The 54,278-nt window shown below is 34.7% G+C and carries 38 protein-coding genes (1 of these 38 only partly in view); 21 read left to right on the top strand and 17 right to left on the bottom strand.

Annotated elements, in window-relative coordinates; translation table 11 throughout:
- Together JE46_RS19070 and JE46_RS19065 are read right to left on the bottom strand one after the other, a co-directional pair.
- Nucleotides 1-560 (bottom strand): IS3 family transposase (locus tag JE46_RS19070; protein WP_244881902.1); only part of this gene is annotated, 560 nt, incomplete at its 3' end.
- Nucleotides 560-1,129 carry a transposase gene (locus tag JE46_RS19065; protein ID WP_209445163.1) on the bottom strand — a complete coding sequence of 190 codons (570 nt, stop codon included), beginning with the start codon at nucleotides 1,127-1,129 and terminating at the stop codon, nucleotides 560-562. The genes JE46_RS19065 and JE46_RS19070, both read right to left, overlap by 1 nt.
- A gap of 508 nt (nucleotides 1,130-1,637) precedes the next feature.
- Between JE46_RS19065 and JE46_RS19060 the strand changes: the two genes are divergently transcribed.
- Complete coding sequence (locus JE46_RS19060) at nucleotides 1,638-3,584, top strand: glycoside hydrolase family 97 protein (RefSeq protein WP_031456877.1); 1,947 nt, start codon at nucleotides 1,638-1,640, stop codon at nucleotides 3,582-3,584.
- A gap of 147 nt (nucleotides 3,585-3,731) precedes the next feature.
- Here JE46_RS19060 and JE46_RS19055 read toward each other — a convergent pair whose 3' ends face one another.
- From JE46_RS19055 to JE46_RS19010, 10 genes are all read right to left on the bottom strand, one after another.
- The gene (locus JE46_RS19055; protein WP_031456876.1) at nucleotides 3,732-4,421 is read right to left on the bottom strand and encodes a dioxygenase family protein; all 690 of its coding nucleotides are present in this window, start codon (nucleotides 4,419-4,421) and stop codon (nucleotides 3,732-3,734) included.
- 238 nt (nucleotides 4,422-4,659) lie between these two features.
- The gene (locus tag JE46_RS19050; RefSeq protein WP_051872936.1) at nucleotides 4,660-7,476 is read right to left on the bottom strand and encodes a M16 family metallopeptidase; all 2,817 of its coding nucleotides are present in this window, start codon (nucleotides 7,474-7,476) and stop codon (nucleotides 4,660-4,662) included.
- Between the two features lie 18 nt (nucleotides 7,477-7,494).
- Nucleotides 7,495-9,567, bottom strand: coding sequence for a protein-disulfide reductase DsbD family protein (locus JE46_RS19045; protein ID WP_031456874.1), 2,073 nt, complete (start codon nucleotides 9,565-9,567; stop codon nucleotides 7,495-7,497).
- 190 nt (nucleotides 9,568-9,757) lie between these two features.
- Entirely contained in the window at nucleotides 9,758-11,182 is a 1,425-nt protein-coding gene (locus JE46_RS19040; RefSeq protein ID WP_051872935.1) for an alpha/beta hydrolase family protein, read from the bottom strand.
- Nucleotides 11,182-13,188, bottom strand: coding sequence for a TlpA family protein disulfide reductase (locus JE46_RS19035; RefSeq protein ID WP_051872934.1), 2,007 nt, complete (start codon nucleotides 13,186-13,188; stop codon nucleotides 11,182-11,184). Before JE46_RS19035 ends, JE46_RS19040 begins: the two co-directional genes overlap by 1 nt.
- 58 nt (nucleotides 13,189-13,246) lie before the next feature.
- Complete coding sequence (locus tag JE46_RS19030) at nucleotides 13,247-14,644, bottom strand: RagB/SusD family nutrient uptake outer membrane protein (protein ID WP_031456871.1); 1,398 nt, start codon at nucleotides 14,642-14,644, stop codon at nucleotides 13,247-13,249.
- A gap of 10 nt (nucleotides 14,645-14,654) precedes the next feature.
- On the bottom strand, nucleotides 14,655-18,236 hold the full coding sequence (locus JE46_RS19025) for a SusC/RagA family TonB-linked outer membrane protein (RefSeq protein ID WP_031456870.1): 3,582 nt from the start codon (nucleotides 18,234-18,236) through the stop codon (nucleotides 14,655-14,657).
- 100 nt (nucleotides 18,237-18,336) lie between these two features.
- Nucleotides 18,337-19,524: a FecR family protein gene (locus JE46_RS19020; protein ID WP_031456869.1), complete on the bottom strand. Its 1,188-nt coding sequence runs from the start codon at nucleotides 19,522-19,524 to the stop codon at nucleotides 18,337-18,339.
- 101 nt (nucleotides 19,525-19,625) lie between these two features.
- Nucleotides 19,626-20,117, bottom strand: a complete 492-nt coding sequence (locus JE46_RS19015; protein WP_262494110.1) for an RNA polymerase sigma-70 factor — start codon at nucleotides 20,115-20,117, stop codon at nucleotides 19,626-19,628.
- Between the two features lie 324 nt (nucleotides 20,118-20,441).
- Nucleotides 20,442-20,795, bottom strand: coding sequence for a winged helix-turn-helix transcriptional regulator (locus JE46_RS19010; RefSeq protein ID WP_031456867.1), 354 nt, complete (start codon nucleotides 20,793-20,795; stop codon nucleotides 20,442-20,444).
- A gap of 113 nt (nucleotides 20,796-20,908) precedes the next feature.
- Here JE46_RS19010 and JE46_RS19005 point away from each other — a divergent pair, with 113 nt between their 5' ends.
- From JE46_RS19005 to JE46_RS18960, 10 genes are all read left to right on the top strand, one after another.
- A complete protein-coding gene (locus tag JE46_RS19005; protein ID WP_031456866.1) occupies nucleotides 20,909-21,664 on the top strand; it encodes an NADPH-dependent F420 reductase in 756 nt (251 codons plus the stop codon).
- A 119-nt stretch (nucleotides 21,665-21,783) separates the two neighbouring features.
- Nucleotides 21,784-22,401 (top strand): TetR/AcrR family transcriptional regulator, encoded by a 618-nt coding sequence (locus JE46_RS19000; RefSeq protein WP_031456865.1) that lies wholly within the window; start codon nucleotides 21,784-21,786, stop codon nucleotides 22,399-22,401.
- 53 nt (nucleotides 22,402-22,454) lie between these two features.
- A complete protein-coding gene (locus tag JE46_RS18995; RefSeq protein ID WP_236010651.1) occupies nucleotides 22,455-23,789 on the top strand; it encodes a TolC family protein in 1,335 nt (444 codons plus the stop codon).
- Between the two features lie 12 nt (nucleotides 23,790-23,801).
- Complete coding sequence (locus JE46_RS18990; RefSeq protein ID WP_051872932.1) at nucleotides 23,802-24,923, top strand: efflux RND transporter periplasmic adaptor subunit; 1,122 nt, start codon at nucleotides 23,802-23,804, stop codon at nucleotides 24,921-24,923.
- Nucleotides 24,924-24,931: 8 nt separating this feature from the next.
- The gene (locus JE46_RS18985) at nucleotides 24,932-27,982 is read left to right on the top strand and encodes an efflux RND transporter permease subunit (protein ID WP_031456862.1); all 3,051 of its coding nucleotides are present in this window, start codon (nucleotides 24,932-24,934) and stop codon (nucleotides 27,980-27,982) included.
- A gap of 174 nt (nucleotides 27,983-28,156) precedes the next feature.
- Entirely contained in the window at nucleotides 28,157-28,990 is an 834-nt protein-coding gene (locus JE46_RS18980; protein WP_031456861.1) for an alpha/beta fold hydrolase, read from the top strand.
- A 2-nt stretch (nucleotides 28,991-28,992) separates the two neighbouring features.
- Nucleotides 28,993-29,436, top strand: a complete 444-nt coding sequence (locus JE46_RS18975) for a PaaI family thioesterase (RefSeq protein WP_031456860.1) — start codon at nucleotides 28,993-28,995, stop codon at nucleotides 29,434-29,436.
- A 399-nt stretch (nucleotides 29,437-29,835) separates the two neighbouring features.
- On the top strand, nucleotides 29,836-30,654 hold the full coding sequence (locus JE46_RS18970) for an SDR family NAD(P)-dependent oxidoreductase (RefSeq protein WP_031456859.1): 819 nt from the start codon (nucleotides 29,836-29,838) through the stop codon (nucleotides 30,652-30,654).
- A 60-nt stretch (nucleotides 30,655-30,714) separates the two neighbouring features.
- A complete protein-coding gene (locus JE46_RS18965; RefSeq protein ID WP_031456858.1) occupies nucleotides 30,715-31,611 on the top strand; it encodes a helix-turn-helix domain-containing protein in 897 nt (298 codons plus the stop codon).
- 169 nt (nucleotides 31,612-31,780) lie between these two features.
- The gene (locus JE46_RS18960) at nucleotides 31,781-32,362 is read left to right on the top strand and encodes a Crp/Fnr family transcriptional regulator (RefSeq protein ID WP_031456857.1); all 582 of its coding nucleotides are present in this window, start codon (nucleotides 31,781-31,783) and stop codon (nucleotides 32,360-32,362) included.
- 79 nt (nucleotides 32,363-32,441) lie between these two features.
- On the opposite strand, the gene JE46_RS18955 is transcribed toward JE46_RS18960, so the two are convergent.
- Both JE46_RS18955 and JE46_RS18950 read right to left on the bottom strand, forming a co-directional pair.
- A complete protein-coding gene (locus JE46_RS18955) occupies nucleotides 32,442-33,347 on the bottom strand; it encodes a helix-turn-helix domain-containing protein (protein ID WP_031456856.1) in 906 nt (301 codons plus the stop codon).
- 64 nt (nucleotides 33,348-33,411) lie between these two features.
- Nucleotides 33,412-34,230 (bottom strand): SDR family NAD(P)-dependent oxidoreductase, encoded by an 819-nt coding sequence (locus JE46_RS18950; protein ID WP_031456855.1) that lies wholly within the window; start codon nucleotides 34,228-34,230, stop codon nucleotides 33,412-33,414.
- A gap of 207 nt (nucleotides 34,231-34,437) precedes the next feature.
- Between JE46_RS18950 and JE46_RS18945 the strand changes: the two genes are divergently transcribed.
- From JE46_RS18945 to JE46_RS18905, 8 genes are all read left to right on the top strand, one after another.
- The gene (locus JE46_RS18945; protein WP_180904006.1) at nucleotides 34,438-35,445 is read left to right on the top strand and encodes a zinc-dependent alcohol dehydrogenase family protein; all 1,008 of its coding nucleotides are present in this window, start codon (nucleotides 34,438-34,440) and stop codon (nucleotides 35,443-35,445) included.
- Nucleotides 35,446-35,996: 551 nt separating this feature from the next.
- Entirely contained in the window at nucleotides 35,997-37,985 is a 1,989-nt protein-coding gene (locus tag JE46_RS18940) for a GAF domain-containing hybrid sensor histidine kinase/response regulator (protein WP_031456853.1), read from the top strand.
- Between the two features lie 76 nt (nucleotides 37,986-38,061).
- Nucleotides 38,062-38,427 (top strand): response regulator transcription factor, encoded by a 366-nt coding sequence (locus JE46_RS18935; protein ID WP_031456852.1) that lies wholly within the window; start codon nucleotides 38,062-38,064, stop codon nucleotides 38,425-38,427.
- A gap of 10 nt (nucleotides 38,428-38,437) precedes the next feature.
- The gene (locus JE46_RS18930) at nucleotides 38,438-39,274 is read left to right on the top strand and encodes a hypothetical protein (RefSeq protein WP_031456851.1); all 837 of its coding nucleotides are present in this window, start codon (nucleotides 38,438-38,440) and stop codon (nucleotides 39,272-39,274) included.
- Complete coding sequence (locus JE46_RS18925) at nucleotides 39,271-40,698, top strand: glycosyltransferase family 2 protein (RefSeq protein WP_031456850.1); 1,428 nt, start codon at nucleotides 39,271-39,273, stop codon at nucleotides 40,696-40,698. The genes JE46_RS18930 and JE46_RS18925 overlap by 4 nt, the downstream gene beginning before the upstream one ends.
- 69 nt (nucleotides 40,699-40,767) lie before the next feature.
- Nucleotides 40,768-41,586: a tetratricopeptide repeat protein gene (locus JE46_RS18920; RefSeq protein ID WP_031456849.1), complete on the top strand. Its 819-nt coding sequence runs from the start codon at nucleotides 40,768-40,770 to the stop codon at nucleotides 41,584-41,586.
- Nucleotides 41,587-41,981: 395 nt separating this feature from the next.
- Nucleotides 41,982-42,896, top strand: a complete 915-nt coding sequence (locus JE46_RS18910; RefSeq protein ID WP_051872931.1) for a DUF6625 family protein — start codon at nucleotides 41,982-41,984, stop codon at nucleotides 42,894-42,896.
- A 273-nt stretch (nucleotides 42,897-43,169) separates the two neighbouring features.
- Entirely contained in the window at nucleotides 43,170-43,439 is a 270-nt protein-coding gene (locus tag JE46_RS18905; protein WP_031456846.1) for a hypothetical protein, read from the top strand.
- Nucleotides 43,440-43,653: 214 nt separating this feature from the next.
- Here the strand turns inward: JE46_RS18905 and JE46_RS18900 are convergent, their stop codons facing one another.
- The 3 genes from JE46_RS18900 to JE46_RS18890 all read right to left on the bottom strand — a co-directional run bounded on the left by JE46_RS18900 (nucleotide 43,654) and on the right by JE46_RS18890 (nucleotide 50,697).
- Nucleotides 43,654-46,704, bottom strand: a complete 3,051-nt coding sequence (locus JE46_RS18900) for a glycoside hydrolase family 2 protein (RefSeq protein WP_031456845.1) — start codon at nucleotides 46,702-46,704, stop codon at nucleotides 43,654-43,656.
- Between the two features lie 218 nt (nucleotides 46,705-46,922).
- Nucleotides 46,923-48,482: a pectate lyase gene (gene pelA / locus JE46_RS18895; protein ID WP_051872930.1), complete on the bottom strand. Its 1,560-nt coding sequence runs from the start codon at nucleotides 48,480-48,482 to the stop codon at nucleotides 46,923-46,925.
- Between the two features lie 79 nt (nucleotides 48,483-48,561).
- A complete protein-coding gene (locus JE46_RS18890; RefSeq protein WP_083480908.1) occupies nucleotides 48,562-50,697 on the bottom strand; it encodes a rhamnogalacturonan lyase family protein in 2,136 nt (711 codons plus the stop codon).
- A gap of 532 nt (nucleotides 50,698-51,229) precedes the next feature.
- Between JE46_RS18890 and JE46_RS18885 the strand changes: the two genes are divergently transcribed.
- Nucleotides 51,230-52,246 (top strand): helix-turn-helix domain-containing protein, encoded by a 1,017-nt coding sequence (locus tag JE46_RS18885; RefSeq protein WP_031456843.1) that lies wholly within the window; start codon nucleotides 51,230-51,232, stop codon nucleotides 52,244-52,246.
- A gap of 101 nt (nucleotides 52,247-52,347) precedes the next feature.
- Nucleotides 52,348-54,278 carry the 5' portion of a TonB-dependent receptor gene (locus JE46_RS18880; RefSeq protein ID WP_031456842.1) on the top strand. 454 nt of this gene lie beyond the right edge of the window, so 1,931 of the gene's 2,385 nt are visible here — the first part of the coding sequence; it begins with the start codon at nucleotides 52,348-52,350; its stop codon lies beyond the right edge, outside the window.

The following is a 54,278-nucleotide window of genomic DNA, read 5'->3' as shown; positions in this document are numbered from 1 at the left end:
CAGCCTTGGTCAGAGTGCAGTATTAAATTAGTTTTATTGGGTATTTTTTCAAAAGATTTTTTAAGCATAGATAGAATTTGATTAAAGTTTGCTCTTTCTGATAAATCGTAACTGATAATTTCTCCGTTGAATAAATCAATTATTGGAGATAGGTATAACTTTTTACCTGATACATTAAACTCGGTAACGTCTGTTGCCCATTTTTCATTAGGTACTAAAGCCTTAAAATTACGTTTTAATATATTGGAAGCTATTTTACCTTGTTCTCCTTTGTATGATTTATATTTCTTTACTCTAATTATACTTTTTAACCCTAAAAGTTTCATTAGTCTGAGCACCGTCTTATGGTTGATTAAAATGCCTTTATTGTTAATTTCTAAGGTAATGCGTCTATAACCAAATCTACCTTTATGTAGATGATAAATCTGCTTAATCAGTGATTTAATATATCTATATTTATCGGCTGTTTGTTGTTTTTTCTCATAGTAATAATAACTACTTCTCGCCATATTCATATGCTTTAACATATTTGCTAAATCATACTGATGCCTTAATTCTATTATGACTTGCGCTTTATATTCTTGATTTCTTCGGCTTGAACTAAGGCATTGAACTTTTTTAACAGAGCATTTTCACATCGTAATGATTCTATCTCAAGTAAAAGTTCTTCCTCTCTGGTTAGAGGTTTAGAGGTTTTCTTTTTGGCTCTTTTGAAGTTCATAGATTTTGGTCTTCCTTTAGGTTTTTCCTTTAAGCCCAAGATACCTTGGCCTTTGCAATTCTTTTGCCATTGAATAATAACACACATATTTGGAATGTTAAATTCAACACAAGCATCTCTCAAAGATAAAGACTTACTTTCAATTGTTTGTAAAACATGTTGCTTAAAATCAATACTATACTTTTGATTCTTCCTGGGTAAAAGACCTTCTTTACCATGTTTTTTATAAAAGCTAATCCATCTTCTAAGACTAGTTTTTTCAAAATTGTTCTCTTGTGCAACTGAATTAACTGAACGGTTGCTCTCTAAAACATCTTCTACACAACGAACTTTGAAATCATAACTGTATTTAAATTTTCTTCCCATAAAAATGCCCCAAATAGTGTCTAACTTTTTGGGGCAGTTCAATTGAGGTGCTTTTTTATTTTAAACACTTTTCGTACTTACAAAGTCATCTTGGATCCGAAGAAGCCGATCGCGATTTATAGCGTAATCCAAAAACCTGTGAAGCAAGAAAGTTTAAGTATACATATTCGTTCGCCTAAAAAGAAAAATTCTACATTCCTAACACCTCTGAATTGTGCTATAAAAGCTTTTATTTTTTGCGTCGAAGATTTCCAAAGCATTCTACTTTTGAGACTAAAATAATAATGTTTCATCAATCATGACAAATGAAATAAATATCACATTGAAATAGTAGAGATATCAGTCTTACTAAATTTAAAGAAAATCATACTCTCCTTTTATTCTTAGAAAATTTAATCCCTTTCAAACACTCCCTCTAATTCAGAAATAATCCTGCAACCACTTACTGATTTAAAAAAACATTCTATTTTGTCAAATCTTAAAAAAAGTGTTATTTTTACACTTATATTCTTTTTCCGAAGAGCTTTACTAACCAACCAAATACCCTATCATGAGATCTATCCTGATTAGTCTACTTTACTTCTCTCTTTCAAATTCGCTTCAGGCGCAAACAGTATCTGCTTCAAGTCCCGATAAAAATATACAAATGGAAATTTCCGTTACTGACGGCAAAGCTTATTACAGCTTATTTTATCAAAAAGATGAATTCCTTGGAAAATCACCTATAGGACTTCTGAGTTCTGCAGGTGACTTTACAAAAGGGCTTAAACTTGCGGGGCATACCTCAGTCAAAATTCAGGAATCTTATCAGCTCAGCCGTTCAAAAGTCAGTCAGATCAATTATAAGGCGAATGAATTAAAATGCATCTTTACGAATGCTTCAAACGACACCATACATATAATTTTCAGAATTACAAATACTGATGTGGCTTTTAGTTATCTGATTCCGAAAAGCAAAAAGAATACGACCAATTGTACTGTTGAAAAAGAAATAACAGGATTTAAACTTCCAGCAGGAACAACCACTTTCATCACGCCTCAGGCTCCGCCATCCAGCGGGTGGCAAAAAACGAAACCGTCTTATGAAGAAGAATACACCCGAGAAGAACCCGTGGGAACAAAATCGCAATACGGATTGGGTTATACTTTTCCGGCGCTGTTTCACCTAGGCAATAAAGGATGGGTGTTACTTTCTGAAACCGGTGTCAGCGATACTTATGTGGGAACCCGATTAAGCGATGCAGGTTCAGACGGCATCTATACTGTTACTTTTCCTCAGGATGGCGAAAATAACAATCAGGGGCCTGTTACAGCTTCCGCAATTTTACCTATGCAGACTTCGTGGAAAACGATTACTCTTGGACGAACTTTAAAACCAATTGTTGAATCGACTGCTTCGACAGATGTGGTTAAACCGCTTGTAAAAACTTCGAAAATATTTGATGCAGGCCGTGCAAGCTGGAGCTGGATTGTGTGGCAGGACGAAAGCTGCAATTATAACGATCAGAAAACTTTTATTGATCTTGCAGCCGACATGAAATGTGAATTCATCCTGATTGATGCCCTTTGGGATACTACTATTGGTAAAGAAAAAATGGCCGAACTGGTGAATTATGCCAAATCTAAAAATGTTGGTGTCCTGCTTTGGTATAATTCTAACGGAAACTGGAACACTGCTCCGCAAACCCCAAAAGACAGAATGAACACAGCTGAAGCCAGAAGAGAAGAGATGCAATGGCTACAGCAAATTGGCGTAAAAGGCTTAAAAATCGATTTTTTTGGCGGCGACAAACAGGCCACCATGAAACTGTATCATGATATCCTTACTGATGCAGCTGAATTTGGTCTGAACATCAATTTTCACGGTACTACCCTTCCGCGCGGGTGGGAAAGAATGTATCCTAATTTTATGACGAGCGAAGCGGTACTGGCCTCTGAAAATCTGGTTTTTCAGCAGTCGTTCAGTGACCGATATCCTTCTACAGCTACTATTTATCCTTTTACCAGAAATGCCGTAAGCTCAATGGATTTTGGTCCGGTTTTCCTTAATAAACGTTTAAACCGCAACCCTGACAAAGGAACAATTCGAAAAACTACTGATGCTTTTGAAATGGCAACAGCTGTTGTGTTTTTTTCTGCCGTTCAGCACTGGGGATTAACGCCTGAAAACTTAAAGGAAAAACCCGCTTATTTATTTGATTACCTGAAAAATGTTCCGACAGTATGGGATGAAACCCGTTTTATAGATGGCTATCCGGGGAAATATTGTGTAATTGCCCGAAGAAAAAACACAAAATGGTACATTGCAGCCATCAATGGAGAAAACAGCACTAAAAAAATCACTGTAGATTTGTCGATGCTTAAAGGTAAAAATGTCTCTATTATTTCAGATGGTGACGGTCAGGAATCAAAATTCAGTACTCAGAAGTTTGGCAATGAAACTAAATTCAATCTGGTGCTTTCTGCCAATGGAGGAACCGTACTGTTTATTCCTTAGAAGATTATCATTCATCCATTTCATAAAACTCAAAAAGTCACTCGTAAAAGGAGTGACTTTTTTTAACCAAATCAATCTATTAAAAAAGCATTATAATGAAGTAAATTATTCTTTTGTCTGGCGTAAAGAAAGATGTGTTATCCTAAATTACGCTACAGTTATCTTTTTTAATAAAGTATAGCCATCGGTATTGTTTCCTGTAACCGAATCAGCCATATTTCCGGATAAACTATTCGAAAATATACTGTCCTGTGTATTTGATGTGTCGGGCGCTCCATTATAACCATCAGTTGCATAAACCGATGTATAAGTGGAAACCGGAAAGGCAATTTGAGTGATCAAAAGCGACCTGCCCTCAGGAGTTACTATTTCAACATGAATATGAGGTGCCCTACCCGGATACCAGCCCGGAAATATGCTAATAAAAGAAACTTTTCCATTTTGGTCTGTAGTCTGCCTTCCTCTTAAATAGTTAGCACTGGTTTGTGTATTATATTGAGAGTATAATCCGTCCTTATCACATTGCCAGACATCAACAAATACGTTTGCAAGCGGCGTACATCCATTGCTTTGATCTTCTATGGTCAGGGTCATTAAAAGTGCTACACCTGTCCTGTCGCCTATGATACTTGCTCTAACATATTGAGCGGGAGTCAGTATAGGAAAAGGCCCTTTGGTTTCAGTTGGCGAAACACTGCAATCACCTCCCGAATTATTACCCGTATCATCTGATGATTCGTTATCATTATCTTTTGAACAGGATGAAATAGCGGTTGGAAGTGCAATAATAGCGCCTAATCCGAAAAGACCGTTTCTTAAAAATTTTTTTCTATCCATGGTTGATATTCGAAGTTTAATCTAAAAAGTGGTTTATTCTTAAACAATTCAACTGTGAGAAACCCTACCTTTTTTTATTGATTTAGCCAAAAAATCTATAAGATATGTTTATTGTAAAAGTAAAGTGGAAAAAAAAAGAGCTGTCGTTAAACAGCTCTTTGGGTTTTTCAAGTTAGTTGTATACGCTTACTAATTCAAAATACTTCTAAAAAATGAATGAAAAACCAATTTCTTACTATTATGGTGCAGTAACCTGAGGCTTTGATTTCATAATTACTTCAACAGTTTTAGGATTTGCAAAAAATTCTTTTGCGAAAGCTTTTATATCTTCGGCTGTTATTTCTTTCAGCGTTTTTTTGTAAATAACATCATCTTTAAATGTATCATTGTTTAGGATCATATTATTTAGGCTGTTAAGCCAAAAACTGTTTGTCATCACTTTCTCTGCTCTTGCCTTTAAAACTGTGTTCTTAATAGACTCTATTTCCTCCTGTTTTGTTACATCTTTTTGCGTTAAATTTATCTGTTCATAGACTATTTTTGTTAGTTTTTCTACTTTTTCAGGATCACTGTCAAAATTGATTGTCATTGAATACTCATCCGACGGCAGTCTGCTTAAACCTGAATTTACATGAACCCCATAACTTCCACCCTCTTCTTCACGAATTAAATCCAGGTATTTTTTAGATAGTAATTCTGCTAAAATATGCGATATGAATACATTTTTATAGTTATACGGAAACTGTTTTACAAACCGAATGTAAACACTTGCTTTTGGAACATTCATTTCGCGCAACAATAACTGTTTAGCAATTCCCGGTGCAGGATCAAGATGATTGTCTGTGAAATTTTCTTTTTTATTTACATCTGATGCAATACTTCCGATATATTTTTCAATTAATGAAAGTACATTATCCGGAAGATTTCCGGTAAAGACAAACGTGAAATCGGCAGCGTTTTGAATTCTTTGTTTATAAATTTCTGATGCTTTTTCAAAACTCAATCGTTTCAGAAATTCTTCGTTTATTAACGGAACTCTTTTGTTTCTATTGTAATTGAGCTGTGAAATTGTATCCTGAAAAACTTTCGGATTCGTATTCGCTGAATTTTCTAACGAATTACTAAAACCCGTAACCATTCGGCTATATGCCTCCTTATCAAATCTTGGCTGTTCAAAATACAGATACAGCAATTGCAATAAAGTTTCAAAATCCTTTTGATTGCCTGAACCTTTAAAACCTTCAGTCAATTCAGTTATGTAAGGCTTAATATCTACAATTTTTCCGTTTAGTTTGTCTTTTAAATCGGTACTTTTAAAAGCGCCCAGACCAGAATTTTCAACCAGACTCACTGCGATTTGAGATGACGGAATATCTTCTGTCTTTACTAACGAACTTCCTCCAAAACTAAACGCAGAGAACAACACTTCGTCTTTTGCTAAGGTAGTCGGATACAGAACAATCTTTGCACCATTTGCCAAAACGTAACTTTTTGCCCCTGCAATTCCTTCAATTGCAGTTTCTTTTGAAGCTTTAGAACCTTTCAGATCTGATGCAATCAAAGGCTGGTCTGTATCGCTTTCTTTGTATTTATCAAGCGGCATTTTTTTAACAGATGCCATAATCGAAACATACTCTTCTTTTGAAGGATAAACAATTTCACTTTTGTCAGGACCTGTAACTGTCATGACCATATTATCAGTTGTCTGCAATTTCTTAACTGCCTGATTTATTTCAGCTAAGGTGATAGAAGCCAGTCCTGACTTTGCCTTTTCATACTGTGTTTCGATACTCTCAAATGGCATTGCTTTTAAGAAATAATTGACTAATTCTTCTGAAAGTCCATCACTTTCAAATTTGTCTTTATTTTGCAGTGAGTTTTTGTATGAACTCAAAACAGCTTCTTTGTTGCGGTCTAATTCTTTTTGAGTAAATCCGTAACGAACCGCTCTTTCCGTTTCAATCATCATTTCTTTGAAACCTTCCAGCGTTTTGTTGTTTTTTGGCGTTACATATAAATAGTACGAATTGGTTAATCTTGAAACTTCTGATGTTCCTGTGCCAATATTTAAAACAGCTGTTTCATTATTCTGAATGAATTCCTGATACCGTCTGTTCATCATATCGGTACACAGATTGTTCAGCAAATCCCTTCTGATCGTTTCGTTGTTTTTAACTTTATCAAAATCCTTTTTAAAGTAAAGTACCACGCTTGTTTCCTGCGCTTCTTTGTCTTTTGCCAAAACGTAGTTCATTTCTTTGTTTTTTGGAACAGCAACATAATAACGTTCTGCCGCATTTTTAGGCATTGGGATAGCAGAAAAAGTTTCGATAATCTTCTTTTCAATTTCCTTCGGATCAATATCTCCAACCACAATAACGGCTTGTAAATCCGGACGGTACCATTTTTTATAATAATCTCTTAAAACCTGATAATCAAACGTATTAATCAGATTTAAATCGCCAATTACATCTCGTTTTGCATACTTAGAATCTTTGTACAAAACCTTATCTGTTTCTAAGCGAAGTCTGAATTCTGAGTTTCTTCTCGTTCTCCATTCTTCTCTGATAACACCACGTTCTGCATCAATTTCAGTATCTTTTAAAGAAAGAAATCCAGACCAGTCGTGCAATGCCAAAAGACAGGAGTCAATCAATTTTGAATCGTTTGCAGGAACGTTACTCAAATTGTAAACGGTTTGATCCTGTGCGGTATACGCATTGATATCTGCTCCAAAACTAACTCCTTTTTTCTCCAGCATATCGATTATCCCTTTTCCTTCAAAATTTTGTGTTCCGTTGAAGGCCATGTGTTCGAGGAAATGTGCCAGTCCGTTCTGATCGTCATTTTCTAAAATCGCTCCGACATTTTGAGCGAAATAAAAACAGACACGGTCTTTTGGCCATTCGTTATGAAGGACATAATATTTCATTCCGTTTTTTAATGTTCCTGAAACAACGTCTTTGCTGAGCGGAACTGTAGTCGAAAACTGAGCAGCGCTTTTAAATCCGATGAAAAGGACTAAAAGCCAATATTTTGATTGAAAGATTTTCATTTGATATTTTTTGTCTTTTTATTTTTTGAAATTCCGGACTCCTTCCTGTAGCCAGTTGTAATAAGCGTTACTATCCGGATTGTAAGCCGATGGTTTGTTCAGGTCTTTTTCGTTATGATCCATTAAAACGTAGTACGGCTGAGCGTTTGTTTTGTATTTTAAAATCTGAAGTTCGCTCCATTTCTGTCCCGTATATTTTAAAACTTTTCCGGTAATTTTAGAAACCACCTGTTCATTCTCCGGCAGAGGTCTTTTGTCATCTACATACAGCGAAATCAAAACCACATCATTATTTAAAACTGCCAAAACTTTAGGATCCGGCCAGACACGTTCTTCCATTTTACGGCAGTTAACGCAGGCGTATCCGGTAAAATCGATCATTACGGGTTTGTTTACTTTTTTCGCGTAAGCCAGACCTTCGTCATAATTATGAAAAGTCGTAATTCCGTTTGGGCCACTTTCTGCTCCTTCCGGTAATGCCGTTTTTTCAGTGTTCTGTCCTACTGAGTTTCCAAAACCATTTGGAGATTCGCTGTATTGTTTCGCCGGAGGAAAACCACTGATATATTGTAACGGAGCCCCCCAAAGTCCCGGAATCATGTACACCACAAAAGTCAGCACGATAATTCCTAAACTCAGTCTCCCTACAGAGATATGCGTAACAGGCGAATCATGTGACAATTGGATCTTTCCGAATAAATATAAAGCCAATACAGAAAATATAGCTATCCAAATAGCAAGAAATACTTCTCGCTCTAATAGATGCAATTGTAAAACCAGGTCGGCATTGCTTAAAAATTTAAAGGCTAAAGCCAATTCTAAAAAGCCTAAAACCACTTTAACCGAATTTAACCAGCCACCCGATTTTGGAAGCGAATTCATCCATCCCGGAAAAGCTGCAAATAAAGCAAACGGCAATGCAATGGCCAATGAAAACCCAAGCATTCCGACAATTGGCGCAATTCCTGCCTGACTTGCTGCCTGAACCAATAAAGTCCCGACAATTGGTCCGGTACAAGAAAATGAAACTACGGCTAATGCCAGTGCCATAAAAAAGATTCCCAAAGCACCTCCTATTTCTGATTTCTGGTCAATTTTTGTAAGCCATGAACTTGGCAATACTATTTCGAAAGCACCTAAAAATGACAATGCAAAAACCAGTAAAAGCAAGAAGAAAAAGACATTAAAAACTACGTTTGTGGCCAGCGCATTTAAAGCATCAGCACCAAAAATTGCAGTAACCAAACTCCCTAAAATAACATAGATTACAATAATAAAAATACCGTACATCATAGCGTTTCTAATTCCGGCCGCTTTGTTTTTACTTTGTTTGGTAAAAAAACTAACCGTCATTGGGATCATCGGAAATACGCATGGTGTAAACAAAGCAGCAAGACCTCCTAAAAAGCTGAAGAAAAATAAGGTCCAAAGGCTTTCTTCAGGGGCTGTTTTTCCTGAAGATGCTTTTTTGGCTGAATTATTTAAAATTTCAGGAGTGTCTTTGCCAGCAATGTTAACAGAGTTTGTTGTGTTGTTTGTGGTATCTTGTTTAGTAGTGGATTCGTCTTTTACAGGCAAATCAGTGTTTTTCTCTTCTGTTGCGGCACTTGCTGCATCTTCGTTTTTAACCGGTGTATCTGATTTTTTGAACGTAAATTTTACTTCTTTTTCTCCCGGAGGAAGACAGCTGTTGTCATTACAAACCATAAAAAAAACAGACGCATTAATGGTAAAAGCGTCGGCAGTTTTACGTTCTATAGTCTGAGTGAAGACTGCTTTGTCTGCAAAATATTTAATTCGCATATTAAAAACAGGATCGTCTACTTCATGTCCCTCAGGCTCGGCTACAGAACCGATTGTTTTGTAGTTTTTAGACTTCGGAAAAGTAAAATTTGTCGGTGCTGGTCCGCCTGATGGAACGTTTTGAGAATAAATATGCCAGCTTTTATCAATTTTGGCAATTATACTCAAAGTATATTTGTTTTCTCCTATTTCTTTTACGGATGTTGTAAAGGAAACGGGATCGTAAATTTGGGCAGTAAGGTTACTTACCGCAAATAAAATTGCGATAAAAAGAAATAATTTTTTCATGATAAAAAGTTAGATTTTAAATTGCCACAATGAATTCTCTTTTTTGTCATCCTGACGAAGGAAGGATCTCCGCAAGAAACTCTATGCAGTAATCGCAAATCTTTGTCGAATATCTTACGAAGATTCCTCGTTCCTCGGAATGACAAACACATCTTAATATTATGTGTGTTTATTTAATAACTAAATTGAATTATTTTTTATAACGGGCCAAAATCCATTTTGAAATATCGTCGAGAACTTCCGGGGCGAAAACTTCATCTAGTTCTTTGACTTCGCTTTGTGTACAAGTTTTGCAGTGCTGGTACATATGATTCAGGCCTGGATAAATCTTTGCTGTAAGATCTTTTGTTTTCAGGTATTTTTTGAATGAATTGATATTCTCTTCGGCTGGAACACTGATGTCTTTATCGCCGTTTGCCACCATTACCGGAATGGTAATTTTGGGCAGGTAATTTTCCGGATTGTAATGAATGCTGTAACGGTACCATTTTCTGTCAGCATCTTTTCCGTAACGATACAGGAAATCCTTGTCACGTCCGTCCCACAGATGTATTTCTTTTAATGTTGTCGAATCCTGCTTTTGCATCCATTCTTTCAACTTTACTTCCATTGCAGGCTGTGCCGATTCTCCGTCTTTTGTATCGTAAACAACCTTAAACATGATGTTGTACATTTCCATCTGTTTCGCCACCACTTTATCCGAAAAATTATAACTTTTCAAAATTGCCGTATTTTGAAGATTCAGCATTTCCAGTCCGCTTACTCCTACTCCTGACAAACTGATCATGAATTTTACATCTTTGTTTCCCGAACTCACAATTGAGGCAATCATTCCGCCTTCGCTGTGACCGATTAAACCAATATGCGAAGCGTCGATATTTTTATCTGTTTTTAAATAGGCAATCTGCTCCTCAATATCATCAGCAAAATCGCCGGTTGTGGCATTTTGAAAATCACCTGTCGTTTTGCCGAATCCTCTATCGTCTACGCGAAGAGAAGCAATTCCGTTCTTTGCCAGATAATCCGCCAAAACAGTAAAAAACTCTCTTCCCATGTACGTATAATTGCGATCGTGCTGTCCGGTTCCTGAGATTAAAATTGCCAGCGGATATTTCTTTTTTCCTTTCGGAATTGTCAATGTTCCTCCGTAAGTAAGTTTTGTTTTTTTGCCTAAAAAGGTCATATCAATAACCTGATACGAATATGGTTTTTTAGGATGCTGAGAAAAGTAAAGAGGCTGTATTTCTTTTTCTTTCTTTAAAACAACTGCTGCATTTGGAATTGAATAATAGTTGAAAATTCCTGAAATTGCACTTTTATCTTCATTGTATTTTCCTTTAAAAGAAAAACCATACATTTCATTTTTAAAAGATATACTATCTCCTTTTACAGTTGTGACTACTTTTTTATCGATTTCTAATTCAGGCATTTTAACACTTAAAGAATCTGTTTTATATTTCGCCAAATCACCAGACAAAATAACCCTGTACGAATGATGCTGGCCCTGCCAGATAGTTTGTGAAAAACTAAACTGGCTGGTCATCATCATTAAGAAACTTAAAAATCCTAAAAGATTTAAGTTTTCTTTCTTGTTTTTTTTAATTAGAGTTTTCATTATTTTTTATTCTCTGACTTTAAATGCTCGACAATGATTGAAATTTCATCTAACAATTCGCTTGGGCTTCCAAAATAACCGTTTGACATCCAGCGTAATTTTCCGTTTTGGTCGATAATCATTTTCTCCGGGATTCCGGAAAATTTGAATGCTTTTGAGTATTGCTCATAAACTACATCCATTTTTCCTGTTTTAGGATTTTTACCGTCGTAAAGTACATTAAAATCAAACCCTTTTTCTTTGATAAAAGCCTGTGTCTGCTCTTTGAAATCTTTGATGTATTCCTGTGTATCTACGAAATAGAATTTCACATTGTCATCGGCTTTATATTTATTTACTGCCATATTCATTCCCGGCATCGCACCTTTGCACGGTCCGCACCACATGGCCCAGAAATCAAGTACTACTATTTTTCCTTTTTGGTCGGCTAGTTTTACTTTTCCTCCTTTGCTGCTTTCTAATTCAAATCCAGCGATTGGAAGGTTAATTAATTCTGATATTACTTTCTTTTTATGTTCTTCGATATTACTCAGTGATTTCAGAGATTCCAAATAGGCATCAAAACCTGTTGCCACTCCGCCTTCTTTTAAATATATTTCTTTTAATGAAGCCAAAATTTCCGGTGTTACCTGATTTTGTTTTACCGAAAGTGCCATATAATTTTTAGCATCTGCTGTTTGCCCTTTTCTCAATAACATTCTGGTATAAACCTCGTTGTAAGTCGCATCTTTATAACCAAACAGAGGCTTAATTTTAGCTAAATATTTTTCTTCTACATCATAATTTTTAGTCGCTTCTGCCAATTTAGCATAAGTAAAATATTCTCTGCTCATCATTTGTAAAGCCTGTTCCTGCCATTCTTTTAATGATAATTTTCCGGCATACATTTTTGGCACAAACGTTAGTCTGTTTTCCATTTCCCCCATAATAATATCTGCATACTTCTTTAATGTTTCTATTGACGCTTTTTCAATTCCGTCATGATCCCTGTCAAAAGGAATAGACACTAAATGCCAGTGATAATCTAATAAGTTGACAAAAGAAACTTTTTTAACGCTATTTAAAGCATAAGTGTAATCTTTATTGTTTACGATATAACCATAAACAATTGATTTAATCATTTTATCATAAAACAAACTTTCTATGTCTGTATAAACGTCTTCAAATTTATTTTGTGGAAAATTCTTCTCGAATTCCGTATATAATTTAACCTTTTTAGCAAAGTCAACTTCCCTGGTTATTTCCTGAATCTGTCTGTCTCTTGCTAAAACTCCATAAGGATATTTCGTTACCAAAACATTTTGCACAGAATCTGAAAATACTTTATCAGCTGGATATTCCAATAAATCCAAAGTCTTCTGAATATTATATTGTGTAGCATTATCTAAGTTAGCATCAGTAAGCAAACCACGCAATTCTTTTTTAATAGCTACAGATTGCTCCTTTCCTGATGTTAGTTTTTTTAATTTTAACCCGTAATAAAATATCTTTTTACGGCTTTCCGGATGATACTGCAATTCGTAATTTATCCACATTAAACCAACCTGATCAGCAATGTACGCACTGTCATGCACCACATTGGGTACTTCATTCTCAAAAGCCCTGCTTCTCAAAATTCCCCAGCCAGTGTAAGCTCCCGGAACTTGTGCAAACATATAACCATGAGGCATTTTTTCTCCTTTGTCTACAATGGTATCCGATTTAAACACACAATTTATAAAAGATGCATGGGCTGAAAGTTTCATTTTGGTTTCCCACTTTTTATCTCCGGCTGCTTTTAAAGTAACGTCGTTGGTAATCCATTTAAAATTATCATAAGTATACACTACCCCGTTTACATACATTGCATTGGCAAGTGGCCCGTTCGCGGCATTATAAGTTATGGTCACTTCGTCTCCTGGATTTGGATGCTCGGGAGAAAGAGTCAGTATTTGTGCAGGTGCATCCTGAGCAAATATGCTGGTTGTAACACTGAATAAAAATAAGATCAGCTTTAAATTTTTCATTTTTTTTTGAATTTAGTGCACTCAAAAGAAATCTGAGTGCACATTTTTAATTAACTAATTATGGATTCTGTTGTAAGTTTGGAGCGTATTCAAAATAAATTGGGGCAAAAGGCATTTGATAACGGTCACTGTTTGGGGCAAGTGTAAACGTTTGTCCTGCAAAAGCATGCGTAATGGTTTTGGCAAATTCCGGTTCTTTGTTTAATCGTTTCAAATCAAACCATCTAAAACCACCAGATCCCATTAACTCTCTTCTTCTTTCTGCCAACACTTTGATTAAAGCATCTTTATTGTCTGTCGCAGTCATGGCAACATATTGTCCTGCTCTGAATCTTTTCTGTCTTAATTTATTTATTTCAGCCATTGCTAAGTTACCGGAACCCGCTCTTGCCAGACATTCTGCTTTTATCAGCATCATTTCAGGAACTGTTGGTCCCGCATTTCTGCTTTCTCCTGTTAAACCTTCTTTGGCATATGTTCTTCCTGTGGTATATTCAGAATTAAAATTGCTTGATGGTTGTGTAAAAAGCACATAACGCAAATCATTTGTATCAAATGAGTTAATCAATTCATTACTTAATGATAGAATCTGTGGTGCGTAAGAAAAAGAAGTATAACCATTCCACTTTGACAAAATCAATTCTTTATCAAATCTTCTGGTAGGAAAAGCATTAAACTCAAAATCTTCCAGATTATTTAATGTGCTTTGAATGGCCAATGCCTTTTCTGCATTTTCTAAAGCTAAAGGATAGTTTCGCATATACAAATACGTTCTTGCTAAAAGTGCGTAAGCTGCTGCGCGGGAAGGAAATGCAACATTATTTCCGGAATTAACTGGTTTTAAACCTGAATTTACAGCATCGTTTAAATCACTAAGAATAATATCATACGCATTTTGAACGGAAGTTCTTTTTATGTCGTCTGAAACGGTTGCTGTTGTAAAGAGTACAATTCCGGGATCTGTTGCTGATGTTGCAGCATCATAAGCTTTTCCGAAAGTATTTACCAGGGTTAGAAAGATAAATGCACGGTGTATTTGTGCTTCCCCTTTTATAGCTAATTTTTCGGCTTCCGTTCCATTTTTACTTTTCATTACTTCATTGATCACGATGTTTGCATTATACAAGGCACTATACATGTTCTCCATATTGTAATCTCTTTCACCATCAAAATACAGAACATCTGACCATTTATAAAAATTCGTAAATGGACGATAATAATCAGAAGCCCCCAATGCAGTGGTCTGAGCCTCATTTTGAAAACTAATATCATCTGAGGCCACATCTACAGCACCATAGGTTATATCAAATGCATATGAATTGTTCAAAAGATACCTGTAGTTTTCTGTTTCTTCCGGTATTAATCTTCCTTCGGTTTTGATATCGACATAATTGTCACAGCTTAAAACAATTGTTCCTAAAGCTATTATCGTGATGTATTTTAAATACTTTTTCATCTTTAAAAAATTAAAAATTAACATTTAAACCAATTGAATACATTGCCATTGCCGGCAATTTCATGTTAGTCCCTGTATATGGTAAAAAGTCAGGATCTAAACCGTCTTTGTTTTTTCTCCAGAAGAAACCAAGATTTCTGGCTGTAAATGTTACTGAAGCACCTGTTATGGTTCCTCTGTTAATTAAGCTGTTCAAATCATATTTAAGTGAAAGCTCTCTAAAACGAATATGATCTCCTTCTATAATTTGATCTTCTCCAAACATATACCTCACATAACTTAGCCCGGTAGAACCCTGAATTCCCGGTACAGAAGTAGTAGCTTCGTCTCCAGGAGTTCTCCATCTTTGGTCAATATCAGTATTTAAATCGTATTGATTAAATCTTCCTTGTCTGTTTACGTAACCTCCATACGTTGGCTTAAATAATACGTAATCAAATTTGTATGTTGCTAAAATGTAAAGTGACACTTTTTTGTAAGTGAAAGTATGATTAAAACTTCCAAAGTAAGAAGGGATGTTTGTACCCATATACTTCATATCAGCAATTTCTTTAAGAGAAGTAAAAGAATTAACGATGTTACCCGATTTATCATAAACCTGAGTTCTTCCTGTTGCATCTAATCCTGCTGACCTAAAAGCAAATACACTGTTTAATGGGTAGCCTTCAATAGGCGGCGTTGATCCCGTACCATTTAAATACTGACTGTAGTTTTGAAAACGGGAATCGGTTACTTCTGAAGTATTGTAAGAAACTACAAGACCTGAATCCCAGGTAAAATCCTTAGCTTTAAGAATGGTTGCGTTTAAACTTAAGTCTACTCCAGTTCCCGATATTGTTGCTGCATTTTGCTTTAAAGCGTTATTTTGAACACCGTAAAATGGAGAAATTGGGAAATCTACGATCAAATCTTTACTATCCTTTTGATAATATTCTATCGTACCGCCTAATCTGTTGTTCAAGATAGAGAAATCTACCCCAAAGTTTAAAATGGCTGTTTTTTCCCAACGTAAATTAGGATTTGCCGGAGCAGTAATAAAAGCATAAGGCTGTTGTGAAAAAGTATCTAAATTACTTAAACTGATATTTGTAAAAGGAAAAACCTCCAAATTGATATTTCCGTTATAACCATAACTTGCTCTTAAAGCCAGACTATTAATCAGGCTTACTTCTTTAAGAAAAGATTCATCTTTAATATTCCACTTTGCACCTGTCGACCACAATGGTGTTCTTCTTAATTTTTTATCTACTCCAAAATTGTTATAGTCGTCTAAACGGGCACTTCCTGTAAGTGTATATTTGTTTTTATAGGTATAACCGGCATTTGCATAATACGATAAAAATCTTCTGCGAACATCTTTATGCTCATTACCATATTGAAGGGTATAGTTATAGCCATTTACATCAACATAGTTTTGTGACGGAATATCTACAGAGGTTTGCGTTTTTGAATTATATCCAAACAATGTTCTGCTGTCTTGAGTTTCTCTAGTTTCTCTGGCCTCAATACCTCCCATTGCGTTAATCAAATGATCCTGACCTATAATGCCATCATAGTTTAATTGCCCTCTCATCGTGTAACTGCTTGTACCAAATTCATTGTTTTGATAAATCCCTCCTTTTGGGATTCCGTACACTAAATCGCCATTGCCGTTTATAGAGGTTGCCGAGTTGATTCTGTCACGTGTATAAAAGGTATTTTCATTGAACATATTATCATTTGATGAACTTGAATTTTCTACAGAATAGGTACCTACTGCGTCTAAACCTTTTAATAATGGAGCTGTTGCCGAAATTGTAGCACCAAAATTTAATTCATTTGAGGACCTGTCACTATTCTTTAATTCATCGATATAATTGTAAGTCCATGGTAAATATCCGGATTGCTCCAACGGAATCGTTTGTCCTGCATAATAACGACGGTAATAATCAACAGAATTCCCATCATCTCCAACAATTTGGTCGTAAGGCAATAAAGTATTCAATGAAGTTCCTAATGGAGAAAGTCCTAATCCATTACTGTTGTAATTGAAGATTGAACCTCTTAAGCTTGTATTCATTTTTAAATAATTGAACAGCTTAAAATCCTGATTCGATAATAAAGTCAAACGTTGTCCGCTATTTCCTTTTGCCTGAGTTTCTTCTTTAGAATACGATCCCGACATGAAATACGAATAATCGTTTTCTGCACCGCTAACCGATAAATTGTAATTTTGAGTTGTTGCAGCCTGCAGCAAATACTTTTCTGCCTGTCCATAAGTGTTACGATTACGTAAAACATCTAAGCCAGCGTTTCTTTGGGCTTCAGTGATATCACCCCGTTTGTACTGAAACATCAGGTCCATTCCCTGACTAACAGGAGTAGTCAGCATATAAGTTACACTTGCCGGATCTGTAACCAAATTTCTATCTACAAACTCCTGTTCTAAATTTAAAACCTGAGACGAATTCATTAATGGCAATTTTGACAAAGAAGGCTTGTTCGAAAAACCATAATTTTGAGAAAAACTAATTCTCGTTTGTCCTTGTTTTCCTTTTTTGGTATCAATTACCATTACTCCATTTGCCGCTCTTGCACCATAAATAGAAGCTGCAGCAGCATCTTTTAGAAAAGTAATTTTTTCAATATCATTTGGGTTTATTGTTCTGATGTCTAATTCTGTTGGTGTTCCGTCTAATACTACCAATGGCATTGCATTGGTTTCTAATGTAGATTTTCCTCTAATGGCAACATTATAGCTCGATCTTCCCTGACCATCTCCAAATGTGGTTCCGTAGACAAAAGTGTTATCAGAATCTAAAATATTTAATTGCAAACCAGCCACCTGACCTTCTAATCTGTGAAGGACATTATTAACCGGCACTTTTTCTAAATCTTTAGCCGTAAGGGCAACAAAAGATCCCGTAGAACGCTCTCTGTCTAATTTTTGATATCCTGTTGATACGATTTTCACTTCGTCTAGTTTGCTGACATCTTCTAACAAAACAGGATTGATAATCAGGCTTTCTGAAACCGTTACTTCTGTTTTTTTGTATCCTAAATATTCAAAAACAAGAACATCTCCTTTGTGAGCCATAATTTCGTAAGAACCGTCAAAATTGGTAACAGCGCCGTCTTTGGTGCCTTTAACCCAAACCGATGCGCCAAATAAATTTTCCTTTTTAGCATTGGTAACAACTCCCTTAATTTTTACTTTTTCTTCTATTACAGAAGCCGTTGCGGTTTTTACTTTTGTATTTAATGCAATAACAATCAATTTGTTATTTACAAATTCTGCTTTATAATTATCTCCTATTAGTTCTTTGATAACGGTCATTATATCAGCGTTATCGAATGCTATATCAACTCTTCGCTGCGCATTAAAAACATCATCACTGTAGAAAAATTCGACATTGGTTTTTCTGGTTATTGTTTTTAAAACAGAAGATACTGACTGATTTTTTACCTTTATAGTTACTTTTTGAGAATAGGCAAAAGCAACTATATTGAAAAAAAATATGGATAATAGTAGGGATTTCTTCATGACGTTAAGAAATTTATCCCAAAGCGCGGATTTTACCCCACAATCTTTTGCGGATAGGTTTTTTTTCATACTTTTAAAATGTTTTGGTTGGTTAATTGATTTCGAACTCTTTTTTTCGACTGAACAATACTAGCCGGGAAATGGTGCAAACATTTTCCGGTTTTTTTATTTATTTACTTACGGTTACTTCATACGTTTGGTTTATTTTGGTTATTTTATATTTAATATTCGATGTTTTACTCACTATATTAAGAAGGTTTTCCAAAGGTTCATCTTTCAAGATAATGCCGGTGAATTTAATCTGCTCTATTGATTTTTGTTCGAATTTCACATTAAAGTCGTACCATCTGGACATTTTGCTCAGAATGTTTTTCAAATTTTCATTCTCAAAATAAAATTTCCCGTCTTTCCATGCCGTATAAACGGACGGATCGACTTCTATAACTTTTAAACCTCTATTTTGAATTCTGGCCTGTTGTCCGGGATTAATAACAACTGACTCATTTTCTGCTGAAACTTTTACTTTTCCTTCTGCAAGTGTGGTTTCAAAATTATGATCTTCCGTGTAAGCGTTTACATTAAAATGCGTTCCTAAAACCGTTACATCTCCGGATTTTGTTTTTACCGTAAAAGGGCTGCGGGTATTTTTACTGACTTCAAAATAAGCCTCTCCTTCTAAAGTAACATTGCGGGCATCCCCTCTAAACTCTACTGGATATCTTAAAGATGATTTCGAGTTAAGCCACACTTTTGTTCCGTCTGAAAGGCTCACTGAGTAAATTCCTCCTACAGGAACAATCAACGTATTTTCGCCTGTAGAAACTTTTCCGTTCAGTGCTTTCACATCGTAAACTAAAACATTATTTACATTCGAGATTACACCGTTTTTTGAAACGATTTTTTCTTTTTTAGGTTCTAAAGAAACAACAGTTCCATCTGCCAAAACTAAGGTTGGATTATTGTATTTCGGTTTAATACTTTTTACGACTACCTCCTGCTTTTTTATTTCATCCTTATTATTCAAGAAAAAGAAAACAGAAGATAATCCCGCTAAAAGAACTAAAACAGCAGCATATTTGAATAATTTTCTATAATTGAAAAGTGAAATTACAGGTGCATCAATAAAGTCGATTTTGTCTTTAATTCTTTTATAAGCCAAATCAGTAGGAACTATGTTATAAAATCTTTCTTTTGATTTTAAAGTTTCCAAATCAATAACTTTTTGATAATATTCCTGATTTCCGGGTACAGAAAGCCATTCCTGCAAAAGGTTATTTTCTTCAATCGATAATTCTCCCACAAGCAATTCCTTTTTAATGAGAGCGGCGATTGTGATTTCTTTCTTTCCTGCAGCCATATTTTTTTGATATTAAGTAGCGGTTATTAACAGTTTAAGTAAATGTTATATAACTAAGAGTACGAAATATCAAAAATGGGTGGAAAGATTTTTGATTTTTTTTAAAGAAAAAGCAAAATAAATAAAAGTTCGGAGTGATTCTTGAGTTTTTCCTTCAATAATTCTATAGCACGGGCGCGCTGAGACTTTACGGTATTAACAGAAATATTAAGCTGTTCGGCAATATCTTTATACTTCATTCCTTCTAAACAGGAAAGTTCAAAAACTTCTTTGCATTTTTCAGGTAACGAATTTAAAGCGTCAATTAAAGTGGAATATAATTCTTCTTCCAGAATATTAAAATCGAAATCTGCTGTTTCATCAGAAAGTTTAGAATCCAGTTCAACAATCTTTTGCTCTTTTTTTAAAATTAAAAGAGAGCCATTTCGAACCATGGTATACAAGTAGGATTTGACGTCAATTATTCTTTCAAATTTAACACGGTTTTCCCAAAGCTGCAGCATTACATTTTCAACAACCTCTTCTGCCAGAAAATTGTCTTTTACAAACGTAAAACTGTAGCTCACAAGTCTTGGATACAAAGAATAAAACAGTTCTTTGTAATACGCTTCATCAATTCTGATATTTTCTTGTTCCGAGTTAATTTGCTATCTTAGTTTAATTACACAAATATAAATTTTATAACCACAAATCATCATTTTTACCATATAATTATTACCAAACTCCTTAAATCATTGCAAAAAGTAAGAATAAAATGCTTATTTGCTTTTACGGTTTTTATGCTAAAAATCTGCAAAAATAATTTTAGTTTTCTCGATTAGTTTTGAAATAAAATAACAGAATATGCTTTTTTAACAACATTTATTTCAATACTTTTTGTTTTAGTATTTAGGTAGTCTTTGAATTCTGAAAGTAAATTAGTTCTGATTCTCAAAAAGTTTTTTTCGATGATTTACTCCCCAATCCTTTAATGCGTAAATTATGGGCGTTAAAGCATCTGCGTATTTTTCTAATTTATAAGATATTTTAACAGGGTAATCATCGATTACTGTTCTTTTTATCAATTCATTTTGCTCTAAATCCTTGAGTTCTTTTGCCAATACCTTTGGAGTGATTCCGGGAATACTTTCCTGTATGTCTGTAAATCTTTCATTTCCAACTCCGATTGAAATAATAATAGGCAGTTTCCATTTTCCACTTATTACGTCCAGTGCATCCCGAACCGGTTTTATTGTATCGAGACAATCGCAGTGTATTTTCTTCTGTGCCATAGTTTTACAAATTACATTTCACTTTCCTTTAGGAAAGTGCTATACAAAAGAAAGTAATAGTTTTTAACTTTGCAAAGAATTTAGATAATATCAATAATAAAAATTAACAGATTATGAAAATAGGAATAATTGGTACCGGAGCCATTGGCAGTATCATAGCACGAAAACTTAGGGATAAAGGACATGAAATAATAGTTAATAATACAAGTGAACCATTAGAATTAGAAAAAAAGGCAAGAGATCTGGGTGTAATTGCTGCAACTATAGAGCAATTGGTGAAGAATGCAGATGTTATTATATTATCTGTTCCCACTGTCGCAATCCCAACCCTCTCAAAGTCATTGTTTCAAAATGTCTCTAATGATGTGATAGTTGTCGACACATCCAATTATTACCCTTTTCGTGATGCTGAAATTGAAGAACTCAAAAACGGAAAGGTTGAAAGTGTGTGGGTTTCAGAACAACTTGGCCGCCCGGTAATTAAAGCATTTAATAATTTATTAGCAGAAAGCCTGGCCAATGGCGGAAAAGAAACAGGTACTGAAGACAGAATAGCGATGGCTGTATCTGGAGATGATGAAAATTCAAAAAAAGCAGTTTCAGGTTTAATCAGTGATATGGGTTTTGATGCTGTCGATGCAGGAACACTGTCAGAATCATGGAGACATCAACCGGGAACTCCTGCTTATTGCACAGAATTGAATACTGAGGAACTCAAAAATGCACTTAAGGCAGGTGTTAAAGATACTGCTGCTACCTATAGAGATTTAGTCATTAATACATTCATGAAGAGAACTACAGCTCCAACTCATGAGGAAATTGTAGAATTAAATCGCTCCTTATTCCCTCTGAATCCAAAAAACAATTAAAAAAAATATTGAAATTAACGCAGTAAAACATGGGGTTTTGGGTTACTGCGCTAATTTTTATTAAAAAAATGAACGTTGTTCAAAAAAAGAACATATATTTGTCAAATAAAATTCGATATATGAGCACAGGAGAAAGAAAAGCACGCGAAAAAGAAGCCTTAAAATCGCTAATTCTAAAAGGGGCAAAAAGGCTTTTTATCGAAAAAGGAATTGAGCAGACCACGATTAGAAACATAGCAGATGAGATTGATTATAGTGTAGGGACGGTATATGTCTATTTTAAAGATAAAAATGCCATTTTACACGATTTGCATTCTATAGGTTTTCAGGAATTGGGTGGGTATTTTCAGGAATTGTTTACTATTGAAGACCCAATGGAGCGATTGCGTAAAATGGGATTCATGTATATTAAATTTGCTTTAGAAAATTCTGAAATGTATGATTTAATGTTCAACCTGAAAGCTCCGATGGAATTTTTAGAAAACTCTGATAATGATGATTGGGATGAAGGGGCAATAACGTTTGACCTGGTTAAAAAAACAATTGAGGAGTGTATCAACAAAGGACATTTTAAAGGTCATAACACTGAACCACTTTCATTCATGGTCTGGAGTCTGGTACATGGTATGTGCTGCCTTGAAATTCGCCAGAGAACCAAAGGAGTAAAATTTACAAATCCGGACACTATCCTCTTTGACGGGTATAATGAATATTTAAAAATAATAGAAAAACTTTAATTTTTTTTTGATTAAAAAAATGAACAATGTTCAATTTATAAACAACGTATATTATGATACAAAAAACACTAACATTTACACTAATCTGCCTAGGATATCTGGGATATTCACAAAGTAAGCTCGATGCCTATATTGCAGCAGGATTAAAAAACAACGAAGTAATTAAGCAGCACAACTTTGACATTAATAAAAGTATGTATGCTTTAAAAGAAGCTCATGCCCTATTCTATCCTACTGTTTCTTTAAATGGAACTTATACCAAGGCTGAAGGAGGAAGAACCATTGATATTCCAATAGGAGATATGCTGAATCCGGTATACAGTACGCTGAATCAAATTACAAATTCGAATGCTTTTCCGGCTTTAGAAAATCAGTCCGTTCTAATTAACCCTGATAATTTCTATGACGCTAAAATTCATACTACAATGCCCCTGCTGAATTTTGAGATTATCTATAACAAGAGAATTAAAACCCAACAGGCTTCATTACAAAAAACAGAACTGGAAATATATCAAAGGGAATTGGTAAAGGAAATAAAAATAGCCTACTACAAATACCTGCAGTCTGTTGAAGGGGTCAAAATTTATGAGGATGCCCTGGCACTGGTCAAAGAAAACCAAAGGGTTAACCAGTCTTTGTTTAAAAATGACAAAATAAACCGTACAGCTGTTTTAAGAAGCGATAACGAAGTAAAAAGGATACAAGCCAACTTAGAAACGGCAATTCAAAATTCTAAGAATGCACAATCGTATTTCAACTTTTTACTCAATCAAAAATTAGATACTGCTATTGAAACTGACCAAAATGAAACTTTACCTGCTGAAGCAATTTCAGAAAATACACAAAGCAGAGAAGAATTGCAGAAACTTACCACTGTAAAAGAATTAAACGATAATGTAAGCAAACTTACACAGTCGTATTGGTATCCTAAAGTAAACGGTTTTGCCGATTTTGGAATTCAGGATTTTGATTTTGAGGCAGACAAACAATCTCGTTACTATTTTGCAGGAGTAGGTCTGGAATGGAATATTTTTTCAGGCAACAAAAATAAATTCAAACTGAAACAGGCAGAAGAAGACAGTAAAAAAATCAGTTCTCAGATCGATAATGTAAAACAGCAGTTACTGCTTCAGTTTCAGGTTTCACAAAATAACCTAAAATCAGCATTAGAACAATATTACGCTGATAAAAGCCAAAAAGAATCGGCCAAAAAATATAATGAGGACATTACCAAATTATACAAAGAAGGCCAGGCCATCTACATTGAACTTCTGGATGCACAAAACCAGTGGGTAAATGCCCAGCTTAATACCAATATTGCCCTTTATAATTCCTGGATTGCGTATGCAGAACTGGAAAGAGCCAATGCCACTTTTACTTTTAACTAAATATAAAAAATTATGAAATCAAAGATTATTTCGACTGTTCGCCAAAATGGCACGGGTTACCAAAACCTAAAAAACAATTTTACACTAATGAGTAAAAAAACAATTGTACTATGCCTTATTGCCTTTCCTCTTTTATATGCCTGCAAAGAAGATAAAAAAGAACATACATCTTTCGAAACTGCAGATATCATTCCGATAAAAACAGCAACAGTCCAATCGCTCGCACTCACAAATAATATAAGTGCATCAGGATTGGTAACAACAGAAAATCAGGCTAATTATGGTTTTAAAATTGGCGGTATCGTTAGCCGCATTTATGTAGAGGAAGGACAGTTTTTTAAAAAAGGGCAGCTTTTGGCAGCATTAGATGCAACCGAAATTAATGCCGGTTTAAACCAAACAGATCTGAATGTAAAAAAATACGAGCGCGATTACAACCGTGCCAATAATCTGTACAAAGACAGTGTGTATACTTTGGAACAGCTTCAAAATACAAAAACAGGCCTGGACATTGCCAAAAAACAAAAGGATGCCGTCGCTTTTAATGCCCGTTATGCCAAAATATATGCTACAGCCAATGGTTTTGTAGCCAGTAAGATAGCCAACGAAGGAGAAGTTGTAGGTCCCGGAACTCCAATTCTGGCTATAAATGAAACAAATCAAAACAACAATTACTTATTAAAAGTGGGCCTGACAGATAAAGAGTGGGCATCAGTAAAAATAGGACAAAAAGCAGTTGTTACTCTTGATGGTTATCCCGAAGCGTACTTTGATGCTGCTGTTTTTAGAAAATCACAATCTGCAGATGCGGCACTGGGCTCTTTTCAGGTAGAATTGAAACTGAATATGAAAAACAGCAAACCGGCGGTAGGTATGTTTGGAAAAGCAGAAATTAAAACAGAAAATACAGAAGACTTTATCGTTATCCCTTACAATTCCCTTATCGAAGCCGACGGAAATAAAGCCTTTGTATTTATCGTAGTCAATAATAAAGTAAAACGTCAGCCTGTTACGATAACGAAATTTGAAAACAATAAGGTATTCATAAAAGACGGCCTCCAAAAAACAGATCAGATCGTGATCTCTAACAGTGCTTATCTAAACGAACAATCGAAGATCAAAATCATTAAATAATCAGCATTATGAAAATTACAAACTTTGCCGTTAAAAATTATCAGTTTACGCTGATTATCTTTCTTTTGGTTGCTGTAGTAGGAGTTCTTACCTTATTTACGATGCCAAGAGCTGAAGATCCTGCAACGCATCCGCCACAATATCTAATTACGGTTATTTATCCCGGTACAAGCCCAAAAGATATGGAGGAACAAGTAGTAAAACCTATTGAAAATAAGATTTACGGATTAGAAAATATCGAAAAAATACTCACGACTGTAGAAGATGGTGTAGCCGCTTTTCAGGTAAAATTCAAATACGGAGTTGATGTTGACAATAAATATCAGGAAATCTCTACCGAAATGAATGCCCTGAAAAACAGTGAACTCCCAAAAGATATTTACCAGATAAAAACAGAGAAAATTTCGTCTTCGGATGTGAAAATCCTTCAGGTAGCATTGGTTTCCGAAAATGCATCTGACAAAAAACTGCGGGATGAAGCAGATGAACTAAAAACAAAAATTGAAAAAATAACCAATCTTAAAGATGTAAAATACGCCGGAATTCCGGAACAGGAAATCCGGGTAGACGTGAATCTGGAAAAACTGGCACAATCAAAAATTCCATTGAATGTAGTAATGGGAAGTTTACAAAGTGAAGCTGCCGATATTCCTGGCGGAAGTATTGATTTGGATACCAAAGTATTTAATGTAAAAACAAGTGGTAAGTTCAAAAATGCAGATGATGTTGCCAATACCGTTGTTTACAACGCTAATGGAAAAATTATCTATATGAAAGATGTGGCCGAAGTAAGCTACAAATCTGAAGTAGTAAACCATATTACAAGAATTAATGGACACCGCTGCGTTTTGGTTACTGCCGGAATGAAGGACAATGTAAATATTAGCGATGTTCAGAAGGAATATTTACCAATAGTAGAGGCATTCTCTAAAGATTTGCCAGCTAACATTAAACTGGTAAAAAACTTTGATCAGGCTGATATGGTATCAAAACGTTTGGGACATTTAGGTTTTGATTTCGGACTCGCCATTCTTTTGGTTGTCATCACATTGGTACCATTAGGTTCAAGAGCATCCCTTATCGTTATGATATCCATCCCTTTATCATTGGCTTTAGGATTAATTGCAATGAATGCTTTAGGGTATTCCTTAAACCAATTGAGTATTGTTGGATTAGTGGTTGCTTTAGGATTATTGGTAGATGACAGTATTGTAGTTGTCGAAAACATTGAGCGCTGGCTGCGTGAAGGCCATACAAAAATGGAAGCCGTTCTAATGGGGACAAAACAAATAGGAATTGCTGTTGCAGGCTGTACAGCAACGCTTGCCATTGCCTTTTTGCCATTGGTTTTTCTTCCTGATATGGCTGGTGAATTCATCCGAAGTTTACCTATGGCGGTTATTACAAGTGTATTGGCGTCTATGATTGTTGCTTTGACACTGGTTCCGTTTTTGGGAAGCCGTTTTTTAAAAACACACGAACACACAGGAGGAAATATTTTTCTTCAATATTTGCAAAAGTTCCTTACCAGAGCTTACAGGGATATTATGCCAAAAGCTTTAAAATTTCCCAGAACAACTATTGCCATATCCATCGTATTGAGCATTACCGCTTTTGGATTACTGAAAGCAACCGGGTTTAAATTGTTTCCAAATTCAGAAAAACCAATGTTTCTGATCAATATTAAAATGCCGCTTCAGGCCAATATTTCGGAAAGTGACAGGGTTACAAAAATTGTGGAAGCAGAATTGAAAAACCACAAAGAAATTGTGTACTACACTTCAAATGTGGGGAAAGGAAATCCGCAGATTTATTACAACGTGCATCCGCAGGACAGAAAATCTGATTTTGCCCAGCTCTTTGTTCAGTTAGAAGATGAAGCCTCTCCTACTGCAAAAACGGCTTTAATTGAAAAATTACGTGACACCTTTAAAACAATGCCTTATGCTAAAGTGGAGGTAAAAGATTTTGAACAGGGAACACCATTAGAAGCCAATATTGTTGTGCGTTTATTTGGAGAAGATCAGGAAGTTTTACGCGGACTATCTTCTCAGGTAGAGACCATTTTACGAAACCAAAAAGGGACGGTTTACATCAACAACGAGTTAAACACCTATAAAACAGATGTCAAAGTAAAAATCAATAAAGAAAAGGCAAGAACACTTGGCGTACTGACAAGTGAAGTCGATAAAGTAATCCGACTTGCTGTAGCTGGACTAACGGTTGGGGATTACATTGATGACCGTGGCGATGCAAGAAATGTAACCATTACACTCCCAAGAGATAAGTTTTCTAAACTGGATGCGTTAAAAAATCTGTATGTAAATAATGTTCAGGGAACTCCAATTGCCCTTAATCAGATTGCAGCGATAACTTTTGAAACGGCGCCAACGGCTATTAATCACTTTAACAAATCACGTTTTTCAAAAGTTTCGGCTATGTCTGCAAAAGGTTTTTATGCCAATGATTTATTAGTCGATATTATTCCTAAACTGGACAAACTAAAAATGCCAAAAGGATATTATTACAAACTATCCGGAGAAAAAGAATCAGAAGGTGATGCTTTGGGGGGCAATTTCCTTTCGGTAATCATATTGAGTACTTTTTTATTCATTGCTGTTTTGTTACTGCAGTTTAAAACCTTTAAAGGCATCATTATCGTACTGTCGATCATTCCGTTAGGAGTTCTTGGAGGTGTCTTGTTTTTATTGGCAACAGGAAACCCAATGTCACTGGTTTCAATTATCGGTTTCATCGGATTGTCCGGAATTCAGGTAAAAAATTCCCTTCTTCTGGTAGATTTTACCAATCAATTACGACAAGAAGGAAAGTCTATTGATGAGGCGATTGCTATTGCCGGTGAAACCCGTTTCCTGCCGGTAGTTTTGACATCTGTAACAGCAATCTGTGGTTTGATTCCGCTGGCATTAAACCCCAATCCCCAAATATCTCCGTTGGCGATTGTATTGATTGGCGGATTGATAAGCTCTACCATATTATCAAGAATTGTTACTCCTGTGATGTATAAATTGATTCCACCAACAATTGAAGAAGTATAGATGTTTAAATCAATAATAACTTTCCAGAAAAAAGTGACATAATAATCCTGGATATAATAAAATTTTGTAAAAACGAAAAAAATAAAATCATTACTGCTTTTGTCCTTCATAGGGATTAATGTGGCACATACTCAAACAAATAATTAAAATAATAATTCACTAAAAATTACAATTATGAGCTTAAAAAATGTAAAAACACAATCCATAAATGTTGGAGGAACAGATTTCTATTATCGCAAACTTGGCGAAGATAAACCAGGCTTACCAATAATTTTTCTAAATCACTTAACCGCTACAATGGATGATTGTGACCCAAAAATTATGGAAGGCTTCGCTTCCGAACATCCAATCATTTGCTTTGATAATCGAGGCATAGGTTCTACAGGAGGAGTAACTCCAAAAAACGTTGCTGAAATGGCTACAGATGCAATAGCTTTTATTAAAGCACTCGGTTATCAAAAAGTTGACCTTTTCGGATTTTCATTGGGCGGTTTCATCTCACAGGAAATTTTACTTCGTGAGCCACAACTTGTACGCAAAGTAATTCTTGCCGGTACCGGACCTGCTGGTGGTGCTGGTATCAGCAAAATGACACCCGTAGTTATCAAAGATGTAATCAAAGGGAATTTTACCTTCAGAAATCCAAAATTCTATTTGTTCTTCAACAGCAATGCTGATGGACATAAAGCGGCAAAAAGTTATCTTAAAAGGATAAAAGAAAGAAAAGAAAATAGAGGTGAAAAATTGAAAATGAAACACCTGACACATCAGCTCGAAGCAATAAAGGCTTATGGATTGCAAGCTCCGCAAGACTTATCAGTAATTACCCAAGCTGTCTTAGTTGTAAACGGTGACAACGATAAAATGGTTCCTTCCAGTAATTCATACGAATTAAAAAATCGCATAAAAAATTCAGAGATAATTATTTACAAGGATGCAGGTCACGGTTCAATATTCCAAAACCACGAAGATTTTGTAAAAAAAGCATTAGAATTTTTAGCTAAATAAAAATGGAAAATAAAAGGCTTCAATTACTTAAAGCTTTTATTGGTAAACCATTTTCAGGAAGTCCGTCTCCATTTGCCAAATGGCTAAATGGGACGGTAGTTTCTGTAAACGATAAATCAATAGAATTTAAGTTTATAGTTAGAAAAGAAATGACCAATCCGGCAGGAATGTTACATGGAGGTGTTATTTCAAGTATGATTGATGACTGCATAGGAGTTAATTTTATGATACTCGGTTTAGAAAACTTTTACCCTACCATTAATTTAAATGTCGATTTTTTTAATCCTGCTTTTGAAAATGATACCGTTTTGGTTAAAACAGAATTAATCAAATTAGGAAAAACGATTATTAATTTTAATGCCGTAGTCATAAACCAAAATAATGGGAAACTTGTTGCCAGGGCAAGTTCTAATCTGGCGGTTAGTTCTACTAAAATCCCCTTTTAAAATTCCGATCAAATTTTTAATAGAAAAACCGTTGGATGAAATTAGTTTTTAATGATAATTTTTCGTCAGTTCGAGTGATTTTCGATAGAAAATTGTATCGAGAACAAGAAAAATTTCATTAAAAACGGTTCTCGATACATTTTTTGTTCCGTTTTACTACACAAAAAACACTCGAACTGACGTTTTTAATAATTTCACCCAACAGGTTAAAAAAAATATGTGATTACAGCCAAAATAGGGCTTAACATAATGTGCAGTTCTTATTTGTATATCCTAAATACCTTTAATAATTGATACGGTTTCGTTAAAACGTTTCATTATTACCCACTTTTGTATCATACTATTTATCACCAATTGATGGAAATTTGTCTCAATAATTAAAACAAAAAATATAGTATAATGAAAAAAACAATTTTTATAACAGGTGCATCCCGTGGATTCGGAAAAATCTGGACTGAAGCTTTTCTTAAACGTGGTGATAATGTTGTAGCAACAGTTAGAAATACAGAATCATTAAAGGATTTAGCATCGGAATATCAGGATAATTTATTGGTTTTACAATTAGATGTAACCGATAAAAAAGCATCCTTTGAAGCAGTTTCAAAAGCAAAGAGCCATTTTGGGGCAATTGATGTATTGATTAATAATGCAGGATACGGACATTTTGGTGCCGTTGAAGAATTAGAAGAACAGGAAATCCGTGCACAGTTTGAGACCAATGTATTTGGATTAATTTGGCTTACACAAGCAGTTATTCCTATTATGCGCGAACAAAAATCAGGTCATATTATTCAGCTTTCGAGCGTTTTGGGCGTTATTGCATTGCCTACTTTAGGAATTTACAGTGCTTCTAAATTTGCTGTTGAGGGTCTGACTGAATCTCTGGCTGCAGAAGTTGCTGGTTTCGGAATCAAAGTCACTCTTGTAGAACCAAATGGTTATGAAACCGATTTTGGTGCCTCTTCTGCAGTACAAAGTAAACCTTTACCACTGTATGATGCCGTAAGAGCAGCACTTCAGGAAGGAAACAAAGAAGAAGATTATGGCGTGCCTGAAGCGACTTCAGAAGCTGTTTTAAAACTGGTAGATGCAGAAAATCCTCCGTTACGATTGCTTTTAGGCAAAGCTGGTGTACAATGGACTAAATACGCTTATGGCGAACGTTTGAAAACCTGGGAGGAATGGCAGGACGTTTCTGAAGCGGCACATGGAAAATAAAGTTTAGATTTGCAGAATCCGATTCGTCGGGTTCTGTTTTTTCTTTTTAAAATTAAATAGATGAATCATTTCGATAAAATAAGCAGTTACAATCAGGCTATCGGACTTAAAGCTCCTGAACATCCGTTGTTTTATGTTGCCCGGGGCAATAAAGAATCTTGTAATGTTGCCAGGGAAACTGAATTTACAGCTGATTTTTACATCATCATTTTCAAAAAGGTCGAATCGGGAAGCATGCAATACGGAAGAACCAAATACGATCATAACCACGGAAAAATGTCTTTCATTAAGCCGAGACAGATTACCGGATGCAAAAACATTCGTTTAGAAGAAGACTGTTTTACAATTCTTATTCACGAAGATTTTTTATCCGGAACTGCTTTGCATAACGAAATAAAGAAATACGCCTATTTTGAATACGAAGTAAATGAAGCACTGTACCTTTCTCCCAGTGAAGAAGAAACAATTTGGAACTTGGTGTACGGGATGGAAAAAGAATACCATAATAACGTTGATACTTACAGTAAAAGCATTATTCTTAGTCACCTTGATACAATGCTTAAATATGCACAGCGCTTTTATAAACGACAGTTTATCAATCGGGAAGAATTATCCGGAGCGACATTTACTAAGTTTAATGATATGCTTTCTTTATATTTTGAAAATAGAAAAAATAATGATTTAGGACTTCCTACTGTTAGTCATTTAGCAGAAAAACTGAATGTCTCCCCACGTTATCTGAGCGATATGCTGAAACAGGAAACCGGAAAAACGGCTTTAGAACTTATTCATCTCTATTTGATTTCAGAAGCTAAAAATTTATTGAAAGAAGGAAAGATGAATATTTCCGAAATTTCTGTTTCTCTTGGGTTCGAAAATCCTACTTATTTTTCCCGTCTGTTTAAAAAAGAAGTAGGTGTTACTCCAAATAAATTCAAAGATCATTTCTTAAATTAAAAAAAAAGTCTAAATCCAATATTATTACATACTGAAGCTACGTTGACAATTGAGGTTTTTACCATAACTGGAATGCACTTTTCTATTACTAGTTCAGTAACTGGTATTAGTGCAAATGAATTAATGCTTTTTTATATCTTTGTGTAGACTTAATTACTTTATCAAACCAATGCACAACAACCTTTTCGATTACATTAGTCAATATACTAATTTGTCCCTTACAAGTGAAGAACAGGCCTTGGTTATAGATGCTTTTCAACCAAAAAAGATTAGAAAAAAACAATATTTTTTACAGTCAGGCGATGTTTGCAAATACTCTGGTTTTATTGTAAAAGGAGCAATGCGACAATATAGTGTGGATGATAAAGGTACCGAACACATTGTACATCTATATATCGAAAATTATTGGGCAAATGACCGCGAAAGCTTTACAATGCTTACACCTTCAAAATATAATATTGATGCCTGGGAAGATACAGATTTGCTTCTTATTACAAGAGCCGATATGCTCAGCTTGATGGAAAAAGTACCGGCGTTGGTAGAAATGGTAAGATTAATGGATGAAAGAAATGCCATTGTCAGCCAACGAAGATTAGACTCTGCTTTGAGTAATACTGCTGAAAAACGTTATGAAGAATTTGTTCATAGTCATCCGCAATTTCTACAACGATTTCCCCAACATCTTATCGCTTCTTCTTTAGGAATTACGAAAGAAACATTAAGCAGAATCAGAAAACAAAGCCCAAAATAAACCCCTTTTTAAGTTTTGATTTATAGAAACCGTTGATATATGTAAACAGTTGGGCAGACTTCAATTTTCTTTTGGTTTACTAATTCAAAAGCTCTTCTCTGAATTTAGTGGGACTAATGCCTACTTCTTTTTTGAATAACTTAGAAAAGTAGGACGAATTCTCAAAGCCTAATGCATAGCCAATTTCTGAAACGGATAGATTTTTTGCTTTTAGTAAATTTTTTGCTTCAGATATTAAGGATAAATGAATGAGGTCTATGGCTGTTTTACCTGTTTCCTGTTTAAGAAGGTCGCTAAGATACCGTGGTGAAACATTAAGCTTTGATGCAATACTTTTAACAGTAGGCAATCCTTGTTTTTCTATTATATCTTTTTTTATATACCCGGCAAGTACTTCATTGAATTTGTTTATTGTATATCCTGATATTATTGTTCTATTGATAAACTGTCTTTTATAAAATCGGTTACCATATTTCAACAACGATTGGACGTGAGAAAGCATAATTTCTCTGCTAAACTCATCTTGATTATTGCCGTATTCAATAGCTATTTTTTGAAATAACTCCCCAATTATTTTTTCTTCACTTGGCGAAAGGTGTAATGCTTCATTTATTTCATATTCAAAAAAGCCATATTTTTTAATTTCATGATGCAGCGGATGTCCATTAAGAAAGTCCTGATGAATGAATAATAAATATCCTTCTACCTTCTGCTCAACCTCATTTAATTCCATAATCTGTCTGGGATTTAGGAAGAACATCGTACCATTGGTATGGTCATATTTTGTATTTCCATAACCGTATTTCATTGAACCAGATGTCTTTTTCTTTAAACAAACCATGTACAAATCGCAGGTATGTTCAGGAATATGATTGCCAAAATTCTCCGCTCTTTCTGCATCAAATAGTATGCTGATTAATGGATTTTCCGGTGGTGGAAAGCCATAGGCATCATGAACTTCCTTTAGAGTGCTATAATGTTTCATTTTAAAATTAGTTAAGCAGAACCTATTCATTCAAAAATAAGTTCTGCTGTATTGGTAAATATAATTATTTTCCGTGTGCTTCAAACGATACTTCTTTCCATTCTTCCCAAGTGGCAAGACGGTCTTTATACGTTTGTGATACTGTAGGCAATCCGTGTTTTCCTAAAAACATTCTCAACGGTGGTTCAGGTGAATCAATAAGTTTGCAAACAGCTTTCACCGTAGCTTCGGGAACTCCAAAAATGTCATCTGAAAATCCTTCAAAAAAAGCAGTTTTTAACGGTGCATACACTTCCATTGACTCGGCATGAACTGCAGAAACACTTGTAAATTCAGTTGCATAGCCGTTGGGTTCAACTATGGTTACTTTTATTCCAAAATCTTTTACTTCCATAGCCAGTGTTTCGCTAAATGCCTCCATAGCAAACTTAGAAGCGCTATACATTCCCATTAAAGGTAGGGGATTAACTCCTAACAAACTAGAAACCTGAATGATATGCCCATTGCCTTGCTGACGCATTATAGGTAATGTTGCTTTAGTAACCCATACCAAACCGAAGAAATTTGTTTCGATTAAGTTACGGGTATCTTCATCGCTTGTTTCCTCAACCGCACCAAAAAGACCATAGCCTGCACAGTTGATAACAACATCAAGAACACCAAGGTATTCATGTGCTTTTTTAACAGTGGCAAAACAATCTTCACGATTGGTTACATCAAGTTCTAAGGGCAGGAAATTGTTAGGGTATTCTTTTGCAAGATTTTCTAAGGATTTAATATTACGTGCTGTAGCAACTACTTTGTCACCACGTTTTAAAAAAGCTTCTGTCCATAGTTTTCCAAAACCACGAGAAGCACCAGTAATAAAAATTGTCTTTTGCATTTTTTTATTTTTTATTTATTTTACAATGCAAAACTAAAACAGAAGCTTAACCACACTCTAATACAAAAGTCGGAAACTCTGTTACATTTTTACAAAACCGTTGATATATGTCAACGGTTTTTTTTATCATATCTCATTGTTTTAAGGCATTCCTTTGATACAACTTTGCCATATCAAAATCAATTAAAAAATTATAAAAATAAAACAATGAGCGATTTATCAAAAATGTCTAAAACAGTAGTTTTTCACGAAGCTGGAACTCCGGAAGTATTGAAAGTTGAACAAGTAGAAGTGTCTTATCCGGGATCTCAGGAAGTAAGAATTCAGGTTAAATCAATTGGAATTAATAGAGCTGATGCGATGTACCGTCAGGGAATGTATATAGAGAATCCTGTTTTTCCTGCCCGGTTAGGATATGAAGCAGCAGGAATTGTTGAAGCAATAGGTTCGGATGTTTCTAATTTAGCAGTGGGTGATGTTGTAAATGTTATACCAGGATTTTCATTACACAACTATTCTTCTTATGGTGAATATATTACAATGCCAGCCTATGCGGTGCATAAATATCCAGCCAATTTATCTTATGATGAGGCCGCAGCTTTATGGACAAGTTACTCGACCATGTATGGTATGATAGTAAATTCCGGAAAATTAAAAGCAGGTGAATTTGTAGTGATCAATGCTGCATCAAGTAGTGCAGGACTTGCTGCGATTCAAATAACAAATTATGTTGGCGGAATTTCAATAGCCTTAACTACATCATTAAATAAAAAAGAAGCATTATTAAAAGCGGGAGCTTCTCATGTGATTGTAACATCTGAGGAAAACATAGCAACTGAAGTTTTAAAAATTACTAATAATACAGGTGCCCATTTAATTTTAGATCCAGTTATAGGAGCTAAATTTAGTAATCTTTTAAGCTCAGTTGCCGAAAACGGAAAAGTATTTATTTATGGAGCATTGAGCCACGAACCAGCAAGTTTTCCTGCCTTTGATGTTCTTATGAAAACGCCAACCATTCGAGGATATTCTGCAATTGAAGTTTTAGGTAACAGGGATGTTTTAACAGAAGCTATTGCTTTTATTGACAAAGGTGTAACCGAAGGAAAATTAAAACCAATTATTGATAAAGTTTTTAATTTAAATGAAATTGTTGACTCTCATAACTATTTAGAGTCTAACCAGCAATTTGGTAAAATTGTGGTGAATATATAATTTGATTATTGTTTACCTACACCTTTTAGCCACTCTCAAAAACCGTTGACATTTATCAACGGTTTTTTTATCAAATCACATTGCTTTAAGACTGGCTTCTATTGCAATTTTATACCATCAAACAAATTGCAGTTCCTACCCTTGTTGCTATAGAAGTTAAACCACTTTATCTGGAAATGCAGCAAGAAAATTAAAATATTTCCTAAATTCTCTATGGCAAAAATTTGAGCAGAGAAATCAACTGCAGACAATGAAAAGCTGAATATGGATTATATAAGCGGGTTCAAACTATAGTTCGAGTCCCTATTTCTATGCTGAAAATATCTCAATGAGACGCTTTTTTACATTTCAATACTTTTCTTATTTTACAAAACCTATATTTTACAATACTTACAGCTCGTTTTTATAATTAGTAAATGAATTTATTCCATTTTAAGAATTTATGGGGGTAATAAAATGTATAGAAAAATATCAATACTTTATTTTAGATCATTTTTGTTGTAAAGTTCTAACCCAAATTATTATATTTATAGACTTCACCCTTTGATAAAATGAAAAATAAAGAATACCCAATACCACACAATGAAACGGAACGTTTAGCTGCATTAAAACGTTATAATATTCTTGATACACTTCCTGATCATGCTTTTGACGATGCAACAAAATTGGTTTCCTATATATGTGGTGTACCAATCGCTCATATCTCTTTCATAGATGAGAGCAGACAGTGGTTTAAATCTGAAATCGGAGTTGGGGTATCAGAGGTTCCAAGGGAAATTAGTTTCTGTAACTATACCATTATGGAATCTAAAATGGTTGAAATCCCAGATACCTTTTTAAATGAACGCTTTAAAGATGATCCTAATGTCACAGGAGGATTTAAGGTACGATTTTATGCCGGTATCCCACTTACAACACCAGACGGTTATAACATAGGGACCCTATGCGCTGTAGACCATGTTTCTAAAGAACTTAATGAAGACCAGCGAAATGCTTTATCAATTATTGCTAAGCATGTGATAAACCAATTGGAATTATCAACAAAAAACATAGAGCTCAATACTCAGAGAAAAATTGCCGAACGTGCCGTATTGGCAAAAGATAGTTTTTTAGCAAACATGAGTCACGAAATCAGGACCCCGCTGAATGCCATTATTGGTTTTACAGACTTACTGGCCCAAACCAAGTTAGATGTTACACAAAGGGATTATATTGACAGTGTACAAATTGCAGGAGAGAATCTGCTAATCATTATTAATGACATTCTGGACCTTTCTAAAATCGAATCCGGAAATTTGACTATTGATGCACAGCCCTTCAATTTGAGAAAGACACTTAAACATGTGTATAATTTACTAAAGGTTAAAGTACCTTCGACTGTTGAATTCAATCTCTTTCTTGACGCCGATTTACCTGAAACTGTAATTGGTGACCAGGGAAGATTAAACCAGATACTGGTTAACCTTACAGGCAACTCTCTTAAGTTTACCGAAGAAGGTGAAGTTACAGTATCTGTAAAAAAAGTGGCTGAGACTGACGATTATTACTCACTTAAATTCTCTGTTAAAGATACCGGAATAGGCATCCCGGAGGACAAACTCAAAACTATATTTGAGCGCTTTACACAAGCAGAAGAAAGTACGACACGAAGATTTGGCGGTACCGGGCTTGGGTTAAATATTGTAAAACAGTTAATAGAACTTCAACATTCTGAAATTCATGTAAAAAGCAAACAAGGATACGGTTCAGAATTTTTCTTTGTACTTGATTATAAAAAAGCAGATCATATTGAGTCAGAAAATGAAACATTATTAGATGAAGAACTGGGTAAACTAAAAATTCTTCTTTGCGAAGACAATGCTTTAAACCAGAAACTTGCAAAAAATGTGATTCATAATTTTGGTTTTGAATTAGACATTGCAGAGAATGGTCAGGAAGGAATTGATCTGTTGTCAAAAAATGAATATGATTTGGTATTAATGGATCTTCAGATGCCTGTAAAAGATGGCTACCAAACTACTGAATACATCAGATGCGAAATGAATTTAACCATTCCTATAATAGCCATGACCGCACATTCTCTGGTCGGAGAGCAGGAACGCTGTTACAATGTAGGAATGGATGCTTATGTCCCTAAGCCTTTTAAACAGGCAATGCTTTTAGAAGCTATAAAATCAGTCATGAATAAAGATATTAAGCTTCCTGTAAAAAGAAAAATTGATTTGTCGCTCTTAGATGAAATGTCTTGTGGTGATCCCAACTTTATTCAGGAGATGATAGCTTTATTTATACAAAAAATTCCAAATGAAGTAACTCAGCTTGAAGAAGCATTTAACAAGAATGATTATGATAGCGCAAAAAAATTAGCACATAATATGAAATCCAGTTTTGATATTTTTATGTTGGAAGACCTTTCTCATTGCTTGTCTGTTATTGAGCAAGAAGCCATTATGGGTCAATTTACCACTGAAAGCGAAGACAGGAAAAACATCTTACATTGTAGTGTTATTGAAGTAGTTAAAATATTAAAGGAACTATGATAAAAGAGAAATATACAATAGCTTTACGTATCTGATTTTTAAGATACGTTTTACTCAAATACAAAATTTAAACCAAATGAATATAGTTATAGCTGAAGATAATGAAATCCTACGCAAATCACTATCTTTTTTCTTGACATCTAAAGGATTTACCGTTGACCAGTTTTCTGATGGCCAGGAGGCACTCGAGGCTATTGAAAAAAATAATTATGACTTAATCCTGACTGATATTAATATGCCGGGTAAAAGCGGAATGGAAATTACACAATATGTAAGACAAAATATCAATTCAGATATTCCGATCATTATATTTACTTCTTCGGGTGTAGAACAAACAGAATTGGATTCTTTTGACATAGGCGCAAACGAATTTATTGCTAAACCTATTAGCCCTGCTGTACTTTTTGTAAGAATTAATAAATTACTTAATATCCGTTTGTAATGAAGTTAATATGGTAAAAATCTGGGAACTTTATAAAAACAGTCACTGGGTAGAACCTTTTCTAATAGGTTCAATTTTCTTATTTGTAGGGATATCAGCTGTCCTTTACTTATTAATTATTGAAAGCCGCACCAGAAAAATAAAACAGGAAAAACTCAGAAATGAATACGACTTAATCATTGTAGAATTAATGTATTCAGTGGTTTTTATGGATACTCCTTTTTCTTCGGTAAAAGAAGATCAAAATTATGAGATGTTTTTAAAGGACAATTACTTCAGAGAAGTATTGACAGAATCGGTAATCAATCTTCATAAAAATTACGATGGTATTTATGCAATAAAGCTTGAAGAATTTTATAAAGAGTCTGAATTGATCAATCGTTCTTTTAAAAAACTTAAAAACCATAAATGGGAAGTTAAATGCAAAGGAATTACAGAATTGGCCGAAATGAATATTACTGATGCTTTTGATACTGTTGTAACTATTTCTAAATCCAAAAATAAAACCTTAAAAATCACAGCCATAAATGCCTGTATCAAACTCGGGGGAACAACAGGAATTATTCATCTTACAGAACATCCTTATCCTATTGATAACTGGACCCAGCTAAATATTATAAATGCTTTCAAAAAACATGATATTGGCGATACACAAGGTGTCGAATATTTGCTTGAATCAAAAAATTCTACAGTTGTGGCGCTTGGACTAAAGCTTATTAAAGAACTTAAGTTTACACAAAAACTTTCTCATGTAAAAGAATTGGCAGAGAGGGCTCCAAACATACAAATCCAATATGAAGCACAAAGTGTAGTACAGGCACTAACCGTAAACATTATAAGTAAATGATTTTTAATAGTGAAACAACATGGTTTATCGATGTTTACATACTCCTTATTCTTGGATATGCTGTCCTAATCATGTCATCCTATCTTATATTAGCCTACCTTTCTACAAAAGCGCTAAGGAGTTATCTAAAAAAAAATAGTTTTGTAGATTATGAAGTACTGCTTACCAGCGAGTTTGCACCCAAACTTTCCTTGATTGCCCCTGCCTATAATGAAGGTTTTACTATTGAAGAAAATGTAAAATCCTTACTTTCTTTAAACTACAATAATTATGAGGTAATCGTGGTTAATGACGGCAGTAAAGACAATTCGATGGAAATCCTGATTAATACCTACAATCTTGTCCTGACAGAACTTGCGGTCGATTCAAAAATCGAAACCAAAAAGGTTAGAGGAATATATACTTCCGGAAATGCTGCGTTTAAAAAACTAATTGTTGTTGACAAAGAAAACGGAGGCAAAGCTGATGCCCTAAATGTAGGGCTTAATATTGCACAAAACCCGTACGTAGTGTGTATTGATGTTGATTGTATCCTTGATAAAGATTCGTTATTAAAATTAGCAAAACCTTTTTTAGAATCTTATGGCAAGCGCATTATTGCTACAGGTGGTGTAGTACGAATAGCAAACCAGTGTGTTATCAGGAATGGTCGTTTAGTAGAAATAAATATACCTGATGCTATATTACCAAGAATACAGGTTTTAGAATATCTCAGAGCTTTTCTTTTAGGAAGAATGGCTTGGGGCAGACTCGATGGGCTATTGCTTATTAGCGGTGCATTTGGTGCATTTGACAAAGAAATAGCTTTATTGGCAGGTGGTTACAGTACAAAAACGGTTGGTGAAGATATGGAACTGGTTGTAAGAATGCGCCGTTACATGGTTGAAAATAAATTGCCTTACTCGGTTAGTTATATCCCGGACCCGCTTTGCTGGACAGAAGCACCTGAAGATTTCAAAATATTCAAAAAACAGCGCAGCCGCTGGATGAGAGGAACAATCGAAACACTTACGCTTCACAAAAAAATGTTCCTGAACCCTAAATACAAATTATTAGGGATGCTTAGTATTCCTTACTGGACATTTTTTGAATTTCTGGCTCCCGCAATAGAGTTTACAGGCCTCATTATAACGCTCCTATTTATATTTTTGGGTTTTATCAACTGGCATTTTTTCTTTTTACTTGTACTTTTTGTGTATACATTTGCCGTATTTTTTTCAGTTATAGCTTTATTTAGCGAAGAGTTTACTTATCATAAATATCCTAAAAAGGCTGATTTTTTTAAGCTTCTGCTGGCTGCTTTCATAGAACCATTGTACTTTCATCCGCTTACGGTATATGCTGCCCTGGTTGGTTATAAAGAAAAAATTATGGGAACTAAAGGCTGGGGCGAAATGACCAGAAAAGGTTTTAATAAGAAGTAAATAATTATTCAATATTACACCATCAGTAACTTTCATTAACAAATCTGTAAATATTAAAACCCTAACAAATTGAAAAAACTAATCCTATTTATATCATTTACATTAGTAAACTTTGCATTCGGTCAAACAAATACTGAATTAAACAAAAAAGCAAATGATTGCTTTGAAAAAAAAGATTATCAATGTGCTGAGGCAAATTACCTGATAATGATACAAAATGAAAATGACAAAATAAAAATCGCAAGGTATTATTCTGATCTTGGTACTTGCCAAAGAAGACTTAATAAAAAAAAGGAAGCACTTACATCATACGATTTGGCTATAAAAAACAATCCAAATCTAATTACAGCTTTCACAAACAGAGCGACTCTGAATGAACAGCTTGGTAAAAGTGAAGATGCTTTAAAAGATTATGAAGCAGCTCTAAATTTGGATCCTATTAATGAAACTGCATTATTAAATCGTTCAGTATATTATAAAAAAATAAATAACTTAGAATTAGCATCTAAGGATCTTGAATTATTATTAAAACATGATCCTAACAACTATAAAGCAAAATCAAATTTGGCAAACATTAAAAAACGTCAGGGAAAAGAAAATGAAGCATTAAAGGATTTTAACGAATTAATTTCTGCATATCCACAAGACGCAATATTATTTAACAACAGAGCTGATATTTATCTGAAATTAAAAAAGTTTGATGAAGCTCTGATAGATGTTGATAAAGCAATTTATTTTGACAATAAATATCAAATTGCTTACATAACAAAAGGTGAAATACTTTTAGAACTTAAAAAGGCGGAAGAAGCATGTAAAGAATTTAATAATGCAATAAGTTTAGGATTCAATAGGGAACAGATTGCTGATCTAATGAAAAATTGCAGATAAATTATATTTTATTACCAACGATCAAATGAAACTTAACAAAAATGATATTTTATTTTATATAAGCTTACTACTTGCAGTTTGGTTTGCATGGACAGGAATCATTTGGACATATAATGCAGCACTTTTTATTTCATATCCTATGGGCATAATCAGTTTTATTCTGTGGAGAATAATTAGGAATGAAAATACAAAAAGAACTAAACTTATACCCATTATTTTGACAATCGGTTTAATTCTTTCTTTGTCTGTTTTGCTTTATCTGCTAATATGGGACTAAAAAATTCATGAAGGCATTACAGCTATTGCTACTCACTGATAAATATTAAAACAATAAATTCAAAAAAATCCCAAAATAGATAAAGAGTTTTACTCCCAAAAATCAGATTAAAATCAATATGAACAAACAACATTCTATAGCTTTATTTACCTGTTGGTATGGAGATTACCCTTGGTATTTTCCTTATTTCATCAAGTCTTGTATTCATAATCCAACAATTGATTTCGTAATTGTAACCGAAAATACGCAAGAAATCCCAAATAAACCGTCTAACGTTATCATAATAAACAAATCATTAGATGAATTCAAAGCAGAGGCTGGCAAAAAATTGGGTTTTGACTTAAATTTTGATAACGCTTATAAATTATGTGATTTTAAACCCGTTTGTGGATTGTTATTCCAGGATTTTCTTGAAAAATATGATTTTTGGGGACATGGTGATATTGACATGGTTTATGGCAATATAAGAAGCTTTATCACTCCCGATATTTTAAACAAATATGATCTTATAAGTGCGCACAAGGACTTTATAACCGGTACATTTTGCCTGTATCGTAATAATGATTTAATGAGAACGTTGTTTATGGAAAGCCGGGATTATCAAAAAGTATTTTCTTCACCCGAATGGGTCGGTTTTGATGAATGTAATTCTTTATACGATGAATTGCAAACACCCGGAGTATCTGTTTTTGACTTTCCAAATCATATACAAAGTATGACTTATGTAGTACGCAAAGCTGAATCAGAAGGCAGGATAAAACCCCTTTTTGAATTTTATTTCTATAAAACTATGCATAATAAAATGAGATGGGATAATGGAAAAATAATCTATTCTAACAAGAAAGAGTGCTTATTTTATGATATGATAAAGTATAAAACTGAATGTGAGAATAAGTCAGTAAATTTTCCGATACCTGATGTTTTTTATTTTAATAAAAAGGGTATTAATAAAAATAGTTTTTGGAGACTATTAGGATTAAAAATGATCCGTAAAAAGAAATCATTAAAAAAAGTACAACTTTTTCATAGTTAAAAATGAAACTCTTGTACGGTACTCTATACCATGAGTACCGTACAAGAATTTCATGAATATTGATTGTTAGCCATCGTTAACGTTTATATAGCAACAAAATTCGACGTTTAGTGATTGTTATTGTTTTTTTTATATTCTTAATTTACAACACTTTGACTTAAAAGCATATTTATTTCAAACCTCTGATAATTATATAAGCCAATCCTCCAATTCTGTAAACTGCAGCAACCATAAATCTGTAATTTTAGATTTAAAATAATAAAGTACAGAATTATGGAAAACTTAATTAATCAGGAGAATCTGGAAGATATCAGGGAATTTATTGAAAATAAGATAGCTGATGTACCGGCAAATTATATACTATATGGTGCTATTGGGTCTTTGCTTTTATCCTCCTACCTAAAAAAAATAGGCAAAAATCAGGCTAGTTCAGTAATTGGCAAACTATCGATCCCTATAATAGCAATAGGATTAGCAAAATATAAGGATGTTATAAAATCTGAATTAAAAACTTTAGCAGCTCCACAACCTGGTAATGCGTAACTATTTACTACTTTCCTTATTATATTTTGAAATATAATAAGGAAGTATATTTTTAGTTCTTGAAATAAGCTTCATCAGGAAGTTTCGTTTTTTTCGAAGTATACATCCTTAAAATATATTCAGGGATCTTGTCTTTAAAGATAAAAGCAAAAGAGCAGAAACCCTACAGCTAAAAATGCTTTATGATTTCTGTTCCTGAAAAATAGGATCCCGCTTATTTTAACAGATTTAATAAAAGCTGTTGTCCTATGATATTTGCCTTGTTTTTAGCCGAAACGTTGAAAGTTTTCATAGAGGCGTTTTCGCCATCACCTTCTGCTTTTTTAAGTAGCTCATTTTCTTTTATGCAGCTAAAAACATCCAGTGCACAAAAAATGATTTTTCCGTGTCCGTGCGGCATTACCGTTAACGCTGAATATACTTCCTGCTTATGATCGGATACACAACCAACAACAGTCTCTCCGTTGAACATTCGAAGTCCAACTCGGTTTTTATTGTACGTTGCAAAACACTGATATTCCCAATTGAATACACAGGATTGCGGTAAACCGTCGAACCATTTGGTTTCTTTTACAAAGTAATTCCCTCCGTACCAAGATGTTCCTAATGTCTTGAATCCTCTGTAATCAGCTGCTTCTTTTTTAGCAAAATAGGTCGCCCAGATATCAATATCGTTGATTACGACAATAGTGTTTCCGTTATTCACCCATTCTAAAAGATCCGTAACCAATGGATTTCCGGTCTGTTGTGGCTTAAAGTCTCCTATTACCAAACAATTTCCGGATGGGTTTCCGCTTTTATAATTTTTAAAATTTATTTTTTCCGAATCGAAATACTTCCCTACAATTCCCGTCGTATCGGCAACCATAATGTTAGAGGCAATCTTTTCCTTATTCAGTTTTACAGCAAATAATTCATCGGCTCCGGTGGCTATAACCCTATTGTCTTTCGAAACCAATTCGGCAGTAATCATAGTATATCCTTCTGTTTCTGGAGCAAAATTGTTTTTAGCAGATAATAATTCGCCATAGGTAGTTCCTCCGGTTACAGTTACCGGAATTGTTTTTGTCCAGACTGTTTCTTTTTTGTTATTTGTCGCTTTAACTTTCAAATCAAATGCTCCTTTAATATCTTTTTCGTTCACAATGAAAAAATCCACTACCGTTGTATCTTTTACAGATAAAACTTTGTTTGTCAGTTTTACGGCTACATACAAAGGCTTATTGTAACGGGCAATTAAATCGGCATCACCTTTTAAATTTCTGTAATTATCTACAATACCCGAATGGTTTTCCAGCTTCATGCTTTCCCAGCCGTTTACCGCATAACCATCAATTGTATTGTTTATTCGGACATTCTCAATCGTACGCCCCTGATAATAAAAAGATACATTCCCCATTTGTCTGGTCAGGCTGTCCACGTTTGGAAAAGACTTCTGGAAATCATTTTTCTTTAAGAAAGTGTCATAGGCATCGTACCATTTCAAATAATCGTCACTTTCCCAGCCAATGTTTTTGCTTTTTTTCAGAATTTCGTCCCTGATTAGCTGTAATCGTGGCGGTGTGCCAATTGCGCCTTCTTCTCCGTAATAGACAATTTCTTCTTTGTTGTCTGTGAACTTTGCATACTTTTTAGGATTGCTGTACAAATTATCATGATATACACCCGGGCCTCCGGCATGATGCTGGTCGAACCAACCGCAATTGTAAAACCGATTGCTATAAGGCAGCAAGTGTAATTTAAAACGTGGATCAATTCCTGTTTTTATCGGGCCGTTACTCGAATTGTAGGTCATGATTCTGGTTGGATCCAGTTTGTGTCCCGCAAGCATCTGTAAACTGTCTTTTTTTTGAGGCTCTGCTCCTCTTTCGTTATGCATGTTATAAATTACAAGCGAAGGATGGCTCCTGTCCCGTTTGATCATTCTGAAGAACTTTTCGTCCCGCGCGGCAAAATAAAAATCAGATTGTTTTTTTTCCAGTTCATTTTTAGGATTGAATTGATTGGCCGGATATTGATTTCCTCCGGGCTCCTGATAATACAGTAAGCCCATTTCATCGGCATAATCTAAAACGTTAGTCTGCCCAATAGTTCTGTGAAAATTAAGCATATTCAAACCAACGGCTTTGGCATCTGAAATTTGTTTTTTTGCCAGTTCGTCACTTGGTGCAATTCCGTTTATCGGCCAAAATCCCCATGATATTGCGGTTCTTACGACAATGCGTTTGTTGTTCAGATAAAACTGTTTGTCTCCATTAACTTCTTTGACTTCAAACCAGCGAAAACCAAATTTTTTCTCTGCGACATCTTTTACCTCTTTGTCATTTTTAAGAGAAGCTTTAAAAACATATAAATTAGGATGATCAACGTCCCAAAGGTTTGCATTATCTATTTTTATGGAAAAAGACAGTGGTGTATTATCTCCTGTTACTGCCTCAACAGGAAAGCTTTTTTCCCAAACGGGTTTGCCCGATTTTTTCTCTCTTACTTCTAATAAAACATTTCCTTTAAAAGCTGCTGAAGTGTTGTTTGTTAACGAAATTTCAGCATCAATTTCATTCACATCCGGTTTATTTTTAATAAAAATATCATTTATAAAAACATGATCAGTGGCTACAAGACTTACTTTTCCGGTAATTCCGCCAAATCCGTGCGTAGGATTGGTACGATAGTCTCCCCACATATAATTGGAACTGTCCCTCCAGTCGAAATTCCCGTTTGGATCGGTAATTCGAACCGCTACAGCATTGGATTTTCCTACTGTTACATAATCGGTAATATCTACATCAAAAGGAGTTCCGTTGATTAAATCATATCCTGCCAGTTTTTCGTTTACAAAAACCTCAGCCCTGAAACGAACGCTTTCAAAGTGCAGAACAATTCGTTTCCCTTTCATTGATAACGGCACCTTAACTTCGGTTGTAAACCAAGAAATCCCTAAATAATTACCTGAAACCCCAAAGGCATTTTTATTCCATCCCCAATGAAACTCTTCAACCGTTGCCGGAAGATGTACCGCTTTGCTTTCGCCTTTCTGAAGTGCCTGCCAGCCACCTCGTGGAATATTAACAGGTATTTTTTTGACATCAACTGGCGGAGTAAATAATACATCATTTTGCCATTGTGCCATTGGATCCAGCCAAAGTTTCCAGTTGTTATTAGATATATCCTGCACGATTCGCTTGTTTTGTGCAGAGGTAATAGCGACTACTGAAAAAATAAGTAAAACTGCTACATTTTTAAACATTATAAAATCCTTTCTCATAAATTTCAATTGTTATCTTTTATTTCTTTTTAATGAAAATTATTTTGCCTTAAAAATGTAAATTTCCCCTTTTGCTGTATTAATCGAACTCAGGTTATTTATTTTTTAAAATGAATCTTTCATTCCTAATTCAAATCAAGGATTGAAATACCTTAGCCTTAAAAGCATTTCAACCCCTGACCGAATCAAAAACTATAGTCAGCTATCAAAGAACTATTCTATAAACCATGTTTAGCTTTCCAATTGGTATATTCTGAACCTATTAACCCATTTGGCCAGTTGCCGTACCATGAATATCCTACTCTTCTTTCATTATCAATTTCGGCTAAAGTCTTTTTGGGAATTCCGTCTCGTCCGCAGAATAATGGCAGGTTATTTTCTAAATCATAAAATCTTGCCCAAAGCACACTACCGGGAGAAGAAACAACTATTACATCCTGACCTGAAGCTTGTGAAGAGTCTGTGATTTTTTTAGTAGCTATATCCATAAGTTTAGCGCCATTAAACCAGTCGACAGCATCTTTTACGGCTTGCTTTACTGCGGGAGAAGGCTGTTCTACCAACATTAAAATTCGTACGATACCTACTGATTCTGAGCCACTAAAAGAAGGCAATTCATAAGCTCTGGCTAGTGCCGGTTTTAAGGTTACTTCATCATGTTGTGCACACCAAACCGTCTTTTTGCCTTTGTATGTAATCTGTGTTTGCAATATAATGTCAATTCCTTTGTTGAATGCTGTTGCCGCTTTGTCTTTATAAGCCGGATTTACAAGGTCTAAATTATTTTTGCCTTTAGTAATATCCCACATTAGATTCATCACATTGGCAATTGCCCCATCATTATATGTGATTTGATGCCTGTAGCCACTTTTGTCCGGATAATATTGAGGCCATCCTCCATTAGCATATTGTGCAAGGAATAGCCAGTCAATTGCTTTTTCGGCTGCAGCAAGGTAATTAGGATTTTGGGTTGTTTTGTAATCGGCAAGCAGCCATCTTAATTCTGTTACTATATGCCCGTTATCTATTGTGGTATCGGTATTGTTTTTTGATGCGAGTGCTGCTGCTTTTTGTTCTGTAGTCTGTGCAACGTTATACAGATTTAAATCAGCAACAGCTTTCCCCCAGCCTCCGTTACTCCTTTGCCAGATTAAGATGCTTTCTGCCCTTACCGTTGTAGCATACACAGCAGTAACACCAGTAATCGTTACTTCTATTTGAGCACTTTTTCCGCTTCCGTCAGTCGTTGTTGCCGTTACCGTAAGGTTTCCATTAATTTTAGGAGTCAATAATCCTTCCGGGCTTATAGTAGCTATCGCATCGCTTGAAAGACTCCAGGTTACTGTTTTATTGGTTGCATTTGCAGGAGCAATCTGAGTGGTTAATTGCAAGGGCTGACCATTCGTTATAGTAGCCGGTGTAATAGAAACCGTTTGGATAAATACCGCTGGTTCCGTAATCCCGGAAACAGTATAGATTTTTTCTGCAGTAATGCCCGAACCGTCTTTTGCCGTAGCAGTAACTTTTACAGTCCCATTTTTTATCCCGGTTAATAGCCCGTTTTCTGTAATGAAAGCTATTGTGGGATCAGAAACACTCCATGTTAGCTCTTTATTGATCGCTTCATCAGGAAGCACGATGGCCGTTAGCTGTTTAGGTGTTCCATTTACACTATCACCATTAATTATAATTGTTTTTACCTGTGTTGCTTTTTCAGTTCCATCTGATGAACAGGAGAACAAAAAAACCGAAAAAATTAAAATTATTGCATTCTTCATAAACTATATTATTTTATTAATTCTGAACTATTTTATATTTTGTGAAAACTATTTACCTTCTATCGCAAACTGTCACCATTTATTCCTTAATCAGTTTGATTGTAGAAGTTCCTTTCTCAGATTTTACAGTGATAATATAAACTCCGGCTGCGGCAGCTATAGCCCCAACTTCGGTTTGGTTTTCTCCTTTTCCTGATCCTATTTTTTGTCCTGACAGGTTATGAATGGTGTATGTGAATTTCCCCAAAGCTGTAATAGTAAAAGTCTGACTTGCAGGGTTTGGATACAGAACAGCATTGACTGAAGAGGGTGCGATCGAAAAATCATCATTACCCAGAGTTGCTGTTGTTGTAACTATATTAGGCTGTGTCTGTGCTGCCATATCTACTCCCAAATAAAATCCAGGATGCGGAGGCTGATTGTAACCCGAATTTTGCCAGGCAATTGCTGCTCTGTATTGTGTGTCGTGCATCAAAGTATATAATCTGTTTGTTGTTGGAATGGAGGTAGTGTAAATTCTAATAGAAGTATTATCTGTTTTGCGAAAGATAACTTCTTCACGCCAGTCTCCAAAAATATCCGCACTTAAACATGGTGTAGATTTAGTAGTATTATTGGAAGAATATCCTGTTGCAGTTAGTAAATTAACACTTTTCGAAGTAATGTGGTTCCATTTGTCAATTTTATTCGAATCTAATAATTCCCGAATCAAATCACCATCCCACCATATTGAGAAATTTTGTGAAGGTTTTGAGTTGCTGATAAGATTCCCTTTGCAATCCATTAAATAGTTTACACCACCAGTACTGCCCCAGCATTCATATCCTTTGATAAGTGGGTTAATATCTGCAGCATTGCAGCGGCCTACATCACCTGTTCCGGGTATACCCCAAATAGTACTTCCTGTTTTGGCGTCTAAAAATACAAGACCGTTTGTTTTGTATTTGGCTGGTTCTTCCAGACACTGCCATATTTCCATTCCCGGAAGATCCGGATACATATCGCTCATATGAAGCGCATCGCCATGTCCTAAAGAGTTGGCATATAATTTTGTACCATCATCATTTATAGCACTTGAGCCGTTAAAAATTTCGTCTTTACCATCTGCATCTGAATCACCAACAGTCATTTGGTGATTTCCCATACCAGCATAAGCCGAATTACCGGAAGCAGCACTATCGAAAATCCATCGCTGTGAAAGCGTGTTGTTTCTCCAATCCCAAGCCACACGAACGAGCCTTGTGTAGTAACCACGTCCCATTACCAAACTTGGTTTTGATCCGTCAAGATACGCCACAGCTGCAACAAAACGGTCTACACGGTTTCCATAACTATCTCCCCATGAAGAAACTGTACCACGGGCAGGCAAGTAATTGGTGCTGGCCATTGCTTTTCCGGTTTGCCCGTTAAAAACCGTTAAAAATTCAGGTCCTGTCAAAACAAATCCGAACGATTTACTGGCACTGTCATGAACTCTGTAATCTGCAGTCCCGTCTCCAATAACAACTCCTGTTCCGTCTATGGTTCCATCTGAAGTTCTGCAGGCCAATTCAGCTTTTCCGTCAGAATCTAAATCGTACACCATAAATTGGGTATAATGTGCACCGGCACGGATATTTTTTCCTAAATCAATTCTCCAGAGGCGTGTTCCATCCAATCGATAGCAATCCATATAAACATTACCCGTATAACCCGTTAACGAATTGTCTTTTGAATTGGTTGGATCCCATTTTACAAATATTTCATATTGGCCGTCACCGTCTACATCTCCTACGCTGCAATCGTTTACGTCGTAGGTATAGGCCAGACCATCAGGGGTTGTTCCGCCGGCAGGAACCTGCATGGCAATATCCAAATAAGGGTTTGCCCATACAACAGCAGTTTCTGAATTATTTTCTTCTATTCCGTTTATAACTGCACGTACGGAATAAACTCCATTAGTTGTAACGTTGTGAGTATAGTTAGTTGTGTTTACAAAAGGACTATCTGAAATTTTTACATCATCGCAATATAAATTATAACTCACATCAGTTGGTTCGGTTCCCAGCATTCTCCAGCCAACATATACCTGATTGGCATTTAAACGCATAGCAATTAGACCGTGATTGAGTTTCTCGACGGTTCGCTGGGCATAAATGTGTGTGGTTATTCCAATGAAAAACAGCAATAGAAGAACTGCTTTTTTTAAAAAAAAGTTGGTAGTTTTCGGATTCATACATTATTTGGTCGGTTAGGTTAGTAAATTCAGTCAATGCTAAATTTGAAATTAAAACAGTAATTTAAATATAATTTGACTAAAAGCAAATATAAAATTTCACCCAACTTAACAAGGAGACAAAATGCAATATTTAGGGGTATAAATTGCTATTTTTATTTAAAAGACCTATTTACTTGGTTCGAAATATCAAAAAAAGCTTTAGAAATTTACCCTGCTGTTTTTACTCTGCTTTGGAAACTATATCTTTTTTCTTTACTTCAAACATACGAGTCTGTTCCCGGAATATTTTGCAGGATTTTATACCTTTTCCATAGAAATAGTTTCTTATTATTTACTATATTCGCTACAATCAAATTAGTAGAAAACTACAAGAATACGAACTGTTTTCAACTGTTACATTCAAGTTTAGCAACTATTTTTCGGCATACATTTCAGAAAAATGATTAAAACAAAATTGTTCTTTGAGACTGGTTTTCAAAGTATTTTAATCTGAGACTGAACACATAAATAATTCCCTAATTAATTAATCATGACATTCCTTTTCTTTTTTAGTGCTTTAGGAGCTTTTAATGGGTTTCTGCTTTCATTTTATTTTGCCATAAATGCTAAAAAGAAAATTTTTACAAACTATTTTTTATCCTTGCTATTACTGGTTTTAAGCATTAGAATTGTAAAATCAGTATTTTTCTATTTTAATCCGCATTTATCCAGTATTTTTATTCAGATTGGTCTTTCGGCCTGTATTTTGATTGGTCCATTTCTTTTTTTATACCTGAAATCCTATAGTGATGAAAAACCGAACTGGAAAAAACATATCATACCTTACCTGGCAATAATGACAGCTTTAGGGATTTTTTATCCATATGTCGAACATTTAGAAATCTGGAAATTATTTATTGTTAAAGCAATATATCTTCAATGGTTTATTTACATTGTCTTCTCTTTTAAATATATCGGGCCGATTATTCAAAAAACCAATAAAAAAAGTAGTTTAAAAAAATTAGAAGTCTGGTTTCTAAGCATTTATCTGGGAGTTGCTTTTATCTGTCTTGCTTATATTGTTGCTGCTTATACTTCTTATATAGTAGGTGCTTTATCCTTTACTTTTGTTTTGTACCTGATTATTTTACTTTTAATTTTTAGAAATAGTAATGAATCTACTTTTTTTAATGAAAAAGAAAAATACCAAAACAAAGAAATTGACAAAGCAACACTGCTTCTGATTGACCAAAAAATAGCACTAATAATCGAAAAAGAGTTATTTGTTAATCCAAATTTTAATCTTGAAGAAGCTGCCAAAGAGCTCAAAATAACCAAACATCTTTTATCACAGTATGTAAATGAAATATTAGGCAAATCGTTCTCTAGTCTTATTAAAGAATATAGGGTTGAAAAAGCAAAAAGATTATTAGAAACCGAAAAAAACTATTCAATCGAAAGCTTAGGGTATGATAGCGGCTTCAACTCAAAATCAACATTCTTTACTGCCTTTAAAAAAATAACCGGCTTAACTCCTGCCGAATACCAAAAATCGTACTCCAAATGAGTTCTGTTTTATAAAATCAAACTACTTCATTATAAACTAAAACCTTTAAAATAGCTGACTCCCGGATATTTGCCCTCATTATTAATAATTAATTTTTTAAGATGAGAAACATGTTTTTGTTTATAGCATTCATGCTGAGTACTGCAATAGTGGCACAGGTTAAAATTTCCGGAAAAGTGGTGACGATAGAAAATAATCCTGTAGAATATGCCGAAGTCATTCTTTTTTCAGACAAGTCAGTTCCGCTGATTAATTCCCTGACAAATGAAAAAGGTGAATTTAATATCGAATATCAAAAAGGTATTTATAAATTAGAAATTCGTCAATTTAAAGAAATCTTATACACAAAAAACATTGAATTGAATTCGGATTTTGAAGCAGGAAACATACCTGTAAATACAACAAATACATTAGAAACGGTCGTAATTTCAAAGAAGAAAGAACTCATAGAAAGAAAGGTTGACCGACTTGTTTTTAATTTAGAAAACACAATCAGCGCAGTTGGTGGTGATGCTCTGGAAGCCTTAAAAATTACTCCTGGTGTACAGGTGAGAAATGAAAACATCACTATTGTTGGAAAACAAGCAATAAGAGTTTTGATTGATGACAAAATGCTGGAACTTGGAGAAGAGGATTTGGCGAATTTCTTAAGATCAATTCCCGCTGATAATATCAAAAATATTGAAGTCATTACAACACCACCAGCAAAATATGATGCTGCCGGTGGGAGCGGATTAATTAACATTAAACTGAAAAAATCTCAAAAAGATGCCTGGAGCCTTACTCTGGGAAGTACTTATCTGCATCGATCCAAAGATGATGAGGGATCGGTTACCAGTAATTTTATGTACAATAAGAATAAGTTAAGCCTCAATTCTTCATTAAACTACAGAAACGGCGGAGAGTCTTTTGATTATCAGGATTATATTTACTTTTCTGATGAATTTTGGAACACCAAACAAACCTTTAACAGAGATTACAAAAGGTTAAACGGAGTCCTGGGTATACAGTATGCTGCAACTTCTAAATGGGCTTTTGGCTTTCAGTACATTACAAATCTTAATAAAACAAAAGCTAACAGACCTGCAGGATCATTTGTCTATGAATATCATAACGATGTACCCTTTAAAAATATTACAGCTGCTACAAATTCTAATCAAAAACCTGATTTTCAATCCATAAACTTTTTTAATGAAATTAAACTTGATTCTATTGGAAAGAAAATTATCCTGAATCTGGATTATTTTAATTTTTCAAATAATGATTCGAGACCTTACAGAGGAACTTCGGAAATAAGGGATCCGTATGATATCCAGTATTTTAAAGGAATCAACAATAATATGCAAAGCACTAATAATTATTCTGCTAAAATTGATCTCGAATTACCTGCCAAATTTGCTGATTGGAGTACGGGAGGAAAAATTTCAGTTTCAAATACAGAAAATAATATTGCATCATTCAATAGCGGACTTGTCGATAATCCTGTAACCGATATGCCGCAAATAAGCCATCGATTTGATTATGACGAATATGTTCAGGCGTTGTATTTTTCTGCAAATAAAAAATTTAAAAATTTGGAAGTACAGGCCGGACTGAGGATGGAAGCTACCCAAACAAAATCGCATGATGGAAATTTAAATGCAGTGGTAAATAATGATTACATAAAACTATTTCCTACAATCAATTTATCCTACTCTCCTGCCGAAAATTCTACATACAGATTTAGTTACGGAAAAAGGATAGGACGTCCTAATTTTTCAGAATTGAACCCAAACATAACTTACGTAACCCCATTTTTGAGCGTTGAGGGAAATCCTGTTCTAAGGCCTTATTTTGTAGATAATTTTGAACTGATTTATTCCTATAAAAAATTAGAAAGCAAGCTTTATTACAGTATAGAAAATAATATGTATAACCAAATAGGACTGCCTGATGACAATACTTCTGTTGTTCGCCTGACTAATAGAAATATGTTTAATATAAAAAGATATGGAATTTCAGAACTCTATGTTTTCGATACATTTAGCTGGTG

It is taken from the genome of Flavobacterium chungangense LMG 26729 (genome assembly GCF_000735715.2).
In the GTDB taxonomy this organism is placed as follows: Bacteria; Bacteroidota; Bacteroidia; order Flavobacteriales; family Flavobacteriaceae; genus Flavobacterium; species Flavobacterium chungangense.
Note: the sequence above shows the minus strand (reverse complement) of the source record. Positions and strands in the feature narration are given on the sequence as shown.

What these genes read in the sequence shown, in the direction of transcription:
- JE46_RS19060 (WP_031456877.1), top strand. Translation starts at nt 1,638, where the DNA reads ATGAGATCTATCCTGATTAGTCTACTTTACTTCTCTCTTTCAAATTCG.
- JE46_RS19055 (WP_031456876.1), bottom strand. Translation starts at nt 4,421, where the DNA reads ATGGATAGAAAAAAATTTTTAAGAAACGGTCTTTTCGGATTAGGCGCT.
- JE46_RS19050 (WP_051872936.1), bottom strand. Translation starts at nt 7,476, where the DNA reads ATGAAAATCTTTCAATCAAAATATTGGCTTTTAGTCCTTTTCATCGGA.
- JE46_RS19045 (WP_031456874.1), bottom strand. Translation starts at nt 9,567, where the DNA reads ATGAAAAAATTATTTCTTTTTATCGCAATTTTATTTGCGGTAAGTAAC.
- JE46_RS19040 (WP_051872935.1), bottom strand. Translation starts at nt 11,182, where the DNA reads ATGAAAACTCTAATTAAAAAAAACAAGAAAGAAAACTTAAATCTTTTA.
- JE46_RS19035 (WP_051872934.1), bottom strand. Translation starts at nt 13,188, where the DNA reads ATGAAAAATTTAAAGCTGATCTTATTTTTATTCAGTGTTACAACCAGC.
- JE46_RS19030 (WP_031456871.1), bottom strand. Translation starts at nt 14,644, where the DNA reads ATGAAAAAGTATTTAAAATACATCACGATAATAGCTTTAGGAACAATT.
- JE46_RS19025 (WP_031456870.1), bottom strand. Translation starts at nt 18,236, where the DNA reads ATGAAAAAAAACCTATCCGCAAAAGATTGTGGGGTAAAATCCGCGCTT.
- JE46_RS19020 (WP_031456869.1), bottom strand. Translation starts at nt 19,524, where the DNA reads ATGGCTGCAGGAAAGAAAGAAATCACAATCGCCGCTCTCATTAAAAAG.
- JE46_RS19010 (WP_031456867.1), bottom strand. Translation starts at nt 20,795, where the DNA reads ATGGCACAGAAGAAAATACACTGCGATTGTCTCGATACAATAAAACCG.
- JE46_RS19005 (WP_031456866.1), top strand. Translation starts at nt 20,909, where the DNA reads ATGAAAATAGGAATAATTGGTACCGGAGCCATTGGCAGTATCATAGCA.
- JE46_RS19000 (WP_031456865.1), top strand. Translation starts at nt 21,784, where the DNA reads ATGAGCACAGGAGAAAGAAAAGCACGCGAAAAAGAAGCCTTAAAATCG.
- JE46_RS18995 (WP_236010651.1), top strand. Translation starts at nt 22,455, where the DNA reads ATGATACAAAAAACACTAACATTTACACTAATCTGCCTAGGATATCTG.
- JE46_RS18990 (WP_051872932.1), top strand. Translation starts at nt 23,802, where the DNA reads ATGAAATCAAAGATTATTTCGACTGTTCGCCAAAATGGCACGGGTTAC.
- JE46_RS18985 (WP_031456862.1), top strand. Translation starts at nt 24,932, where the DNA reads ATGAAAATTACAAACTTTGCCGTTAAAAATTATCAGTTTACGCTGATT.
- JE46_RS18980 (WP_031456861.1), top strand. Translation starts at nt 28,157, where the DNA reads ATGAGCTTAAAAAATGTAAAAACACAATCCATAAATGTTGGAGGAACA.
- JE46_RS18975 (WP_031456860.1), top strand. Translation starts at nt 28,993, where the DNA reads ATGGAAAATAAAAGGCTTCAATTACTTAAAGCTTTTATTGGTAAACCA.
- JE46_RS18970 (WP_031456859.1), top strand. Translation starts at nt 29,836, where the DNA reads ATGAAAAAAACAATTTTTATAACAGGTGCATCCCGTGGATTCGGAAAA.
- JE46_RS18965 (WP_031456858.1), top strand. Translation starts at nt 30,715, where the DNA reads ATGAATCATTTCGATAAAATAAGCAGTTACAATCAGGCTATCGGACTT.
- JE46_RS18960 (WP_031456857.1), top strand. Translation starts at nt 31,781, where the DNA reads ATGCACAACAACCTTTTCGATTACATTAGTCAATATACTAATTTGTCC.
- JE46_RS18955 (WP_031456856.1), bottom strand. Translation starts at nt 33,347, where the DNA reads ATGAAACATTATAGCACTCTAAAGGAAGTTCATGATGCCTATGGCTTT.
- JE46_RS18950 (WP_031456855.1), bottom strand. Translation starts at nt 34,230, where the DNA reads ATGCAAAAGACAATTTTTATTACTGGTGCTTCTCGTGGTTTTGGAAAA.
- JE46_RS18945 (WP_180904006.1), top strand. Translation starts at nt 34,438, where the DNA reads ATGAGCGATTTATCAAAAATGTCTAAAACAGTAGTTTTTCACGAAGCT.
- JE46_RS18940 (WP_031456853.1), top strand. Translation starts at nt 35,997, where the DNA reads ATGAAAAATAAAGAATACCCAATACCACACAATGAAACGGAACGTTTA.
- JE46_RS18935 (WP_031456852.1), top strand. Translation starts at nt 38,062, where the DNA reads ATGAATATAGTTATAGCTGAAGATAATGAAATCCTACGCAAATCACTA.
- JE46_RS18930 (WP_031456851.1), top strand. Translation starts at nt 38,438, where the DNA reads ATGGTAAAAATCTGGGAACTTTATAAAAACAGTCACTGGGTAGAACCT.
- JE46_RS18925 (WP_031456850.1), top strand. Translation starts at nt 39,271, where the DNA reads ATGATTTTTAATAGTGAAACAACATGGTTTATCGATGTTTACATACTC.
- JE46_RS18910 (WP_051872931.1), top strand. Translation starts at nt 41,982, where the DNA reads ATGAACAAACAACATTCTATAGCTTTATTTACCTGTTGGTATGGAGAT.
- JE46_RS18905 (WP_031456846.1), top strand. Translation starts at nt 43,170, where the DNA reads ATGGAAAACTTAATTAATCAGGAGAATCTGGAAGATATCAGGGAATTT.
- JE46_RS18900 (WP_031456845.1), bottom strand. Translation starts at nt 46,704, where the DNA reads ATGAGAAAGGATTTTATAATGTTTAAAAATGTAGCAGTTTTACTTATT.
- pelA (WP_051872930.1), bottom strand. Translation starts at nt 48,482, where the DNA reads ATGAAGAATGCAATAATTTTAATTTTTTCGGTTTTTTTGTTCTCCTGT.
- JE46_RS18890 (WP_083480908.1), bottom strand. Translation starts at nt 50,697, where the DNA reads ATGAATCCGAAAACTACCAACTTTTTTTTAAAAAAAGCAGTTCTTCTA.
- JE46_RS18885 (WP_031456843.1), top strand. Translation starts at nt 51,230, where the DNA reads ATGACATTCCTTTTCTTTTTTAGTGCTTTAGGAGCTTTTAATGGGTTT.